The organism is Deltaproteobacteria bacterium (assembly GCA_016930875.1).
In the GTDB taxonomy this organism is placed as follows: Bacteria; Desulfobacterota; Desulfobacteria; order Desulfobacterales.
In genome coordinates, this window is record JAFGFW010000021.1 from 1 (window position 1) to 57,671 (window position 57,671).

Annotated in this window: 54 protein-coding genes, 1 tRNA gene and 1 pseudogene (1 of these 56 running past the window's edge); 26 read left to right on the forward strand and 30 right to left on the reverse strand. The window is 51.2% G+C overall.

The window, feature by feature from the left end:
- The first annotated feature begins 132 nt into the window (after positions 1–132).
- From gcvH to lipA, 4 genes are all read left to right on the forward strand, one after another.
- Entirely contained in the window at positions 133–537 is a 405-nt protein-coding gene (gene gcvH, locus JW883_01840) for a glycine cleavage system protein GcvH (protein MBN1841006.1), read from the forward strand.
- Positions 538–1,869, forward strand: coding sequence for an aminomethyl-transferring glycine dehydrogenase subunit GcvPA (gene gcvPA, locus JW883_01845; protein ID MBN1841007.1), 1,332 nt, complete (start codon positions 538–540; stop codon positions 1,867–1,869).
- A complete protein-coding gene (gene gcvPB, locus JW883_01850) occupies positions 1,866–3,323 on the forward strand; it encodes an aminomethyl-transferring glycine dehydrogenase subunit GcvPB (protein ID MBN1841008.1) in 1,458 nt (485 codons plus the stop codon). Before gcvPA ends, gcvPB begins: the two co-directional genes overlap by 4 nt.
- Before the next feature lie 69 nt (positions 3,324–3,392).
- Positions 3,393–5,078 carry a lipoyl synthase gene (gene lipA, locus JW883_01855; GenBank protein MBN1841009.1) on the forward strand — a complete coding sequence of 562 codons (1,686 nt, stop codon included), beginning with the start codon at positions 3,393–3,395 and terminating at the stop codon, positions 5,076–5,078.
- Positions 5,079–5,555: 477 nt separating this feature from the next.
- On the opposite strand, the gene JW883_01860 is transcribed toward lipA, so the two are convergent.
- From JW883_01860 to JW883_01880, 5 genes are all read right to left on the reverse strand, one after another.
- On the reverse strand, positions 5,556–6,914 hold the full coding sequence (locus JW883_01860) for a glycerate kinase (protein MBN1841010.1): 1,359 nt from the start codon (positions 6,912–6,914) through the stop codon (positions 5,556–5,558).
- Positions 6,915–6,981: 67 nt separating this feature from the next.
- Positions 6,982–8,193: an acetate kinase gene (locus JW883_01865; protein ID MBN1841011.1), complete on the reverse strand. Its 1,212-nt coding sequence runs from the start codon at positions 8,191–8,193 to the stop codon at positions 6,982–6,984.
- A gap of 57 nt (positions 8,194–8,250) precedes the next feature.
- Positions 8,251–8,460: a hypothetical protein gene (locus tag JW883_01870; protein MBN1841012.1), complete on the reverse strand. Its 210-nt coding sequence runs from the start codon at positions 8,458–8,460 to the stop codon at positions 8,251–8,253.
- A gap of 340 nt (positions 8,461–8,800) precedes the next feature.
- Positions 8,801–10,063 carry an ATP-binding protein gene (locus JW883_01875; protein ID MBN1841013.1) on the reverse strand — a complete coding sequence of 421 codons (1,263 nt, stop codon included), beginning with the start codon at positions 10,061–10,063 and terminating at the stop codon, positions 8,801–8,803.
- Positions 10,064–10,193: 130 nt separating this feature from the next.
- Positions 10,194–11,444 carry a cation diffusion facilitator family transporter gene (locus JW883_01880; GenBank protein MBN1841014.1) on the reverse strand — a complete coding sequence of 417 codons (1,251 nt, stop codon included), beginning with the start codon at positions 11,442–11,444 and terminating at the stop codon, positions 10,194–10,196.
- 385 nt (positions 11,445–11,829) lie between these two features.
- On the opposite strand from JW883_01880, the gene JW883_01885 reads away from it, so the two are divergent.
- From JW883_01885 to JW883_01900, 4 genes and pseudogenes are all read left to right on the forward strand, one after another.
- Entirely contained in the window at positions 11,830–14,826 is a 2,997-nt protein-coding gene (locus JW883_01885; GenBank protein MBN1841015.1) for a phosphoribosylformylglycinamidine synthase, read from the forward strand.
- Between the two features lie 196 nt (positions 14,827–15,022).
- Entirely contained in the window at positions 15,023–15,868 is an 846-nt protein-coding gene (locus tag JW883_01890) for a phosphoribosylformylglycinamidine synthase subunit PurQ (protein ID MBN1841016.1), read from the forward strand.
- 35 nt (positions 15,869–15,903) lie between these two features.
- The gene (locus JW883_01895) at positions 15,904–17,982 is read left to right on the forward strand and encodes a M1 family peptidase (protein ID MBN1841017.1); all 2,079 of its coding nucleotides are present in this window, start codon (positions 15,904–15,906) and stop codon (positions 17,980–17,982) included.
- Positions 17,889–18,142 (forward strand): annotated as a pseudogene (locus JW883_01900) (DUF861 domain-containing protein). Before JW883_01895 ends, JW883_01900 begins: the two are co-directional and overlap by 94 nt.
- Before the next feature lie 147 nt (positions 18,143–18,289).
- Here the strand turns inward: JW883_01900 and JW883_01905 are convergent.
- The 12 genes from JW883_01905 to JW883_01960 form a co-directional block, all read right to left on the reverse strand.
- A complete protein-coding gene (locus JW883_01905) occupies positions 18,290–19,546 on the reverse strand; it encodes a P-loop NTPase (GenBank protein ID MBN1841018.1) in 1,257 nt (418 codons plus the stop codon).
- 364 nt (positions 19,547–19,910) lie between these two features.
- Complete coding sequence (locus tag JW883_01910) at positions 19,911–20,273, reverse strand: NifB/NifX family molybdenum-iron cluster-binding protein (protein MBN1841019.1); 363 nt, start codon at positions 20,271–20,273, stop codon at positions 19,911–19,913.
- Between the two features lie 19 nt (positions 20,274–20,292).
- Entirely contained in the window at positions 20,293–20,541 is a 249-nt protein-coding gene (locus JW883_01915) for a zinc ribbon domain-containing protein (protein MBN1841020.1), read from the reverse strand.
- A gap of 21 nt (positions 20,542–20,562) precedes the next feature.
- Positions 20,563–20,853 (reverse strand): DUF59 domain-containing protein, encoded by a 291-nt coding sequence (locus JW883_01920; GenBank protein MBN1841021.1) that lies wholly within the window; start codon positions 20,851–20,853, stop codon positions 20,563–20,565.
- Positions 20,850–21,785 (reverse strand): radical SAM protein, encoded by a 936-nt coding sequence (locus JW883_01925; GenBank protein ID MBN1841022.1) that lies wholly within the window; start codon positions 21,783–21,785, stop codon positions 20,850–20,852. Before JW883_01925 ends, JW883_01920 begins: the two co-directional genes overlap by 4 nt.
- Before the next feature lie 103 nt (positions 21,786–21,888).
- Complete coding sequence (locus JW883_01930; protein ID MBN1841023.1) at positions 21,889–22,764, reverse strand: ATP-binding protein; 876 nt, start codon at positions 22,762–22,764, stop codon at positions 21,889–21,891.
- The gene (locus JW883_01935) at positions 22,761–23,597 is read right to left on the reverse strand and encodes an ATP-binding protein (protein MBN1841024.1); all 837 of its coding nucleotides are present in this window, start codon (positions 23,595–23,597) and stop codon (positions 22,761–22,763) included. Before JW883_01935 ends, JW883_01930 begins: the two co-directional genes overlap by 4 nt.
- Before the next feature lie 16 nt (positions 23,598–23,613).
- Positions 23,614–23,838 (reverse strand): hypothetical protein, encoded by a 225-nt coding sequence (locus JW883_01940; protein ID MBN1841025.1) that lies wholly within the window; start codon positions 23,836–23,838, stop codon positions 23,614–23,616.
- A 157-nt stretch (positions 23,839–23,995) separates the two neighbouring features.
- Positions 23,996–24,682: a NifB/NifX family molybdenum-iron cluster-binding protein gene (locus tag JW883_01945; protein ID MBN1841026.1), complete on the reverse strand. Its 687-nt coding sequence runs from the start codon at positions 24,680–24,682 to the stop codon at positions 23,996–23,998.
- Between the two features lie 25 nt (positions 24,683–24,707).
- Positions 24,708–25,127: a pyridoxamine 5'-phosphate oxidase family protein gene (locus JW883_01950; protein ID MBN1841027.1), complete on the reverse strand. Its 420-nt coding sequence runs from the start codon at positions 25,125–25,127 to the stop codon at positions 24,708–24,710.
- A gap of 26 nt (positions 25,128–25,153) precedes the next feature.
- Positions 25,154–25,579 carry a DUF134 domain-containing protein gene (locus tag JW883_01955; GenBank protein ID MBN1841028.1) on the reverse strand — a complete coding sequence of 142 codons (426 nt, stop codon included), beginning with the start codon at positions 25,577–25,579 and terminating at the stop codon, positions 25,154–25,156.
- A 272-nt stretch (positions 25,580–25,851) separates the two neighbouring features.
- The gene (locus JW883_01960; protein MBN1841029.1) at positions 25,852–27,543 is read right to left on the reverse strand and encodes a YcaO-like family protein; all 1,692 of its coding nucleotides are present in this window, start codon (positions 27,541–27,543) and stop codon (positions 25,852–25,854) included.
- Between the two features lie 125 nt (positions 27,544–27,668).
- Here JW883_01960 and JW883_01965 point away from each other — a divergent pair, with 125 nt between their 5' ends.
- The 3 genes from JW883_01965 (at position 27,669) to JW883_01975 (ending at position 31,137) form a co-directional block, all read left to right on the forward strand.
- Positions 27,669–28,316: a YkgJ family cysteine cluster protein gene (locus tag JW883_01965; protein MBN1841030.1), complete on the forward strand. Its 648-nt coding sequence runs from the start codon at positions 27,669–27,671 to the stop codon at positions 28,314–28,316.
- A gap of 16 nt (positions 28,317–28,332) precedes the next feature.
- On the forward strand, positions 28,333–28,680 hold the full coding sequence (locus tag JW883_01970) for a hypothetical protein (protein ID MBN1841031.1): 348 nt from the start codon (positions 28,333–28,335) through the stop codon (positions 28,678–28,680).
- A 138-nt stretch (positions 28,681–28,818) separates the two neighbouring features.
- Complete coding sequence (locus JW883_01975; protein MBN1841032.1) at positions 28,819–31,137, forward strand: radical SAM protein; 2,319 nt, start codon at positions 28,819–28,821, stop codon at positions 31,135–31,137.
- A gap of 43 nt (positions 31,138–31,180) precedes the next feature.
- On the opposite strand, the gene JW883_01980 is transcribed toward JW883_01975, so the two are convergent.
- The gene (locus tag JW883_01980; GenBank protein MBN1841033.1) at positions 31,181–31,552 is read right to left on the reverse strand and encodes a hypothetical protein; all 372 of its coding nucleotides are present in this window, start codon (positions 31,550–31,552) and stop codon (positions 31,181–31,183) included.
- 153 nt (positions 31,553–31,705) lie between these two features.
- Here JW883_01980 and JW883_01985 point away from each other — a divergent pair, with 153 nt between their 5' ends.
- Complete coding sequence (locus JW883_01985; protein MBN1841034.1) at positions 31,706–32,515, forward strand: 50S ribosomal protein L11 methyltransferase; 810 nt, start codon at positions 31,706–31,708, stop codon at positions 32,513–32,515.
- 16 nt (positions 32,516–32,531) lie between these two features.
- Here the strand turns inward: JW883_01985 and JW883_01990 are convergent, their stop codons facing one another.
- A complete protein-coding gene (locus JW883_01990) occupies positions 32,532–33,842 on the reverse strand; it encodes a YcaO-like family protein (protein MBN1841035.1) in 1,311 nt (436 codons plus the stop codon).
- A 556-nt stretch (positions 33,843–34,398) separates the two neighbouring features.
- Between JW883_01990 and JW883_01995 the strand changes: the two genes are divergently transcribed.
- The 7 genes from JW883_01995 to JW883_02025 all read left to right on the forward strand — a co-directional run bounded on the left by JW883_01995 (position 34,399) and on the right by JW883_02025 (position 41,611).
- Positions 34,399–34,731, forward strand: a complete 333-nt coding sequence (locus JW883_01995; GenBank protein ID MBN1841036.1) for a hypothetical protein — start codon at positions 34,399–34,401, stop codon at positions 34,729–34,731.
- A 263-nt stretch (positions 34,732–34,994) separates the two neighbouring features.
- Positions 34,995–35,615 carry a tetratricopeptide repeat protein gene (locus JW883_02000; GenBank protein MBN1841037.1) on the forward strand — a complete coding sequence of 207 codons (621 nt, stop codon included), beginning with the start codon at positions 34,995–34,997 and terminating at the stop codon, positions 35,613–35,615.
- 313 nt (positions 35,616–35,928) lie between these two features.
- Positions 35,929–37,059, forward strand: coding sequence for a hypothetical protein (locus tag JW883_02005; protein ID MBN1841038.1), 1,131 nt, complete (start codon positions 35,929–35,931; stop codon positions 37,057–37,059).
- Positions 37,060–37,302: 243 nt separating this feature from the next.
- Positions 37,303–38,625: a dissimilatory-type sulfite reductase subunit alpha gene (gene dsrA, locus JW883_02010; protein ID MBN1841039.1), complete on the forward strand. Its 1,323-nt coding sequence runs from the start codon at positions 37,303–37,305 to the stop codon at positions 38,623–38,625.
- A 12-nt stretch (positions 38,626–38,637) separates the two neighbouring features.
- Positions 38,638–39,789, forward strand: a complete 1,152-nt coding sequence (gene dsrB, locus JW883_02015) for a dissimilatory-type sulfite reductase subunit beta (GenBank protein MBN1841040.1) — start codon at positions 38,638–38,640, stop codon at positions 39,787–39,789.
- Positions 39,790–39,896: 107 nt separating this feature from the next.
- Entirely contained in the window at positions 39,897–40,133 is a 237-nt protein-coding gene (locus JW883_02020; GenBank protein ID MBN1841041.1) for a dissimilatory sulfite reductase D family protein, read from the forward strand.
- Between the two features lie 47 nt (positions 40,134–40,180).
- Positions 40,181–41,611 (forward strand): cobyrinate a,c-diamide synthase, encoded by a 1,431-nt coding sequence (locus JW883_02025; GenBank protein ID MBN1841042.1) that lies wholly within the window; start codon positions 40,181–40,183, stop codon positions 41,609–41,611.
- Positions 41,612–41,661: 50 nt separating this feature from the next.
- Here JW883_02025 and JW883_02030 read toward each other — a convergent pair whose 3' ends face one another.
- The 3 genes from JW883_02030 to tatA all read right to left on the reverse strand — a co-directional run bounded on the left by JW883_02030 (position 41,662) and on the right by tatA (position 43,407).
- The gene (locus JW883_02030) at positions 41,662–42,117 is read right to left on the reverse strand and encodes a cytochrome c3 family protein (GenBank protein MBN1841043.1); all 456 of its coding nucleotides are present in this window, start codon (positions 42,115–42,117) and stop codon (positions 41,662–41,664) included.
- A gap of 113 nt (positions 42,118–42,230) precedes the next feature.
- A complete protein-coding gene (tatC, locus tag JW883_02035; protein ID MBN1841044.1) occupies positions 42,231–42,992 on the reverse strand; it encodes a twin-arginine translocase subunit TatC in 762 nt (253 codons plus the stop codon).
- A complete protein-coding gene (gene tatA / locus JW883_02040; protein MBN1841045.1) occupies positions 42,985–43,407 on the reverse strand; it encodes a twin-arginine translocase TatA/TatE family subunit in 423 nt (140 codons plus the stop codon). The genes tatC and tatA overlap by 8 nt, the downstream gene beginning before the upstream one ends.
- Before the next feature lie 163 nt (positions 43,408–43,570).
- Between tatA and JW883_02045 the strand changes: the two genes are divergently transcribed.
- The 7 genes from JW883_02045 to nrfD (JW883_02075) all read left to right on the forward strand — a co-directional run bounded on the left by JW883_02045 (position 43,571) and on the right by nrfD (JW883_02075) (position 49,617).
- Positions 43,571–43,658, forward strand: a tRNA-Leu gene (locus tag JW883_02045).
- 149 nt (positions 43,659–43,807) lie between these two features.
- The gene (locus tag JW883_02050) at positions 43,808–44,377 is read left to right on the forward strand and encodes an RsbRD N-terminal domain-containing protein (GenBank protein ID MBN1841046.1); all 570 of its coding nucleotides are present in this window, start codon (positions 43,808–43,810) and stop codon (positions 44,375–44,377) included.
- Positions 44,378–44,411: 34 nt separating this feature from the next.
- On the forward strand, positions 44,412–45,443 hold the full coding sequence (gene dsrM, locus JW883_02055; protein ID MBN1841047.1) for a sulfate reduction electron transfer complex DsrMKJOP subunit DsrM: 1,032 nt from the start codon (positions 44,412–44,414) through the stop codon (positions 45,441–45,443).
- 125 nt (positions 45,444–45,568) lie between these two features.
- A complete protein-coding gene (locus tag JW883_02060) occupies positions 45,569–47,128 on the forward strand; it encodes a (Fe-S)-binding protein (protein ID MBN1841048.1) in 1,560 nt (519 codons plus the stop codon).
- The gene (gene dsrJ / locus JW883_02065) at positions 47,121–47,528 is read left to right on the forward strand and encodes a sulfate reduction electron transfer complex DsrMKJOP subunit DsrJ (protein MBN1841049.1); all 408 of its coding nucleotides are present in this window, start codon (positions 47,121–47,123) and stop codon (positions 47,526–47,528) included. Before JW883_02060 ends, dsrJ begins: the two co-directional genes overlap by 8 nt.
- 12 nt (positions 47,529–47,540) lie before the next feature.
- Positions 47,541–48,437: a 4Fe-4S dicluster domain-containing protein gene (locus tag JW883_02070; protein ID MBN1841050.1), complete on the forward strand. Its 897-nt coding sequence runs from the start codon at positions 47,541–47,543 to the stop codon at positions 48,435–48,437.
- A 10-nt stretch (positions 48,438–48,447) separates the two neighbouring features.
- A complete protein-coding gene (nrfD, locus tag JW883_02075; GenBank protein ID MBN1841051.1) occupies positions 48,448–49,617 on the forward strand; it encodes a polysulfide reductase NrfD in 1,170 nt (389 codons plus the stop codon).
- Positions 49,618–49,961: 344 nt separating this feature from the next.
- Here the strand turns inward: nrfD (JW883_02075) and JW883_02080 are convergent, their stop codons facing one another.
- The 8 genes from JW883_02080 to JW883_02115 all read right to left on the reverse strand — a co-directional run.
- Positions 49,962–50,147, reverse strand: a complete 186-nt coding sequence (locus JW883_02080) for a hypothetical protein (protein MBN1841052.1) — start codon at positions 50,145–50,147, stop codon at positions 49,962–49,964.
- A gap of 210 nt (positions 50,148–50,357) precedes the next feature.
- Positions 50,358–51,608 (reverse strand): polysulfide reductase NrfD, encoded by a 1,251-nt coding sequence (nrfD, locus tag JW883_02085; GenBank protein MBN1841053.1) that lies wholly within the window; start codon positions 51,606–51,608, stop codon positions 50,358–50,360.
- Positions 51,609–51,804: 196 nt separating this feature from the next.
- On the reverse strand, positions 51,805–52,623 hold the full coding sequence (locus JW883_02090; GenBank protein ID MBN1841054.1) for a 4Fe-4S dicluster domain-containing protein: 819 nt from the start codon (positions 52,621–52,623) through the stop codon (positions 51,805–51,807).
- Between the two features lie 156 nt (positions 52,624–52,779).
- The gene (locus JW883_02095) at positions 52,780–55,116 is read right to left on the reverse strand and encodes a molybdopterin-dependent oxidoreductase (GenBank protein ID MBN1841055.1); all 2,337 of its coding nucleotides are present in this window, start codon (positions 55,114–55,116) and stop codon (positions 52,780–52,782) included.
- A 44-nt stretch (positions 55,117–55,160) separates the two neighbouring features.
- Positions 55,161–55,781, reverse strand: coding sequence for a cytochrome c3 family protein (locus JW883_02100; GenBank protein MBN1841056.1), 621 nt, complete (start codon positions 55,779–55,781; stop codon positions 55,161–55,163).
- A 271-nt stretch (positions 55,782–56,052) separates the two neighbouring features.
- Positions 56,053–56,475 (reverse strand): hypothetical protein, encoded by a 423-nt coding sequence (locus tag JW883_02105; protein ID MBN1841057.1) that lies wholly within the window; start codon positions 56,473–56,475, stop codon positions 56,053–56,055.
- Positions 56,472–57,215, reverse strand: coding sequence for a hypothetical protein (locus JW883_02110; protein MBN1841058.1), 744 nt, complete (start codon positions 57,213–57,215; stop codon positions 56,472–56,474). The genes JW883_02105 and JW883_02110 overlap by 4 nt, the downstream gene beginning before the upstream one ends.
- Positions 57,193–57,671, reverse strand: partial view of a D-alanine--D-alanine ligase gene (locus JW883_02115; GenBank protein ID MBN1841059.1) — the 3' portion only. 475 nt of this gene lie beyond the right edge of the window; 479 of the gene's 954 nt are visible here — the last part of the coding sequence; the start codon falls outside the window, past its right edge; the stop codon is at positions 57,193–57,195. The genes JW883_02110 and JW883_02115 overlap by 23 nt, the downstream gene beginning before the upstream one ends.

Consider the following 57,671-nt stretch of genomic DNA (forward strand, 5'->3'; position numbering starts at 1 on the left):
AATAGCAAGCTATTTAACCGACGAGCAACGCAGCCAGGCGGGATGGATCGGCGCATCAAAATGTGAAGTTATTTTTGAGCGAGCCCTAAGACCCTATTTGTCAAAAAATGACGCGAAAAAGGAGGAGTGGTCATGAAGGAAATCAATGAACTGAATATGCCCGATGATGCGCGCTATGCAGATGATCATGAATGGGCCAGGCTTGAAGGCGATAAGGTTCGGGTCGGTCTTGACGACTATGCCCAGGATCAGCTCGGAGATATTGTTTTCGTTGAACTTCCACAGGAGGGCGATAGCTTCAAAAAAGGGGAAGTGTTTGCAACCGTGGAATCCGTGAAAGCAGTTTGCGAATGTTATCTGCCGGTGGGAGGAAAAATCATTGCTGTAAACACAGCCCTTGAAGAAGCGCCTGAACTGCTGAACAAAAGCCCTTACGGCGACGGATGGATGGCCGACCTCGATCCGGCCGATCTGTCTGAGTTGGATACACTCATGACTAATGTTGAGTGCCTGGAAAAGCTGAAAGGAGCCGAGTAGATGCGTTATCTTCCACATACCAGTGAAGAGATTGCTTCAATGCTTGAAGCTGTGGGGGTTGACGACCTTGACTCTCTCTTTTCGACAGTCCCCGAGGAGTGCCGTTTTTCCGCTGATCTCGATTTGCCGGAGCCGTTGACCGAATGGGACCTAAACGCCCACATGCAGGCTTTGGCCAACAACATGGCCGTCTCCCCGGAATACAAGGTGTTTATGGGAGCAGGCAGTTATGAACATTTCGTGCCTGCCTCTGTATTCTATCTCTTGGGCCGGTCCGAGTTTGTCACCTCTTACACTCCCTACCAGCCGGAGATGAGCCAGGGAACACTTCAGGCCATTTATGAGTATCAGACGCTGACTGCCCGCCTTTTAGGCATGGAGATAGCCACGGCATCTCATTACGACGGCGCCACGGCCTTGGCCGAATCGCTCCTCATGGCCATTCGTGTGACCAAGCGAAAACGAGTTGCCGTCTCACGTCTGATTCACCCCCTTTATCGTCGTGTGGTCCATACCTATTTTGAGCCTACGGGCTACGAAGTCGTCGAACTTGGCTATCTCGAAAACGGTGTGACCGACCTCACTGACCTTGATAACATGGAAGATTTTGCGGCGGTCGCAGTGCAGTCGCCCAATTTCTTCGGATGTATTGAGAACTTTCAAGCCGTTGGAGAAAAAGCTCATGACAGGCAGGCCCTTTTTATCGCTTCATTTACGGAAGCCCTTTCGTACGGACTTCTAAAGAGCCCCGGGAGTCAAGGAGCCGACATTGCATGCGGGGAAGGCCAAAGCATGGGTATTCCACAAACCTTTGGAGGCCCGGCGCTCGGCATGCTGGCAAGCAGAAAAAAATACATGCGAAGCCTGCCTGGCCGCCTCGTGGGCCAGACTAAAGACCTGGACGGAAAAAGAGGCTTTGTGCTCACGCTTGCCACGAGAGAGCAGCATATTCGCCGGGAAAAAGCGACCTCCAATATCTGCACGAACAACAGTCTCTGTGCCCTGGCTGCGGCAATGTATATGGCCTCTGTGGGGGGCACAGGGATCCGGGAGCTTGCCCGCCTCAACCATGACAAGGCTGAATATCTCAAGAGAGAACTGAAAAACGCCGGTCTCGCGATAACCTTTGACGACCCCACATTCAACGAGTTTGTTGTGGAATTCCCCGCGGGCTTTCAGGCTGCCTATGAACGCCTTCTGGAAAAGAAAATCGTAGCAGGCCTCCATCTGGCTCCATATTATCCTGAACTTGCCAACCATTACCTGTTGTGTGTCACGGAAACCAGATCCAAGGAGGACATGGATAGCCTTGTCAGGGAGGTTACATCATGAAGGAATCTCTGGGAGCTAACGGTCTGATACTGAACGAACCACTGCTCTGGGAAAAGGGAAAGAAGGGCCGAAGCGGATTCTCCCTTCCGCGACGTGATGTGGAGTCATCCCCTCTCGGCCAGGGACTTACATGCGAAGGCCCTGAACTCCCGGATTTGAGCGAAATCGACGTGGTGCGCCACTACACAAGGCTGTCACAATGGAATTTTGGAGTAGATACCGGCATGTACCCCCTGGGTTCGTGCACGATGAAATACAGCCCGAAGACTAATGAGAAACAGGCGAGCCTTCCAGGATTTGCGGGCGCACATCCCTTGCTTCCCGCGGCCCTGTCTCAAGGCGTGCTCCAGATGATGTTTGAACTCCAGCAATATCTTGCTGAGATCACCGGAATGGATGCCGCCACGCTTCAACCTGCAGCAGGCGCTCATGGAGAGCTCACTGGAATGCTTCTTATGTATGCGTTTTACAAAAGCCGGGGTGAACGACGCTCTAAGATTATTGTCCCTGATACCGCTCACGGCACAAACCCTGCCTCTGCGGCGCTGTGCGGTTATAGTCCAGTGCCCGTCAAATCCAACGATCAGGGAATCCTTTCTGTAGAGGCCATTGCCGAGGTCATGGATGAGAACACGGCCGGCATCATGGTGACTAACCCAAATACCCTTGGCCTATACGAAGAAAACATCCATAAAATAGCCGAAATAGTCCACGCTAAAGGCGGGATTGTCTATTGTGACGGAGCCAACATGAATGCTGTCATGGGTGTAACAAGAATGGGCGAGATCGGCGTGGACGTCATGCACCTTAATCTGCACAAGACTTTTTCAACGCCCCATGGTGGAGGAGGCCCAGGTTCGGGACCGGTCTGTGTCAAAAAAGGGCTTGAGCCATTTCTGCCCGTTCCCCGGGTGATGGAGGAAAACGGAATATACGGGCTCTCGGAAGACTTTCCTGAATCAGTCGGCAAGATGCAGGCCTTTCACGGAAATGTTGGCGTCATGATCAAGGCATACAGCTATATTCGGAGCATGGGGCCGAAAAACCTGAAAAAGGCCAGCCAGCTTGCCGTTCTCAACGCCAACTATATCAAAGAACGACTGAAAGGAACGTTGCATCTTGCCTATGACAGGCCGTGCATGCATGAGTGCGTCTTTTCAGACAAGAATCAAACGGCGCATAAAATTGCGACTATCGATATGGCCAAGCGCCTGATGGATTACGGCTTTCATCCGCCGACAGTCTATTTTCCGCTGGTCGTGCATGGTTCCATCATGATTGAACCCACGGAGACAGAGTCCAAAGAGGATATCGATCAGTTTATCGAGGCCTTTAAAACGATCGCAAATGAGGCCGGCAGAAATCCGGAGTTGCTCCATGATGCGCCGAAGCGCTGCAAGGTAAGAAGACTGGACGAAACAACAGCAGCGCGCAAGCCATGCCTTGCGGGCTGAGTGGGCCATGCCGTACTTTGAAACAGTAGATGGCTCTCGGCTCTTCTACGAAACGAACGGGTTTGAACGTTGAACAAAAAATGGCTTTATGTTGAGCTTTCTACGGTGGGTTATAAAGACGCCTGGAATCTGCAAACGCATCTTGTGTCTGCAAGACATGAGAACCGTGTTGCCACAGATGTTGTTTTAATGATGGAACACCCCGCTGTGTTTACTGTGGGGCGCAGGGGCGGGTTGAACGACCTTACCGTGTCACAAAATATCTTGAAGGCGTCCGGAATTCCCGTGATTCAAGTGGAACGCGGGGGCCGCATGACTTTTCACGGCCCCGGACAGCTCATCATGTACCCGGTTGTTGATCTTCGTGCGCTCAACATAGCGGTGACTGATTATGTCGAGAATCTCGAAGAAGTGATGATTCGCACTGCTGACAATTGGGGGATCAAGGCCGAAAGAAACCCCCTAAACGCAGGGGTCTGGGTTGACGGCAACAAGCTGGGAAGCATTGGCATAGCTATTCGCCACGGAATATCCTTTCATGGTCTTGCTTTAAACGTCAATCTTTCGCTGAAGCCTTTCAGATGGATCAACCCCTGCGGTCTTCAGGGAATAGGGGTGACATCTATGGAGCGCGAGCTTTCGTCCAGAGTACCCATGAGTCAAGTACGGACAACTGTAAAAGGTCACTTCGAAGCCGTTTTTGGAGTCGAACTTGTTACTACTCGGCTGGCGGAACTACCGGCCGACTGTTCGCCGATCTCTTTCTGTATCTTACAGAACCCGCAGGGACGCAGCCTTCTTGATTCCCAATTCCTTCATTCTGAGGCCCGTTGCGCTTGTGCGACCAAAGACAAAGAAATGATGCAGGAACAAGCTGCGAAAATGCGTGTCCGAAAACCACGCTGGTTGAAGCGGAGCCTTCCCACAGGGCCAAGGTACGAAGCGGTCAGGACCCTGTTGCGAAAAAGTCGACTTCACACCGTGTGCCAGGAAGCAAAATGCCCTAATCTCTGGGAGTGTTTTTCCCGACGCATTGCAACCTTTCTCATTATGGGTCCTCGGTGCACACGCAACTGCCGTTTCTGTGCTGTGGAACGCAGGCCGACAAGCCCTCCCGACCCCGAAGAACCAGCCCGTGTAGCCGAAACCGCACAACATATGGGATTGCGCTATGTGGTCATCACCTCTGTCACAAGGGATGATCTGCCCGATGGCGGAGCCGGTTTCTTTGCAGAGACAATTGATGAGATCCGAAAAAGAACGCCTGAAGCCTTTGTGGAGGTCCTGATCCCCGATTTTCAGGGCAATTGCGAGGCTCTTCAGACGGTCCTTCAAGCTCGGCCCGACGTTTTGAACCATAATCTGGAAACCGTGCCTCGCCTTTATCCCACTGTTCGGCCGGAGGCCTTGTATCCTCGATCACTTGAACTGCTCAGGCGGGCGAAGGCATATTACCCTGCCATACCCACCAAGTCGGGCCTCATGCTGGGCCTGGGGGAATTTCCTGAAGAAGTGGAGAAGACATTGGAGGATCTTGTTGCTGCCGGCTGCACTGTCCTCACGCTGGGCCAGTATCTTCAGCCGTCGAAAGAACATCTTCCGGTTGAACGCTTCGTTGCTCCTGAAGAATTCGACGCCTGGAAGGAGGTTGCTCTCGGAATGGGCTTTTCCGCAGTGGCCAGCGGTCCTTTTGTGCGCAGTTCTTATCACGCAGAAGAGCTTCATGAAGCCCTCGGCCGAGGGGCGCAGCCTTAGGGCTCGCTCAAAAATAACTTCACATTTTGATGCGCCGACCTGCCTGCCGGCAGGCAGGTCCATCCCGCCTGTCTGCGTTGCTCGTCGGTTAAATAGCTTGCTATTCGCCCTCCTCGCGCCTTGCCATGCGTGCGTCTGGACTCCTGAAAATGTAAACTCCTTTCTTCGCGAACCCTTAGGGCTGGGCAAATTCTTGTTCCTTGTACGGGGTAATTTCAGCATCCTTAGAGTGATTCGAGAAGGGAGAGCGAACTATATCTACCTTCGAAATGAAACAAGATTAAGCGACGAGCATAAGCGTCAGCTTCACAATTCAAGCTAGTCAATAACGTCCGCGAGCGCCGCCCGTTGAAGTTATATCCATTCCTTTGCCCGTTTAGCGTTTTCCTTCGGTTTTTAGTGTTTGGATTGCGCACACCTGCACCTTCAAAACCATCATTCCGATACTCCACCACTCCAATCCGGGCAAAGCCCTTCTCAGCACACTAACACAAGCCTGACATCCATTACGTTCGTATTCGTAGGACCGGTCATAAGGAGATCACTGGTCTTTTCAAAGAAGTGATACGCGTCGTTTCTGTTCAGAAACTCGGCTGCCTCCATCCCTGCATCTTTTCCTCGCGTTACTGTCAAAGGATCTACCAAGGCGCCTGCCGCGTCTGTGGGGCCGTCATTTCCGTCTGTGCCCCCGCTCAGGATGACAACACGAGGCGGAAGCTCCACAAGGTCGAGGCATGCAGCCAGGCAGAACTCCTGGTTTCTTCCTCCAAGACCATCACCCCGGATAGTCACCGTGGTTTCACCTCCTGAGATAACACATGCCGGTGGCGGAATCGGCCTGCCGGTTTTGACAATTTCCTTGGCCATGGCGGTGTGAACCCGTGCCACTTCCCTTGTTTCTCCTTCCACCATAGAGGAAAGGATAAGTGTTTCATATCCGAGTTCTTTCGCCTTTGCACTTGCCGCTTCCAGGGCTAATATATTGCTTCCCACGACAAAATTGAAGACACGGTCGAATATCGTATCATTCTTTTTTGGTGTTTCGGGGATCTGCCCGTCCAAGCCCGCCTTGATGTGTTTTTGGATGAAAGCGGGGATATCCTTCAAGTTATACTTCTTGAAGATCCCCCAAACATCTTTGAACGTGGAGGTGTCAGGCACAAAAGGTCCTGAGGCAATCACGTCCATTTTGTCTCCCACCACGTCCGAGAGCATCAAGTTGACAACGGTGGCCGGAAAGGCCGCCCTTGCCATCTGCCCGCCTTTAGAAGACGCTATGTGCTTTCTGACAGCATTTATCTCATCAATACTGGCTCCACACGCGAGCAATCTTCGGGTAATTTCCTGCTTGTCCGAAAGTGTGATATCTCCCCCAGGGTGGGGGAGCAGGGCGGATCCCCCACCGGATATGAGAGAAAAAATCAGGTCCTTCTCGCCTGCGCTTTGCAAGAAATCAAATATCTTTCTGCTCCCTTTTACGCCGTTTTCATCCGGCACGGGATGGCCGGCCTCGGTGATCTCAGTAAACGCGAGCTCTTGTGTAAAGCCGTATTTGACGTTGATCAGCCCTTTCTGGATCCTTTTTCCGAACAGATCTTCAATGGCCCTGGCCATTGGGGCAGTGGCCTTTCCTGCACCAACGAGCGAGATGCGATCGAATTCGGCCAAGTCAAGTTCGGTTTTAGGCCGTCCTTCCATTCCGACCACCAGCCTGTCTCCCTCAAGGTGTACAAAACGTTTTACCGCCCTGTACGGGTCCACAGCCCCAAGACAGCCGGCAAATATCTCTTTAGCGTCGGAACGTATCATTTCCAATTCTTTGTGTTGTTTGTTCATGTTGTTTTCCTTTTTCTCTGGGTCCTCTGCGGTGAGCTATTACGACCATGCCCGGCAAACGCACTCGCTATACATTTTCAATCGCCTTTTTTGTCTCCCGCGCGATTTTCAGCTCCTCATTTGTGAGGATCACCAGGACTTTGACTTTACTGCCCGGAGAGCTGATTTCTCTGATCCCGTTTCCGGTCTTATTGTTCCTTTCCAGATCAATCTCGATGCCCAGCTTGTTTAATCCGCGGCAGGAGAGTTCGCGGATATATGGTGCGTTTTCCCCAATTCCTGCCGTAAAGATCACACAGTCAAGGCTCCCTAAGACCGCAAAATATGCACCGATAAATTTTTTTATCCGGTAGGTGTAGATGTCAAGAGCAATTCTTGCCCGCTCTTCACCCGCGTTCTTTTTCTCAATGACTTCCCGCATGTCATTGGTTCCGCACATTCCTTTCAGACCGCTCTCTTTATTCAGGATCATATCAATTTCCTTAAGAGACATTCCCAGATGGTTTGCCAGGAAAAAGGGAAGCGCAGGGTCCACATCGCCTGACCGGGTTCCCATCACTAATCCGGCAAGAGGCGTCATCCCCATGGTGGTATCAACGGATTTGCCATTTTTGATGGCCGCCATGCTGGCCCCGTTGCCGATATGAATGGTAATGAGATTAAGCTCTGCCAGGGGCCTGCCCAGATACTCTGCCGCCTGCTCAGAGACATAGGCGTGCGAAGTGCCGTGAAAACCATAACGCCGCACCTTGTGCCGCTCATACATCTCGTGGGGAATGGCATAGAGAAAGGCATGGCTGGGGATGGTCTGGTGAAAGGCCGTATCAAATACCGCGACCTGCGGCGCATCAGGAAAAATCGATCCGGCAACCTCAATCCCCATCAGATTGGCAGGATTATGCAAAGGGGCCAGGGGGACGTATTCCTTAATGGCAGCGATGACCTTTTCATCAATAATCACGGTTGAGTTGAACGCCTCCCCGCCATGGACCACGCGGTGGCCCACAGCCGAGATATCGGTCTTGTCCGCGATGACCCCATGTTCCGGATGAACCAGCAGGCCCACGACACGGTTCAGCCCCTGACGATGGTCAGCGATCAGCCTCTCTTCAACTCTTTTCACGGTTTCGCCGTTGGGCATGGTTTTTCTATGGGTATGAATGCCCCTTTCTTCGCCGATTTTTTCGACCAGGCCCCCTGCCATGATCCTATGGTGGTCTACATCGAACAATTCGTACTTGATGGATGAACTTCCTGTATTGATCACGAGTATTTTCATAGAATCTCCTAGTACACCCAATTTGGATGTCCCGTGCGGAAGCGCGGGGGATTTGACTCACCCTTGGTTCGCATCATCTTTTCCCAATTCTAGAATACGTTTCCCGCACTCACTCTTAAGGGCGTTAAGGTAATCCTCATCCACCGGTCCTTTCCAGGTACTCACTTCGGTGAAACGCTTGGGAATGTGCACCCCTTGCGGATCAAAGCCTGTGGCCACACGGGTTTGCCAGCGCACTTTCTGGATATGGCGTGATACAGCCTCCATGTTGTCAGCCAGCGCGCTTTAGCCCACCGATTGAAGGCAATCAGCCAGACCTTCTTCGTTGTAGACTTGTCGTGCGAAGAGACAGGAGACCATGGAGGTCAGAAAAACCCGGCTTTCTTCGTCGTGCATCAGGAAATCGACCACTTCATCCACGTTTCGAGGGGTAGTGAAAATTTTTATGTAACGTTCCTTCCAACCGCAACCGTTTCACGGATTCGTTATTGATTATTTCAAAACCGTATCGGCCGCACAAAAGCCTCCTTGCCTTGTATCGCATTTTCAATAAGTGTATTTTGAGGGGATTTCGCTTTTTGGAATTTCAATGGCTTGTGGAGACAGTTCAAATTGTCCCACCTATTTTCTTATAGAGCAATTCATAATATGGAAGAAAGAAAAGTGTCGTCTTATTGATTTTAAGAGTATTACTGTAATCAAGATTCACGACATAGGCTTCATCAGGCGAATACTTCTCAATAAAACTGCGCAAAGATCGCGAGAAAACTGTTTTCTTTAAAGACTTATACTGAACTTCGATTGGAACGATATTTCCGCCCCTTTCCAGAACAAAATCGACTTCAGCTTTATCCTTTGTGCGCCAGAAATTCAGTTTTATCGCACTGAATCTTATTTGCTTTTTGAGCAGTAGAAAGACAAGATTTTCGAAAATGAATCCACACTCTGATGGGCTGCCCAAGTGGCCAAAAATGCCTAAAACATAATTCCGCAGGCCCAGGTCCCAAAAGTAAGGAACGGGTGACTTTGTGATTTCCTTTCTCACGTTTCGAGCATAAGGCGAGATGATATCTAAAAGGAATATGTTTTGGGAATACCACAAATATCTCTTCACCGTTTGATATGAAATGTTCAGTGTGGATGACAGTTCGGAGTAGTTGATAAGGTTTCCGATTTGGCTGGAGAGGACCTTTATCATGGCGCTGAATGCCTCCGTTTTATCAACTTTGAGAAGATATGCGATGTCTTTTTCGAGGATGCTGCTGAAAATCTCGTCTATAATCCGTATTTTTTCTGTTAGCTCGGACGCCAGCACAACACGTGGGTATCCCCCAAAATTCATATATTCCATTAACAACTGTTGGGTCTTGTCCTTTTCTATTTCAAGAAATCCGGCGAGATTTTCCTTATACTTGTAGTCTGTTTTGTGGTTGATAAACTCATCAAACGTAATTGTGTTTAGTTCAAATAACCGTTTTCTTCCGACAAGAGATTCATGGATTTTTTCTTTCAATTCGAGACTTCCGGATCCGGACACAATGAACTTATATGGCAACTTTAGATCAAAAAGGCCCTTAAGAAAAAGACCGGCATTTTCTTTCCGCTGTATTTCATCAATGAAAACATAACCCCGCTCTTTGCTTAGCTCTAATTCTATCTTCCTGAGCAACGCCGATTGGGATTCAAAGTGAGGCCTGTCCCATTCAATATCAAGATTCAGGTACAGCGTTCGCTCGCCTTTTCTATCAAGGTGTTCCCTCAGCAGGTCCATGAGGGTCGTTTTGCCGGACTGGCGAGGTCCTATGATAATACTTATCTCTTTTTGGTGGAGATGGCCTACCAGGTCTGGAAAAAGCTTTCTTTCGATCATGATTATATTATAGTCCGATAATTTGAAAGGTCAATAATACTTTATTCCGGATTAAACGAAGAACCCTTTTTCTACTGCGTTCACTCCTTTTTTGAACCCATCCCTGTTCGGACGAACGATTACAAAACACTCATTTGCCAAGGGAGGCAATGACTTCGCTTAGTTGACCGACTGATAAAATCTGTAATTCAACGCCCGCGTCGGCAAAAACATAAGCCGGGCCTTTTTTCCGCAAGTCCTCTTTCACAGCCACCACATCTATTTTGTGTTTGACCAGCCACTCGGCCACACGAATTCCTTTAGCCTTTGGCACCTTGGTGTGTGGATTGGCAACCACTTCTTGCCGTTCGATGTGCCTATCGGCAAAACGCAACCTTAACAGGGCAAAGTACGGGGCTTCACCAAAATGGCTGCTCACTTTTCCTGTGGTGTCTGCAAGGGGTACGGCGACATGCAGGTACTCGCGCACCTGAGGTTCACAGTGGATCACCACGTGCTCCACGTGAGGCAACTGTTTGCGGATTTCGGCTTCGATTTGATCGCTGATTGTGTGAGCCTTAATCAAGTCATCGGTTCGCAGCGCCAAGGTAGTCTCCAAGAAGCGGAAACGCCCGGCGTTTCGGCCCGTGAGCGATCGTATCTCTGTCACCATGGGCTCAGCCTCAATAATCTGTCTGACCTGGTCAAGGGCTTCAGGGGACATGGAGGCATCCAGCAATACACGCATGCCGTCTGAAAGGAGCTCCCATCCAGCGCGGGCAATGAAGACAACGACTAATCCCGCGGCAACATGATCTATGGTGATGCCGAAAAAACTCGCGTTCAACCCAAAATAATGGAGAACCACTGCCACCAACACCACGATGGAAGAGAGCACGTCAACCTGTCGATGGCGGCCCTCAGCGATCAAGGTGGGGGATTCGGTTCGCTTTCCCGCGGCAATGGCGTATTGGCCGAAAAGAAAGGTCATCAACGTGCCGGCAAGCAACAAAGCGATGATCCAGGGGCTGATAGCAGGGAGTTTTTCTGCCGGCGACAGGGCTTTGCGGGCGATTTCAAAGCCTGCGAAAAAGATGAATATTGCCACAATTACTGAAATCACATTTTCGATTTTGTATAATCCGTAAGGAAATGCGCGGCTTTTGCGGGTTGACAGCTTGAGCCCACCAAGAACGGCCAGCGAGGCAACAGAGTCCGTGGCGGAATCCACAGCGCTGGCGACAACGGCCAGGCTGCCGGAAAGGTATGCCAGCGCCGCTTTAAGTCCTGCAAGCCCGAAGTTGAGAAGAAAGGCATATATGGCCACCCGCTGGATCTGTTTGGTTTCTTCGGTGCGGCCAACGAGGTGACTGCGCTGATCAGTAGAGATTCCAGAGTTCATAAAGACAATTAACGCCTGTTAGGGGGCTGAACCATCACCTTGGTTTGGATTTGAGTCCCTCAATTCTCCAATTCTGACGGCCTCGTAAAAAGTCGAAATCCGCCTCCGGCGGACTGTCATTCCGAGCTTTCCGCCATAGGCCCTGGCCCGCAGGCGGGCGAAAGCCGGAATCCATTTTATTCAGCTAGTTACAAAGGCTCTGGACTCCGGTTTTCACCGGAGTGACGACTTTTTACGAGATTATCAATTCTCAATTCCCTAATTTCTGAATTAACCACATTTCACCGGTGATATCAAATTGAATTGATTACCACTTGGCTTTCAACTCATGACAGGGCTGCGATCTTGTTTTGACACCCCATTGCGTTTCTGATAGGGATTCTTCATGCCTGCTTGCCTGGAAATCACATTAAGACCGGATCTCTTTGATGCCGAAGGGGCTGCTGTTTGCCGGAAAGCGAATGACTATTTCGGGCTCAATGTCGAACTGGTTCGCGCCGTGAACATACTGACCATCGACGTGGACCTCACCGAAGATCAGCTTATGGCCATTCAAAAAGAGATCTTTACCAATCCTGTAACCCAGATTTCTTCTTACAAGCCCTTAAATGTTGATTCTGACTGGATCCTCTGGGTCGGCTACAGACCAGGCGTGCGGGACAACCCCGGAAGCACGGCCACAGAAGCTGTTCAGGACTTCCTTGGGCTTCGCGTGAAGCCCAACGAGGGCATCTATACTTCAAAGAGGTACTGCCTGAAGGGTGGCAACCTCTTTTTCGAAGACGCGGACCAGATTGCCCGCGAGCTTCTTGCCAATGACACGATCCAGCAGTGTAAGGTCTTTTCTCGAAAAGACTGGAATCCCGACAGGGGCGTAGGGATTATCATACCACGGGTAGAGCTGGATCACACACCCACAGTTACGGCCATTTCCATTGATACCGACGAAACGCTCATGCGTATTAGCAATGAACGGAACCTGGCGTTGAATCCGAATGACATCCCGACCATCCGCGCCTACTACCTCAGAGAGGATGTCCTTGCCCAGCGCCGGCAAGTCCAGCTTTCGGCGCCCACTGATGTTGAACTGGAATACATCTCCCAGGCCAGGAGCGATCACTGCAACCACAACACCTTCAGGGGCCTTTTCCATTATCGAGACCTGGCGACAGGCAAGAGCCAGGAGGTGGATAACCTCTTTGCCACGTGTATTGAGGCGCCCACGCTGGCCATTAAGAAGAAAAAGCCGTGGGTTGTTTCAGTCCTTTGGGATAATGCAGGGGTGGGGCGCTTTAACGATGATTACTATTACGTCATTACGGGTGAGACCCACAATTCCCCTTCCAATATGGAGGCCTATGGCGGGGCCATTACCGGGATCGTCGGGGTTTACCGGGACCCAATGGGTACGGGTAAAGGCTCTAAGCTGATTATGGGCATGTACGGATACTGCGTGGGACCTCGAGACTATGGTGGAGAGTTAACGCCCCGGCTTCATCCAAGACGCTTACTTGACGGCGTCATCGAGGGGGTCAGGGATGGCGGCAACAAGAGCGGTATTCCCACTCCTTTCGGACAGGTGTGGTTTCACGAAGGTTACCTCGGAAAGTGCCTGGTCTTTGTGACTGCCATGGCCCTCATGCCTGCTCTTGTCAAGGGAAGGCCCTGCGAGGAAAAAACCACGTCTGCCGGCGATCTGATAGTTATGTGCGGCGGCCGAGTGGGAAAAGACGGCATCCATGGCGTCACTGCGGCCTCTGAGGGTTTCTCGGCTCACACTCCTGCCGGTCACGTTCAGATCGGAGACCCGTACACCCAGAAAAAGATGCACGATTTTCTCTTGGAAGCCCGTGATGAGGGCCTCATTGTTTTTCTGACGGATAACGGTGGTGGCGGACTCTCATCATCCATCGGGGAGTCGGCCCGGTTCAGCAACGGTTGTGTGGTTGAACTGGAAAAGGTCCCATTGAAATACGAGGGGCTGGACCAATGGGAAATCTGGGTCTCTGAATCCCAGGAACGGATGACAGTGGCCGTTCAGCCGGAAGATCTGGAACAATTTATGGCCCTTTCGGAAAAACACGCAGTGGAAAGCACGGTCATCGGCCGCTATACGGACTCTGGAAAACTCCACATTACTTACGATGGCCAGACGTGTGCGTATGTGGATCTGAGTCTGCTTACCTCGCAGTTTCCCCAGTGGACCTTTGATGCAGAATGGACTCCCCCTGAGCTAAGAGGGCTTGTTGAGCCGGTCCTTGGTGAGCCAAGTGACGCATCGAGTTTGCTTCTCGCTCTCCTTTCCCGGCCCAACATTTGCTCAAAGGAATGGATCATCCGGCAATATGACCATGAAGTGCAGGGAACAAGCGTGATAAAACCGCTTGTTGGAAAAGATCGCGACGTAAACAGCGACGCGGCCGTTATCCGCCCCGTCCTGGATTCGCTTCGGGGACTTGCCGCAGCCCAGGCCCTGCTGCCCAATTATTCCCAGATCGATACTTACCACATGGTGGCCTGCACGATTGATGAGGCGGTGCGCCGAGTGGTTGCCGTGGGCGCTGATCCGGACCGTATCGGAGGCGTGGACAACTTCTGCTGGCCTTCGGTGCAGTATGCCCGAATAGATAACCCTGACGGCAAGTACAAGGCTGCCCAGCTCGTAAGAGCGAACTGGGCCTTGAGGGATGTCTGCCGGGCTTATGAGATTCCGCTTCTTTCAGGAAAAGACAGCATGTACGTGGACGGACATCTTAAAGGGCTATACGGCGAGACCCATAAGGTCTCCGCTTTTCCTACATTGCAGTTTTCCTGTACCGGCGTGGTTGAAGATGTCACGCGTTGTGTGACCATGGACGCCAAGTTTGCCGGAGACTTGGTCTATGTGGTGGGGGAAACCAGGAATGAGCTGGGCGCTTCCGAGTACTACGAACACTTTGGTTATGTTGGGCTCCACGTGCCCAGGCTGGAACCCGACTCTTGTATGAAGTGTTACAGGGCGCTGAGCCAGGCTATCAAGGAGGAATTACTTGCATCGTGTCATGGCATCTATCGCGGGGGGCTTGGAGTTCACCTGGCCCTGGTCTCCATGGGAGGAGGCCTGGGCATGGCGGTTGACCTGTCCGGGGTTCCGAGGGTGGGTGCAGAGCATGATCATGTAATCCTTTATTCAGAGACGCCAGGCCGATTCATTGTGACGATTGACCCCAAGGATCATTCGTCTTTTGAGTCCGTCATGGATGCCGTACCGTACGGCTGTGTCGGGACTATTTCCGAAGCGCCTGAACTTGTCATCAATGGGTTGAAAGGGGAGTCGCTCATCAACATGTCGGTCTCTGAGCTTAAGGCCGCCTGGCAGGGGCCGTTTGGGGAACTTGTGTAATAGATGCCGGATGCTAATGCAGTGTGTCAACAGTCCAGTGCACGATTTTGGCAATTTAACATATCCTGAAATCACACCAGATGGGTGAAGCGTATGAGCACATTAAGTATTTCGTCTTGCCATTTTGAGGCCCATAGTTTCTGTGACGAGCCACTGGGGCATGATCTTTCTGGTGCGGGCAAGTGAAGGGTGCCACATGACACAAGGTCATACCGACAAAAGAATGGTCCATGTGCTTGTCCTTGCGGGCTATGGCCTGAACTGCGACCATGAGACTGCCTATGCCTTTGAACTGGCCGGGGCCGTTTCCGCCCGTGTTCACATCAATGCCCTTATCTCAGGGGAAGTGGCCCTTGCAAACTACGATATCCTTGTATTTGACGGTGGCTTTAGCTGGGGCGACGACCATGGCGCCGGTGTGCTGGAAGCCGTGCGTCTAAAGTATAACATCGGCGAAGCGTTTCAGGTCTTCATCAGGGAAGGAAAACTCGTCTTGGGGATCTGCAACGGCTTTCAGACCCTGGTAAACTTGGGCTTTCTTCCGGGCTTTGATGGAGATTATGAGACCAGACGGGTAGCCCTCACTTTTAACGATTGCGGGAATTTCCGGGATGACTGGGTCACCCTTTCCGGAAATCCGGAATCTGCTTGTGTTTTCACCAAGGGGATCAACCGGCTGGAACTTCCCGTACGGCACGGCGAAGGGAAGTTTTACGGGTCAGATGAGATCATCCAGCGCCTCGTGGATCAACAGCAGATAGTTTTCAAATACGCCACACCGGCCGGCGAGGCTGCCCAGGGGCAATTCCCGTATAATCCCAACGGTTCTATCCATGACATCGCAGGGATATGCGATCCCACAGGCCGTATCTTCGGTCTCATGCCACATCCCGAGGCGTTTAACCACTGGACCAATCATCCTGATTGGACACGCACTAAGGCGTTGGTGAAGCGCAAGGGTCAGTCGATCAAGTCTGAGCTGACAGTGGGCTCCAAGATCTTCAAGAATGCGGTTGACTACATACAAGAAACGCACCTCTGAATCCGTTCTTCCAGGGGATGCGACCAGAAGCCTTAATGACCACATACGCCGTGCACACATCGCTTTTTGCCATTGCAGCCTGTGTTTTCCTCTTTGGGGCCACGGCCCTTGCCTCCCCGCCCATTGTTCATCACGATCTGGCGCTTATCCTTTATCCTGCTTCACAGCGCCTGACAGGAACCGACACTCTGAAGGTGACTCCCGGAAAAGCCTCACATTTTTTGCTTACCCTTGCGGCTGATGCCCATGTGACCGAGGTCTCAATAGCCGGCAAGACCACACCATTTACCTTTGAAAACGGACGTCTTCGCATTCCCCTGGCACAGCATGCGGGAAGCGGTGAAGTCGCGGTCAGCGTTTCATACGAGGCGTTTTTCCGGGATAGTGTGCCAAAAGATCCCATCCACACCGAAGACCCGAGCTATGGAGTCACTGGGGTGATTTTACCTGAGGGGACTTTCCTGCTGCCAGGGGCCGGATGGTATCCGGACTTTCCCGGCAGCAGTTGTAGCTTTTTTCTGCGTGTCCAGGCTCCAGCAGGATATGAGGCAGTCACTCAAGGCAAGCGGCTGAACAGGGATACAGATGCAGGTGTAACCATTTCGATTTGGGATATTACACATGCCACAAAAGGGCTCGCCCTATCGGCAGGTCCGTATGTGATGCAAGAAAGAGAGGTCCATGGGATTCCCATATACACTTATTTATTTCCTGAAGATAGGCACCTTGCCGGACAGTACCTTGAAGCAACGGCCAGGTACCTGCGCCTCTACAGTAATCTTTTCGGACCTTATCCTTTTGAGAAATTCGCTGTGGTGGAAAACTTTTTTCCCACAGGATACGGATTTCCTTCTTACACTCTTCTGGGAAAAACGGTGATCCGACTTCCGTTTATCCTTGATACGAGTCTTGGGCACGAGGTGGCTCACTCCTGGTGGGGTAACGGTGTTCTGGTGGACTATGACCGCGGAAACTGGTGTGAAGGCCTCACCGTCTATGTAGCTGACTATTCATACAAGGAAAGGTCTTCTGCTGAAGAAGGGCGGGCCTACCGGCTGAAAGTGTTGAGGGATTATGCCACGCTGGTCCCTTCCGGAGAGGATTTCCCATTACAAGCGTTCACCGGTCGCATTAGTCCTTTGACGCGGGCTGTGGGCTATGGCAAGGGCGCCATGGTGTTTCACATGGCCCGACGTCTCGTAGATGATATGGCTTTCTGGGCAGGCCTGCGGGATGTCTTTCGAGAAAAATGTTTTCGCGTGGCCTCATGGGATGACTTTGCTGAGGCTCTGGGACATGCTGGTGGCCGCAACCTCAAGCCCTTTTTTTGCCAGTGGGTGACTCGGCCCGGAGCGCCAAAGCTGGCCCTGGAAGATGTGGAATTAAAGAAAGACAACCAGGGCTGGGAGGTCAGCGGCCGCCTGACCCAGAAGTCGCCTTACTACGATCTGGAAGTCCCCTTGAGGCTTGAGACTGATGGGGCGAGCATTGAGGCCAAAATCTCGTCAACGGGACGGGAAGCCTTCTTTGCCCTCAGTTCCAACGCTACCCCTCGAAGGCTTGTGGCGGATCCTGATGTGGACCTGTTTCGATACCTTGATCCGTCTGAGATTCCGCCTTCGGTCAACGGCATTAAGGGTTCGAAATCCCTGGTTGTCGTGGTTGCCCGAAGCCTTGCACCGGTAACCCGGGATGCTTCCAGGCTACTTCTGAAGGCCCTTGGCCAAGAGAAATCCCCCATGTTTCTTGAGGATGAAATATATCCTTCGCGCCTTGAAGGACACGATGTCCTTTATCTGGGAGTCCCGGAAGAGAAGGCCTATCTGTCGACTTTGCGCAAGGGACTGGCCCTGTGGCCGGATCGTTTCACCGTAGAAGGGGTGCGCTACCATGGGGAGGGGGATGTCCTTTTTGTTGTCCTTCCGAATCCACAGGATCGCCAACGGGTGATGGGCCTCTTTTTGCCCCTTTCTGCCAATGCCGTTCCCAAGGTGGCCCGAAAGATCCCCCATTACGGGAAATACAGCTATCTGGTTTTTCGCAAGGGCGTCAACCAGGCCAAAGGAACCTGGCCTGTGTCGGCGTCACCACTGATTCATGTGTTTTCACCTTGAAGCGCCCCGCCAATAGGGCGGATAATCGAAGGCTGATTTCGGTGCCTTACGGTGGAGAACCAGTGGAAATGGCAAAGGAGATCTTGTCACTTTCCCCAAAGGCATGTCATGTACCTGGAAAGTGCGGGGAGAGGTAAGAAAACACTATCAGTTTGAGTGAGAAACGGTAACCGTACTGCCTGGGTTTTTTGAGAAGTCGTGGGCAGTGGAATCCCCACGAATCCCCTATGTTGCAAGGGGATTTCGGGGGATTTTTTACAAGGAGCTCTCAATCGAAGAGCATTGCATCCTGGAGCCGGGATTGGACTTAATGGTCACACACATTTTCGCCCGTAACCAGGGTATTGCTAAAGTATTGCTGAACCAGCTCCTCAGGGGTCAGGTTGGGGGCGCCTGGCAGTACTTTTATTCCATTTTCTCCAAAAAGACTTAAGGCCCTTTGGCCCATACCTCCTGCAATAATAACGCTTACGCCCAGTTCGTGAAGCCAGATGGGGAGCACGCCCGGCTCGTGAGCTGGGGGCGTAAGGAGTTCTTTGTTTTTTATTTCCTTGTTTTCAACGTGGACAATGGCAAACTCTGCGGCATGGCCGAAATGGGCTGTCAGTTTACCTTCAGCTATCGGAACCGCAATCTTCATGTCAGTTGTCTCCCTTATATCCTTTATGTCCTTTTTCTCTTCTGATTTTCTCGGAGTCAGTTTAGTGACAGAGGCTTTTTTCTGGCTGCTTTCAGCGATCTTTGCGACAATTTCGTTGTAGGCCTTTGTCATCTCTGAATCAGGATATTTTTCCAGGTAGGACTCCCCTGCGTCAGCACACTGTACCATTTTCGTGTCAAAGGGTATCCGACCCAGGAAGGGGACATTCATGGCCATGGCAGTTCTAAAACCACCACCAGTGCCGAAGATATCGATGGCTTTGCCGCAGTGGGGACACACAGAACCGCTCATATTTTCTATTAGTCCAAAGACCGGCATCTTAACTGTTTTGCAAAAATTGATCGATTTTCTCACGTCGGCCAAGGATATCTCCTGAGGCGTTGTCACAATGATGGCCTTGCAACCAGGGATAGTCTGGGCAATGGACAGCGGTTCATCCCCTGTACCGGGGGGTGAATCGATAATGAGATAATCAAGTCTTTCCCAATGGACATCAGAAAGGAACTGCCGGATGACATGCATCTTTAAGGGGCCCCGCCAAATAACGGCTTCGTCTTGATCCTGAGTCAAGGATTCAATGGAAATCACTTTCAGGTTTTCCGAATAAGGCTTGGGCACCATTCGATTATCTCCGCTGATCTCAAGAAGTCCCTTGAGACCGAGCATCCTGGGGATATCAGGACCGTGGAGGTCTACATCCATCAAGCCGACCTTGGCCCCCTGTTTTGAAAGGGCCACAGCCAAATTGGCCGAAACGCTTGTCTTACCCACACCCCCCTTGCCGCTCATAACCAGGAACTTATTTTTGATAATACTCAGGGTTCCGTGGATTAGCTGATCTTGTTGAGCCGTGTCTGCAGCCTGTTTGGAACCAGAAGAACTACTCTTTTTGGACTCACTCATAAACTTTCCTCCTGTAGTGTGTTTTCGGTTAGCCTGTTAGCCCGTTAATGTTATGAAAACGTTGGGAGTCCGGTAAACCGGAAAACGGGCTAACGGGCTAACCGAATATTTCCCTCCTGTATCAGCGATGTATAAAAAAACTCCGTCGTTCGCTGCAATATAAGTATTCCTGGGCTTGATTGCAACCCCGGAAATTCTTGATGCTGTCACTTCATGTCATTGCGAGTCCGCCGCGGGCGGACGAAGCAATCTTGGGGGGCCTGGAATGGATGGCTTTGTCGTCCCGCCCCAGGCAGGACTCCTCGCAATAACCTCTACTTGAAGTTTCATTGCGTCGTCGAATTTGTGAAAATGCATACCTGGCCTAAACCCAGTGACCTTCCACATTGGGTCCCTCTACGGTTTCCAATTGACCGCTTTTGTACTGGGTAATGGCATCCATCACGCGTCCCTTGGCGCCTGTCACCACCTTGATGCCTGCGGCATTCAAAACATCAAAGGCCTTGGGGCCGCAGTTGCCGGAAATCAGCACATCGGCGTTCTGATCTACGACGGTTTTTGCCGCCTGGATACCTGCGCCCTGGGGAAGATTCAGGTTTTGTTTGTTCTCCACAGCCTCATACGCGAGTGTTTCCGGATCGACGATCAGGAAGTACTGGGCCCTTCCAAAGCGGGGATCCAGGTCTGAAATCAATTCATTTCCAGTAGACGTAACAGCTATCCTCATTGGTGATGATACCTCCTTGTTATTTTTCGCAGCATCGCTTGGGATTCTCACAGGGCGAAGACTGCCCGCAGCACAAACTTCCATCTCCGGCCCCGCGGCCGGCGCCCGAATACTCGGCCCCCTTCATGACATAGGCAACAGAAGAACTCATTACCTTTTCGGCCGGTTTTCCGCACTCCGGACAGGTATTGGATGACCCTTCTTGAAGGGACTGCAATCTTTCAAAGCTATGGCCACAGCCCGTGCATCGATATTCATAGATTGGCAAGTGACATTCCTCCCTTCTCTATTAATGCTCAGCTTGTTTCAATACCTCCATCAACTCATCGGCCCGATTGTATCCGGCAACCTTCACATCAACCGCCTTAACGCCCTCTGTCTGTTCAACAGCAGTCTTTATGTCATATGCCAGCTTAAAGGCCAAGGGACAAACCGGAGAAGACGGCCGAAATGTCAAGTAGACCTTGCCGGCAGGGTCTACCGAAATGTCTCTGACCAGTTTCATACGCATGATGTCGAGATTGGTGCCAGGGTCAATCACGCCCCTTAAGGCCTCTTCTATCTTCTCTATGATCGTCATTGAGGATTTCCAGGTTGATAGTAGATTGCAGAGCCCTTTTTTGCGACCCTGAGTTTTTCATTTTTTACCAAGGGCTCGATGTACTTCAGGATTTCATTCTTGTGCACATTTAGTCCGGAAGAGATGTCGTCGAGCGTGCAGGGCCGCCTTGCTAGCAAGCTCAACAGGTCTTTCTCAATGTTGGTTTTCCCCGTGTGCTTTTCAGAATCCCTGAACGGGGCGATGACTTCAGCCTGATCCCCTAATATCTCGCAAAACCTGCCCAGCTTTTCTGCAGAGACCTGCCGTGCGTAGGTTTCTGCAGACGGGCGGACCGCCGTGTTGACTTGGATTTTTTGGGGATGAATTTTGTCAATCCAATGTTTGAATTGTAGGGCATCGGTCTCGGTTGCATTGATGCCGTCCAGGATAAAGACCTCAAGCCAGATAGCCCCCGCATATTCATTGCGAAAGGTCATCAGCCCGTTGACCATGGCGTCGAACTGTATGTCAGGGTGGGGCCGGTTAATGGCTTCAAACCCTTCTTGATTATGGGCGTCCAGGGAAGGCAGCACCACATCAGCCTCTATGATCGATTCACGGACCCGGCTGTCTGCCAGAAGGGAGCCGTTGGTCAATACAGCCACGGGAATCTGTGTGTGTTTCTTGATATCGCGAATCAACAACCCGATGTCACTATTCAGCGTCGGTTCCCCTGAACCTGCCACGGTGATGTAGTCTGCACGCACACCCGCTTTCAGCTTTTGACATGCCTGGTCCAGGATTTTGTCAACCGGCAGGTACGGCTTTCTTGCTATGATCTTTTTTGGGGTTCGTCCGAGTTGGCAATAGATGCAATCGTACGAACAGACCTTATAAGGGACCAGATCAACGCCCAAGGACAAGCCTAATCTGCGTGAAGGGACTGGGCCGTAAACAAATTTTTCTGTCATTTATAATAAGCGTTCATAGGTTCAGGGTTACCATTTGTGATAACTCACCCGTTGTTTTGACGGGATAAAAACCAAAAAGACCAGAAAGCCTTCCTCATGCCCTCTATCCTGATGTCCCGTCAAACAAAAAGTCCTCAACCCGGCGCCACAGTTCCTTGACGGCATCAGATACCTTGCCGTCTGAAAATTCGACAACGCTTTTGCCGGCAACCATGGCATGGGTGACGGCCGTATCATAGGGGATACGACCAACCAACTCGATCTGATTGTCGTTACAATAAGTTGCAATCCGGTCCGACATCTCCTCGTTCAGGTCGAATTTGTTGACACAGGCGAGGGTCGGAATCTTGAAATGGGCAGCCAGGCCTGCAACCCGTTCAAGGTCGTGCAGACCCGACAAGGTCGGCTCGGTTACAATCAGGACCACGTTCGTGCCGGTGATGGAGGCGATCACCGGGCAGCCTATGCCCGGAGGACCGTCCAAAATAATGGTGTCAAGACCTTGCTCTTCAGCCAGTACCTTGGCCTGGTTTCTAACCAGGCTCACCAGCAGGCCGGAGTTCTCCTCTGCGATACCCAGTTTGGCATGGACCATGGGACCGAGCCGCGTTTCCGAAATATACCACTTGCCGCATATCACCTGTGGAAAGTCGATGGCCTCAACCGGACAGAAATAAACGCACACGCCACAGCCTTCACAGTCTATCTTGTTGACAACGAAGTCCTGGCTGATGGCATTGAACTGACACCGATCCAGACATTCCCCGCATTCGATGCAGGTCTCCGGATCTATTTTAGCGACTCGTCCTCCCCTGAAGTCTTCCTCATGCTTTATGTCCGGGGCGAGAATGAGGTGGAGGTCCGCCGCATCCACATCACCGTCGGCCAGAACCTTATTCTCGGCAAGGGCCGCAAAAGAGGCCACCACGCTTGTCTTTCCGGTGCCTCCCTTGCCGCTTATGATCGTAAGTTCTTTCATCCAATCAATCCCGCTATTTTTTCGTAGACGGCTCGAAACCGATCCTTCATCTCAGGCATTATCTCTACCATCATGATTCCACGGGAATAGGCCTCGGCAACCTTTCTGTCATCTGGAATTTCCATCAAGATCGGTATGTTTTCTTTTCCGGCATACTTGTTAACACCATCATCTCCCACATCGCAGCGGTTTATGATGATGCCAACGGGAATTTCCAAAATACGCACTGCCTCAACAGCAAGCTTTAGGTCGTTTAAGCCAAAAGGCGTAGGCTCGGTCACCATAATCGCAAAGTCCGAATGCTTCAGGGTAACAATGACCGGACACGACGTGCCGGGCGGGGCATCGATGATGGAGATCTTTTCAGGAGCGATGTGTTTTTTTACTCGCTCAATGAGGGGCGGGGACATGGCCTCACCAACCCGCAAACGGCCATGAACGAATTCAACATGGCCGGACCTCCCGCTTTCCAGTACCCCGAGTTCGCGGCCCTTTTCGCTTATGGCTTCCGTTGGGCAGACCATCATGCACCCTCTGCAACTGTGGCAGAGTTCGGGGAAGGTCAGGACCTTTTTCCCAATGACAGTGATGGCGCTGAACTGACAGATCTCGCCGCACTTGCCGCAAAAATCGCACTTGTCAAGATCTACTTCCGGGACAGGTGTTGTCACCGTCTCAGTGTGGTTTATCTCAGGTTTCATGAAAAGGTGGGCATTCGGTTCTTCCACATCGCAATCCAAGAGCTGCACATCTCCGTTCAGTGACACAGCCAGGTTGGTAGCGATAGTGGTCTTGCCCGTGCCGCCTTTTCCGCTGGCAATGCAAATAATCATATAACCTATTCCCGCGTCATTGCCGTGCCGCACTTGGGGCACTTTTGTTCAAAGCAAGGACTTCCAAGCTGATGGGGAGATTTTTCGCCACAGCTGGGGCAAACGCAGTTTCCCCCGGGGCCTGCTGCAAAGCCGCCGCCTTTTCCGCGACCCCCAGCGCCTTGACCCATTCCTCTGCCTGTTCCGGGGCCCTGACCTCTTGGGCCTGTTCTGTCTCCTCTTGGCATGTCTTCTCCTTCAACTAAATTGCTCAGCGATCTTATTCGCCTTCGCCGGAATACCCTGCAGCGCACCGTTGCCCAAGCTATGGCGCGTCGGCGACTTGCTGCAGGGATGAAAGGCAAGGCGAACTACGGCGAAGTTACGCTTTGATACCCCGCAGCTTGCTGCGGGGAGCTTCATTTCCGAGTTTCCAGTTCTTTGATCCGCCGCTGGATTTCTTCCATCTGTCCACGTAGAACCTCGGCATCTTCCTTGAGATATGAAAGCTCTTCTTTCCTCGTGGACTTTGATCCAGATGCCATGGGGGATGAGGCCTGTAGACCACGTCCCATGCCCATGCCACGACCGCCTCCCATGCCACGACCGCCTCCCATGCCGCGACCGCCTCCCATGCCGCGACCGCCTCCCATGCCGCGACCCATGCCCATGCCGCCACCTGCACCAAAGCCGATTCCAGGGACTTGCTGAGGCGAGGGGCTCGGTGGTTGGTTGACATAGGCCTGCATGCCGGCATGGTTCTCGGCGTTGGGCTTATCTGTTGGTTGCAATTGCCTGCTCTTGTATTGCCCGGCGGCCTCGCGGACTGTTCCGGAAACGCCGGTTATCACATCAAGGCCCGCTTCTGAAAGGACCTCGTAGGCATTAGGCCCGACATTACCAGTAAGGATTGCCTTTGCTCCCTTATCAGCTACGACCTTGGCCGATTGTATTCCCACGCCACCCCCTTGCGTCAGGTTTGCATTTGGCACTGCCTCGAAACTCATGTCATCGGGATCCAGAATCATAAAATACTGACATCTGCCGAATCTGGGGTCGACCACTGAGTCAAGGTCGGGCCCTGTTGATGAAATGGCTATTTTCATAGTTGGTCTTCTCCCTCAAACGCTTCTATTCGATCTCTTCGACATTTTTGCCGGCATTTGGCCCAGGGCTGGTGACAAAGATGTCTGTAATCTTTAGCACAAGGGCCGATTTTGCTGTCAAATCAGGCTTTTCAGCTTTAACCATCTCAACAGCCATGTCGTGAATCTTGCCTGATGTTTCAATCCTTGGCGTTCCTTTGAATTGGTAGCCTTTGCGGGGTTTGACATCCCAATCCCATACGGAGATGGCCATAATGGGGTTTTGCTGAATATTTTCGAAGGTTTTCTTCATAAAAATGTCAGCCAACATGATCTCATCATCAGAAAGGATCTTAACAAAGTGTATCGGAACCACGTTTGGGATCCCATCCTTGGTGCAAGTTGCTACGGCATAACCCCTGGTTTTTTCCATGACATCTTTCATTTCCTGCGTTAGTTTTGCCATTTTGCGCCTCCTTTTTTGGTTTCTTTCTATCCCTTTTCCCCTACTCGGTGGAACTCGTCATGTCCGCATGACGGACATTGTTGCGGTGACCCTGTAGCAGGCGGCTCTTCCCACCAGCATTGGCAGCCATCACACAAGAAGACTCGGTTGACCAAGGTGTCCACTCTTTCATAGTTGCCACCGTCCACACTGATCGCCTTGCCGTGTATTAAGGCGTCTGCCACAATCTTTCGGGCCTGTTCAATAATACGTCCAAATGTTGCCCTCGACACCCCCATCTGTTTGCCCGCTTCTTCGTGAGACATGTTGAGGAAATCAGCCAGTCTCAAGGCCTCAAGTTCATCCACGGTCAACTGGACCTGCTCCAGTTCCATCATGGGGACACCCCGTGGTTTGAAATAGTTTATTTCAGGGTCGATCTCTACAAGACGACTTTTAAGTGGTCTTACCATGATGGCACCGTTATGAAATCGTTCCGCGATCCTAATTAACCGGACACAACTGGAACAGTAATCGTTATGAGTATATGCCAAAAACTACTTTAAGCACCCGAGTGGGGGTTGTCAAGACAAAATCGCTCCGTGACAAAATCGCTGCGCGATTTTGTACAGCGCGGCGTTGGCGCTTCAAACAAGGAGTGCCTACCGAAATCATTGCGTATCAGATTGAGTTCGGTCCCCAAAATGTCTCTTTAGTACCAGGATATGCCGTGGCCGGATTGCCGTCATTGTGAAGCCTTCAGGTAATGGACAAATTGCCGGAGGCTCAGGGTGGAAAACCGGTCGAATTCGGCAAACATCTCGAGACCGGGTACCAGGGCCTTCACTACAGGTATGTCCAGATCCTTTCTCGTCAGGTTGACATAAATGGGCCGGTAGCCGTTTATGACCAAAAGCCTTTCCAAAAGCCTCAGGTCCTGGCTGATGTCCCCTGACGAATAATCCGGAAGGTGGTCAAGCTTTATGGTCTTTAGACCCTCAGGCTTTGCCATTGAGGAGAACCACGAGGAGTGGAACGGCACTTCGATCAGGGCTGACACAGCGGCCCTTCTCGCGTCGAGATGGGCTGCGCATCCTTTGAGGATTTTTCCTTCAGGGCCAACAATGAAAGCTTTGTAACAGGGAACGCCCAACTCAGACGTGATGTCCAGGAATTGGATCCGGACACCCCCCTTTGTGCAACGTTGGGAAATGCCCCTTACTTGAGGATCGTCATAATCCAGCGAGAAACACCTCTCGCGGGAATAGGGCATAATCCTTTCCCCATCTCTTTCTATGACCTCAAGCAAACCATTCAGCTTGGCCTCCTCAAGGGTATTTCCCGAGGCAAGACCGGTGGAGGGTACGCCGGTTGTGAGGCTTATTTCATCAAGATTGCAGAACAGAAACACTATTTGGGCCGGCACATAGGCCGGATGTGCCCCCTTTTCATCCACACTTTCACCGGAAATCCAATAGAGAGGCTGGTTTTCATAGGGCGCCTCAAGACACATGTCGTTGGGGTCTAACACCTCAGAAGATCCTTTTTTCAAGTCTTCATAACGCGCATGAATCAATAGGTGGCCGTGTTTGTAATGGAGAGCCCTTTCAGAGTCAAAACCGGCAAAGGCCGAGCGCCTTTCAACTATTTCCATCAAGCACGAAGCCTTTGCCTGGTCAATATTGAGTCCCTTACCATAGCTCGTCTGGGTGCCGTTCAATTGCCAATGGTTTCTCCCCACGGACACGCTAACATGAAGATGCCACGGTATCTGAATGGCGTAAGGACTGAGGCTGCCCGGAGTTTTCATTTCCGGGCCCATCCTAAGGTCAACGGCTTTCAGCGCCTCCACGGCCTTTCGCGAGGTTTCCGCGGGATTGAATCCAGCCGCGGCGTCTCCTCTGGATATTGCCGGCGCGCGTTGACGCAGCAGGTCTGTGATGGGGACCACTCTCTTGTGCCAGGCATCCATTGTCTCACGATCAAAGAGAATGGGATGCTGTAAATCCTTTGGGAGGCTTGCCGGTTTGTGCCGGAGGATGTTTTCGGAAAACAGCTTGAGCCAGTAGGCTTTTTGGTCGAGGTCTTTTCTCAAGGACCAGTTGATATAGATCAAGGGTGTATTTCTTGCCAGGCTTTTAATGTCAGTTTTGCGGAATTCATTTTTCAAGGCACGCAATCTGTCGTTCAGGATGCAGGCTTCATACATCAGTGCCATAAGGTGGGGGTCGTCGTTTTTACCCCTTTCTATCAATTGGCGAGTCAAGTTTGGCCCGAAGGTTCCTGCCAGGTGCAAGAGATACTTATGCAAAAACTCATCGTTGGGATGTTCCCGGATGTAGTCAAGGCCGTCTTCAAAATCAAGATCCTTAACGGGCATGGGTGCAAACCATCCGGTCCCCAACTCTGTGCCCAGATGTTCGAGTTCATATCTCATGATGTGACGGGAGGTAAACACTTACTTCGGATAAAGTAAAGCGCTGGTCTTGTCAACACTGATTGGTCGTTGACAGCCATGCCGGATCTTTGTTATCAAGACAAGATTAAATCCAGTGAGGGAGGATCATGTTGGATTTTTCAAAGACTTTCGAGAAATACGAGGCCCTGGTTTCCGAGGCTGACAAGATTTTTAAGGCCGTGCAGGAAAGCCACGGGGATTGCGTGCGCTGCGAGGTCCATTGCTGTGACTGCTGCTATGCCGTGTTTGATCTCACGCTTGTCGAATCGGTCTATATCAACTACCATTTCAACAAATCGCTCGCCAGGAAAGAGCGTCGTCCGATTATCAGACGGGCCGAAAAAGCAGATCGCAAATATTATCAGATCAAACAAAAGCTTCAGAAAATGTACATAGACAAGGGAAAACCTCCTGAAGAGGTATTTTCGCAGTTGGCCCAGGAGCGAGTACAATGTCCCCTTCTCAATGACAAGGACCTGTGTGACCTGTATGCCCGGCGGCCCATTACGTGCAGAGTCTATGGCATTCCGACCTCGATCGGGGGGGCTGCCCATATTTGCGGAAAAGCCGGTTTTAAGGAGGGGGTCGCCTATCCCACGGTCAATCTCGACAATATGAATGACCGCCTTTTTGAGCTGTCTAAAGAACTTCTTGATGAGATTGGATCAAAGAACTCAAAGATGCATATGGGGCTTGTGCCTGTTTCAGTGGCCTTGATGACTGACTATGACGAACAATATTTTGGGGTTTGATTGAGGAGGTACCCATATGCGGAAACTGTCCCCTGAAGAGGAAGAAAGAAAGAAATTCATTTTTGACAGCATGTCTCCCAGGCGGCAAAAGCACATCCTCAAAAAAGAAGGCTACGACGAATGGGATCCCTTTATTGAGCCAAAAGATCCCATTGATATGCGTACGGCGAAGTCGAACCATACAGCCATTCAGTTGGCCAGGGAATTCCTGGCTACCTGGGACACGCAAGAATATAGCAATGACTTCGGCCAGGGGGTCTGGGAAATCTGTCTGGGAATCATTAAGGACGACGACCGGTATAAGGGTATGTACGAATTTTCCTGTTGGTACCGGGAATTGCTGAAAAAACAGGGTCAGGCGTGACCGGAGGATGCCGTCATCTACAGGTGTTCACTTAAACCCGACAAACATAGGCCCAACAAATACGCTGAAAATGTCGTCTTGGTCAAATCCGCAATCTATACTGTTTTCAAGGCGTGAGCCGCAAATTCGCAATCCTATATGTCTGCCCATTTTCTCTTCATTCATATCAACCTGTTAGCTCCCATTGCGTCTCCGGATACCATCCCCATATCCGAGGCCACAATACTTGCCCATTTGAAAAACCACGGGTTCACCGGAGAGATCCTGGGGGACTTTGCCGACAGCCCCCTGAAACCCAGGGTTTTGGCAAAGGCCATCCACACGAACCAACCGCTTGTCATCGGCTTTACTGCTTACCAGGAAAACATAGAGCAGATAAGGCTCTGGGCCCGGTTTGCCAAGAAGTTATCCCCTGCTGTCAAGATCATTATCGGAGGGCCTCAGGTAACCTTCATGCCAGGCGAGGGCTTGAAACATATGCCGGAGATCGATTTTCTTTGCAGGGGCGAAGGGGAGGATGTCATGTTGGGTCTTGCGCAGGCCCTTACAGAGGGGACAGATATCAGCGCTGTCCGGGGGCTGTGTCTCCTGCAGGAAGATGAAATCATTGAGACCGGTGTGGCACATGGCGCGAAAGACCTCGATACGTATGCCTCTCCGTATCTGATGGACCTGATCGATTTGCGGCACAAGCAACGGGTGGTGATGTTAACCTCACGGGGATGCTCCTACCAGTGTGCCTTCTGTTACACTCCAAGAGCGAGCGGCGGCAGGGTCAGATTTTATTCGCCGGAGCGGATTACGGCGGAGATGAAACACCTCAAGTCCAAAGGTATCACGGCATTTTGGTTTGCTGATACGAATTTTTCCGTTTCTCGAAAGCGTCTGGTCACCCTTCTTGAGGCCATCATTAGAGAGGCGCCGGGGATTAGCTTCTGGTGCCAGACCAGATACGATCTTGTTAACCGTGAACTGCTATCCTTGCTCAGCCGCGCCGGCGCCGATAATGTGGCCTACGGACTTGAGTCGGCGAACCCTGCAGTTCTTGAAAAGATTAAGAAACCGATTGATCTGGAGCGCCTTTCGGAGGTTATTCGCCTGACCCAGGAGGCCGGCATGAATGTGGAACTCTTCAGCATGTTTGGTCTTGCCGGGGAAAGCATTGACCAGGCGCTGGGCACCCTGGCATTTGTAAAAAATAACCGGGTGGCCGTCGAAGGGAACTCCATATCCCAGCAAGCCCATCTTTTTTTCGGCACCCCCATGAGTGATGACCCCGCAGGATACGGTATCCGTCCTTTTCGCTACACACGACCTGCTTACTTGAGTGTATGCAGAGACTACGAGACCGATACCATGTCGGCTGATGAAATCCGACGTATGAGTCTGATATGGAGGTTAAACCGTAACGATCTTGCCGAAGATGTGCGGGCAGGCAGAAATCTTTTCCACAGGGCCGCATTTATTACTCAAAACCGCAGCGCCCTGACGGATCGGCCTGAGGCCACCTGTTTGCTGGCCCGCATATATCTTGCCCTTGAAGAATATGGAGCGGCTCTGGATTGCATGAGGCTTTTGGACAAAGACTTTCCCGGAAACCCGGCTGTTAAAGAGCTTCTGCAAGGCCCCTTTTTGTGTTTCAAGGTGAGCCGGGAGACGGCCCGGCCCGGATTCAGGGTGATATACGACTGCCAGGGTAAGGCTGATGGCAGGGTGGTGCCTCTAACATGCGCCAGGTTTCAGGAAGCGATACTTGGCAAGGAAACGCTCTTGCCGGAATTCGAGAAGCGCCTTGTGGGTATGGGGCCGGGGGAGTACGCACGATTTGACATGACCTTTCCGGTTGCCTATGGGCAGAGGGATCTGGCCGGCAAAGTCGTCACCTTTCGAGTTCACGTGCATCACACCATGGAACCGATGACAGTAAAAAACTACCAGGACCTGGATGAGGAGACATTGCGTAACGCATACGCGTTGGAGGATACGCAAGCATTGCGGCAACACAATATCGACCTTTTTTACAAGACGCTTCGTGGAGCCACGATAAAGGGCGTGATGCCTGAGATAAGCGATGCTTTGATGCTCATAAACCTTTATCTTAAGCTTGGATTTGTGGACCCGGCGACCGTTCTCACCAAGGGACTTCCGGGAAATCCAGTAATCCGGTCCCATGCAGCCCATATATTTCGTGTGAATGCCAAGCCGGAGAAGGCGCTGGAGATACTGAACGAGACAGGAGAAGACGGACCGAGGGCAAGGTTGGTCCGGGCACAGACCCTTTTTGATTTGAACAGACTGGAAGAATCCGAGGCGATTGCCAAGGACTTGAATCTGCCGAACAATATCCAGCTTGAGGAGCTTCGGGTAAAACTCGCTGCCAGGCTAGGCCTGTCCGTGGAAACTTATCTTGACAGGGAGGAGAGGCTCCTGGATGCAAAGACGCAGGCGATATTGTGAGGCCAAGGGGCTCCTCAACCGCCAGAAATTCTGAGACGTTCGCTCAGCGGACGGACTTTGAGTACTTAAGCTTCACAAAGACGAAGGCACCCAGGCCGCTCCTGTAGGCCGGACGGCCGCCCAGGACTCTGTGATCACCGGGGTGGTAGCCGTCAAGGTATCTTATTTCATAGTCCTTGTCGGCTTCCATGTCCAATGCCTTATCCCAATCGTCATCACAGGCACAGGCAATGGCTTCCATCAAAGCGTCTCCGAGATTGTGTCCGGTCACGTCATAGACGCCAACGGCTCCGCAGGGGCAAAGCCACTTGAAAAAGTCCCCTTCGCGTCTGGGGTCTACTTCCGGGGGTCTCCCGAAGGCCTGTCCGCAGAAAGGGCAGCGCGGTTTCTCTGATTCTCTGTAGGCTGGGGACAAGGTGGACATCTTAGTTTGAAAGATTAGGAAATTTGAAAATTCGTATTTCTTTCGGATTTGCGGGTGACGCCTTGAAAACAGCACGATATTCGGATTTGCGGCTGCCGCCTTGAGAACAGTACCGATTTATGATGCAACCTTAGGCCGTGCCTTATGATCCAAAATCTAAAACAGATAATATACAACACAGTCATCGAAGCCAACAGAAAAATGACCCCCGGTGAGGTCGAAAAGGCTGTTGCCGGTATCAGTGGTATCGACAGAAAGACTGTCAGGCTTGCTATCAAGGATTTGGTCGGTCTGGGGGAGCTCAGCTACACATATCTTTATGGCACCAGCTTCTTGGAAAAATCATTTGACAGGCCGGTGCGGATTTCCAAAAGGATTGTGATCAAGCCGCCCGGCAAGGCGTACCGACCACAACCGGAAGAGGTGGTAATCGATCTGGCAGCCGGAGCAGCTTTTGGAAATGGTGCCCATCCAACTACCTGTCTGGCCTTGCAAGCCTTGGATTTTGCCTTAGGTGATAAAATTGAGTCACAGCGCAAGCCCTCCGTGACAGGGTTAGATGTCGGGACAGGCACGGGCGTGCTGGCTATTGCATTGGCTAAACTGGGTGTTCAAGAAGTCATTGGCATTGACATTGATGCCTGTGCCATATCCGAGGCAACGCAAAACGTCTGCTTGAACAATCTTGCTGCACGAGTTGCCATCTCGAACGCGCCATTGGAGGACCTCAAGACGTGCTTTTCCGTTGTTGTGGCCAATTTGGCTTACCCAACGCTCAGGAGGCTATCATCCCTTCTATCAGAAAAGATGGAGCAAAATGGGGTTTTGGTTCTTTCAGGTTTCAAGGAGCCCGCATCGAAAGATCTTGGAAAAACCTATGCAGAACAAGGCCTCAGATTGATCCGGGAAGAAACAGACCGCGAATGGGTCTGTCTTGTGTTACGTAAGTCCTGAACCACATATTGCCACTTCATGCAAAAAAACTCTGCATTATCTTGCCAAATTCTTCTCCACGCCACGCAGTGGAAGGTCTTGTTGCTTCAGATACGAGAATGTCTTGTCTTAAGAAAGGTAGAAAATCAGAAACCCGTGGGATAATTACTCTTACCACCGGGAAATTCAACACCGGATGGGTGTGGTCTAATATTATACAATCGGTATCGAACAGTTTACATATCCTTTTGAGTTCCTCAATCTCGCCAAGAACATCTTTGATTTTCATGTTCTTATAAGTTGTAGTTTCTCCTTGTTCAAGAAATGAGATGTCTTTTAGAGAAATACTGCATTTCATCAGCAAGTAATGATCATTAACGTGAGACCTGTGGACAACTGGTCTATCCAACTGTGGACGGGGAGCTAATAGAGTTTCCCGGCCTTGCATGCTTTCCGTAAAGCACCTTGTCAGACCTTCGTCCAGATTGAAAGACACGCCCGGTATCAATATTCTATGTTCCAGGCGATCAGGGCGCAGGTTGTTGTTGATGAAGAGAACGCCTATGGCGGGCAACAGTCCGTCAAGAGAAAGATCCTTAATTATCATATCAACATTGTTTTCCTGATAGAATCTAATCATGTCCCTTATGGCTGGATTGTCCACGGAATCCAAATCAATTGAGGGAACTGTTTTTTCGGGTTTGATTACTTTTATTTGGACATGACGTTCAAATATTTCACATGTGGCCTGAATCATCGCCTCTTCGATTGTATTTCCCGCCGCCATCCCGTTAGACCCGTGAATATATGCAATAAAATTGGCCGGAACCTTCACTGTCTCTTTATGGACTATTGAAAAACCGTCAACCCAATGACTGGCCATTCTGCTGTTCTTGATGTCCTCAATGTCTCTGCCTGTCAGATGACGTTCGTTGGCCAGCAAGGTTTCTATCCTTAGGGGATTGTCCAAATCGTCCTGGTGGGCGTGTACATATCCCCCCATCCACTCAGAATTTAGAAACCTGTCAGTTGCTTCGTTGTAAAGGGCGGGAGCGTTAAACCTTACCTGTTCTTCAAAAACCGGATAGAACAGCCCGGCGCTGAGCCGTTCAGCCAGTTCTGCATAGGCGCTGGCCTCCGCAAGCTCCGGGGTGATGCCTTTTCCATTACAGACGATTCTGATTGAATCAATCCATGTCCGCCCCCAATAGATAGTGTCCGACACCCGAAAGGCGGCGTATCCAACGTCGAGCCCCAATTTTCGTAACCCGTCCTTTATTCTGTGAATTGTATTGGACGGAATGTCGCATTTGCCATACTCGTTTCTGACCCGATTCTGAAATTCCATTCAGACTCTTACTCCCGAGGATAGAATGATACAGAACTCCCTTTTTTGTGCGGTAGTATACGGAGATATGGCCTTGTGTGTCAAGGTTGATGAAGTCGTAAAAAGTCGTCACTCCGGTGAAAACCGGAGTCCAGAGCCTTTGTAACTTGCTGAATAAACTGGGTTCCGGCTTTCGCCCGCCTGCGGGCCAGAGCCTATGGCGGAGAGCCCGGAATGACAGTCCGCCGGAGGCGGATTTCGACTTTTTACGAGACCGTCAGGGTCAAAGGGGCCACAATATGTACCGCTTTTGGATTGGGTTGTGGCTTCATCCGTTTCATTGATGCTTCACTGCTCTTGACAGGAGAGCAGTGTTGTAATATACGAAACTGATCTTTTGGAATTGGCATAATTACCGTGTAAAAAAAAGTTCTGCGAACGGAAGGGGGGGTGCGCGTTTTCGGCAGGAAGCATATCGTATGAAGAGGAATTATCTTCTTTTGAGTCCGCCGGAGGCGGACGTTATATAAAATCGCAGAGCGATTTTATGAAGCGATTTTATTGAGGAGGTGTGCAGATGGCAGACTATTACATCAATGTCTTCTTGGATGATGCAAAACTCAAGCAGGTTGAAGATGCCGGGTTGACCGACAAGATTCAAGAAATAGATGGCAAGAAAGCGATTCAGGTAGAGGTCAACAAGAAGGAACAAAAGAAGCTTGTGAAAGGCTTCCCGGAATTAACCTTTGATTCTTCGAATGCCGGCGTACTTCCAGAAAACGGAGAGAATATCTTGATGGGCTTTATAACGGATAATAAGAGCCTGGACATCATGAAGTATGCAATTATACAGCTTTACAAGCCTCTTGCTGGAAGGGATATATCCGGAAGGGGCACGGGGGCGCGTTAGTGATGTGCAACGATGAAACTCTACAATCCTTTTGCAGGCAAGGCGCCTCGTTCGATTTTAACGAGGGCTCATGTCATTGAATAATTTGCAGGTGGTATGCCGGCTTCTATGAAGAACATGCCACTTAAGGAGGGAATGGGCCCTTGGACTTATTCCCTCCTTTTTTGGCCCGTTTAGTTGGCAAAAGCGTCAACGAGCCAAACGGGCTCAATGGGCAGACCGGTCCAACGGCTCAATGGGTACACAGGCCAAAGGGGAACTTTGTGAAAGAACCAAAAACAACCAGAGAATATATTGAGGAACAGGTACGGACACTTGCCAAGAGCCCAGAGTGCGGCACCACGCATTATAACCTCGCCGTGGGCCTGATCGCTGAAGGTAAGTGGAATGATGCTGTGGAAGAACTTATGGCAGCCGTAAATGAATGCCCCACCCTTGGAGAGGCTTACGTGGCGCTGGGTGGCATCTCTTTGCATAAGGGAGACTTGAACGCCTGCATCAGGTATAATAAGCAGGCGATTGAGGTCAGGCCAAAATTTGCCCAACCCTATGGAAATATTGGTTTTGCCTATGTGCAGAGGGGTGAACCGGAGACGGCGGTTGATTTCCTGGAAAAAGCGGTCTCCATTAACCCAGAGTTTATCCAGGCCCACAGTACCCTTGCAAGCGCCTATATCATGCAGGGCAGACTGGACGATGCCATTGCTGCTGCCAACAGGGCCCTGGAGCTTGATGCCACCTTTGCGGTTGCCCACAACAACCTTGCCCTGGCTTATTTTGAGAAGGGAGCCTATAAGCAGGCTATTGAGTATTGCGATAAGGCCCTGGCCAACGGATTTGACGTTGAGGCGAAGTTTTTGAAAGAGCTGGAGCAGTATCGGTGAGTCTACGTTTGGGACTTTCCATACGCCTTGTATGGCCGTCCATGGCGGCGTGGGGTGCTGGGCTTGGCATAATAGGTGCCTAAAGTGCCTAAAATTATATCGGAATCCCTGAATCGGAAATGCTCTTAACACCTACATCCTTAGCTCGCTTTCATCATCGCTTGAATCTTCCCAATTTGGGCGAATCCCGTGAGTCACCTCATTGGCGCTCCGAACCAGAGCTTTGACTGAAGTCCACCAACCCAGGATTAAGTGCCTCTTCCCAACCCCTCAAGGTCCTGTCCCCTTCAATGACCACATGTTCCAGGCTCCCATGCGCGTGACTCGTTGCGAGGCTGGTGCGCGTGACGTTTCTGCCTTAAGTTATAGCGGGTATTTTGAGGGGATTACGCAGGTCATCTCAAGAGACGGCTATGGACTGCTCGTTGATGCTACAGCAAGGCGACTGGCAAGAGATCTCCTTTTGTCTGATATTCAAGAGATCCTGATTTATGCGGAAAAGCAGGGCAGCGACTACCACCCGGCCAGGATCGAGGTGATGGTTGGCGACCTTCGCGTCCCCTTTGTCATGAACGTAGCTGTTTCGGCAAGGGGAAAGGCCCGGCTGTGCAGCGAGTTTGACGTGTTGCAGCATCTTGGGAGAAAATATGGTCTCCCCTTTTTACCCCGGGCCTATTTTTACGGTGAAGCCTCTTGCGGTTCAGGGCATAACGGTGAGGCTGACACGTTCCTTCCTATGTTTTTGGCGGATTGGTTTGAAGGATATCACGAATGCCACCTTTCAGTTGACAGAGAGGATGGTTCTCAGGGACTCGTCCTTTGGGATACGGACAAGGGTCATTGCCACCTTCGTCCTTCGCACTCGTCACAGGTATACCGTCAGGCAGCAAGGATTTTGACCCTGTATTATGATGTGGAGACCTTTGAACAGATCTTCCCATGGCACCATGCGGCAGGTGACTTCATAGTGAAGGCAGCGGAAGAATCCCTGGATGTCAGGCTGGTCACTGCAAGGCAATACGGCTCCATGATGGACCGCTCCGAAGGGATTTCGGTCCAGGAGGGCTTGCTCTTTTTTCTGTTGAATCTGTCTTTGAGGATGCGGCTGGACCGCTTAGACGGTGTGGGCGCTGTTGCATGGGCCGATGATGGATGTCTGGATGCCACCCTGCAGGGTTTTCTGGAAGGCCTAAGGGTCCATGAACGACAAGGGATGATTGATATGGGTTTTGTGGAAGATTTCGTTAGACAATGCGGTTTGGTAACCAAGCAAGACCTCTCAGAGAGATTCCATGCCCTTATTGATGCCTGTGATCAAGCCGCCCCGGACATGCCTGTGATCAGAGACCATTTGAAAAGGCATATCTCGAGATTTCATTCAGCCTTTCAAGGTTTGGAGGATTCGCGGTTTTTAACCACAACGAGACCGGAAACGACCCTATAATCCAAGGTTTTTTTTGTTGACAAACCGCGCAAATAAGTCTATAGGCAAAACTTGCACAAGCGTGTTTTCATCTTTTTTTAGAGAGTCCACTTGCACAACACACAATTTTTCTTTGCACGCACTATTATCATTATGGGTTGCGTGCGGAGATCATTGAAGAGTGAGAGGAGGTGAGGGGGTACTTTACTTTATTGGGAACCGGCTACAAACAGATTTCTAAAATAATCAAATGGAGGTGGAATAATGGTTGAATTTAAACACAAAACTCCAAAGATCGATCAACTGGAAACCGGACCGTGGACGAGTTTTGTTTCAGACATCAAGCGTGAACACGAGTCCAGGATGGAAAATCCAAAAGGGATCGATTTCCAGTTTAACCAGAATTGCTGTGAAGACCTTCTGGGTGTGCTTGAATTATCGTATGAACACGGCAGGACCCACTGGAAGCACGGCGGCATTGTCGGCGTGTTCGGATACGGCGGCGGCGTCATCGGCCGGTATTGCGACCAGCCTGAGATGTTTCCGGCTGTGGCGCACTTTCACACCCTTCGTGTCAACCAACCCATGGGGCACTATTACACCACTGAGTACCTGGAGCAACTCATGGACCTGTGGGAAAGACGCGGCAGCGGCCTCACCAACATGCACGGCGCCACGGGTGACATCATCTTTCTTGGGACGAGCACACCCCAGTTGGAAGAGGTGTTCTTTGAATTGACCCACAACATAAACCAGGATCTGGGTGGTTCAGGGTCGAACCTGCGCACCCCGTCTGATTGCATGGGTCAGTCCATGTGTGAGTTCGCGTGTTACGACACTCAGGAGTTCTGTTACCAAATGACCATGGAATATCAGGACGAGCTGCATCGACCTGCGTTCCCTTATAAATTCAAGTTCAAATTTGATGGCTGCCCCAACTGCTGCGTGGCCTCTATTGCCCGGTCTGACTTATCCTTTATCGGCACCTGGCGCGATGATATCCGCATCGATCAGGAGGCAGTTAAGGCGTATGTAGGCGGAGAATTGAAGCCTAATGGCGGTTCCCATGCAGGTCGTGACTGGGGCCCATTCGACATCCAGAAAGAGGTGATCGATCTTTGCCCCACGGAATGTATGCGATGGGACGGCAGCAAGCTCGAAATCAACACCCCCGAATGTACTCGGTGCATGCACTGCATCAATGTCATGCCCAGGGCGCTTCGAGTAGGCCTTGATAGGGGTTGTTCTGTCCTGGCCGGCGCCAAGGCCCCCATCCTGGATGGCGCCCAGATGGCTACATTAATTGTGCCCTTTATTAAGGTAGAGCCGCCCTATGATGAGGTCAAGGAAACGATCGTTGAACCGATCTGGGATTGGTGGATGGAAGAGGGCAAGAACCGCGAGCGCCTTGGCGAGCTGATCAAGCGGCAGGGTATGCAGAAGCTCCTGGATGTGACAGGTTTCAAGGCCATTCCGCAGATGATTCAGGAACCTCGATCCAATCCGTACGTTTTCTGGAAGGAAGATGAGGTTCCCGGCGGATTTAAACGCGATATCAACGAATTCAGAAAGTATCATCAAAGATAGGGGGTGACAACAATGGCATTTATTTCTTCAGGATATAATCCCGACAAACCGATGGAGAACAGAATCACGGATATTGGACCGAGATATTATGAAGAGTTCTATCCACCAATCATCAAGAAAAACAAAGGCAAATGGCTGTACCACGAGATTCTCGAGCCGGGCATTGTGGTTCATGTGGCTGAAAGCGGAGACGAACTCTATGCGATCCGGGTTGGCGGCTGCCGTCTTATGAGCGTATCTCACATCCGTGAGATCATGGAGTTGGCCGACAAATACGGTGACGGCTATGTCCGGTGGACTACGCGAAACAACGTAGAATTCATGACGGACAGCAAGGATAAGGCTATGGCCTTGAAGGACGACCTGCTGAGCCGGAAGCAACCCGGCGGCTGTTACAAGTTCCCCATAGGGGGTACGGGTGCTTCCATTACCAATATTGTACATACCCAGGGCTGGATTCACTGCCACACGCCGGCAACAGATGCCTCTGGCACGGTCAAGTGCACGATGGACGCTCTGTTCGACCAATGGGAAAACATGAAGCTTCCGGCCAAGCTCAGGGTCTCCATGGCCTGCTGCCTGAACATGTGCGGCGCGGTCCACTGCTCAGACATTGCCATCCTGGGTTATCACCGCAAACCGCCCATGATTGACGCGGAATATATTGACAAGATGTGCGAGATTCCTCTTGCCATTGCGGCGTGCCCCACGGCAGCCATCAAGCCGGCCAAATATGAAACGGCGGACGGCAAAAAGCTAAACTCCGTGGCTGTCAACGAGGAGCGGTGCATGTTCTGCGGCAACTGCTACACCATGTGCCCGTCCATGCCTCTTGCTGATACGGAAGGGGATGGTATCGTGCTCATGGCAGGCGGTAAGATATCAAACAGGATAGACGCACCCAAGTTTTCCAAGGTCGTGGTCGCGTTTATTGAGAATGAACCGCCCCGCTGGCCGACATTGACCAAAACAATCAAGAGGATAGTGGACGCATATTCGGCTGATGCGAGAAAATACGAGCGGCTGGGCCAATGGGCCGAAAGGATCGGCTGGGAGAAGTTCTTTGAGAAGTGCGAACTTGAATTTACCCATCATCTCATCGATGATTTCCGTGACCCGGCGTATTACACCTGGCGCCAAAGCACCAATTTTAAGTTTACCTAAACCGCATAATTAATATTGCAATCATTCCCTTTGCCCTCTTCCGCCTACGGCGGAGAGAGGGCGAGGGGAGCGAAAAGATACTTAGCACATACGAAAAGAGGCAAGACATGGACGAAGAAGCAGCCAAAAAGTTAATCGTAGAGAGTCTACAGAAAAAGAAGGGCAAGTCCAAATTCTATCTGAAGGACTTTTATAAGATGTTGCCCGATGAGAAGAACAGAGAGGTAAAGAACCTGGTCAACAAGATGGTCGGTGAAGGGACCCTTGAGTACTGGTCCAGCGGGAGCACTACGCTGATCGGTCTTAAGGGGGCAGGCAAGCAGGCCCACACAGAAGAAGACTAAAATAGGGCCAGCCTGTGTCCTTTTTGGGCTGAGTAGACCATTTACTTATGGCTTATCCCCGGATTTTAATTTCTGCCCTGCGCGGGGGTTCGGGGAAGACGATAGTCTCACTCGGGATGATCGCATCCTGGCAAAAGCGCGGGATGGTCATTGCCCCCTTTAAGAAGGGACCGGATTTTATTGACGCGGGCTGGCTGGCCCTGGCTGCCGGCCGGCCCTGTCATAATCTGGACGCCTTCTTGGTGCCCGCCGAGAACATTCTCCTTTCTTTTACACGCCACACGCTTGCCGCCGACGTTGCAGTCATTGAGGGTAATCGAGGTCTATACGACGGCATTGACCTTGAAGGCGCTACCAGTACGTCAGAACTCGCCAAACTCCTGAAAGCCCCTGTAGTCCTTGTCATCGATTGCACCAAGAGCACGCGCACGGTAGCTGCCGTGGTCAAAGGGTGCATCCGATTCGATCCCGATGTCCGCATTTGCGGAGTCATTCTCAACCGGATAGCCGGCGCCCGCCACGAGTCAATTCTCCGACAAACTGTCGAACATTACTGCGCCGTTCCTGTTCTTGGCGCCATACCCAGGATCAAAGCAGAGGCCTTTCCGGAAAGACATATGGGGCTTGTCCCCACGCCTGAGCATGGCCGGGCCGATACGTCCGTCCAAAAGGCGGCTGATATGGCTGAGCAATATCTGGATTTGGAGAGGCTCCTTGGCATTGCCAGGGAGGCGCCGCGTCTCGTAGCCGATGAAATCCCCCCCGGCCCCCCTTTGACCCTTACCCCCCCCCTTGATAAAGGGGGGCAGGGGGGATTTAGGGGGATTTTCAAGGACGCACCGCCTCGTATTGGGGTGATCCGGGACGCTGCATTCCAGTTTTATTATCCTGAAAACCTGGAGGCCCTTGAGGCCGCCGGGGCCGAGGTTGTCACGGTGAGCGCCCTGACAGATCAGCGGCTTCCGAGCCTGGACGGCCTTTACATCGGCGGCGGTTTTCCGGAAACCCAGGCACAAGCCCTGGCAGAAAACCAAGGGTTCCGGGAGGATGTGCGCCGGCTGGCTGAAGATGGGCTTCCCGTCTATGCCGAATGCGGCGGGCTGATGTATTTAGGCGAATCTCTGGTCCTGGACGGCGTGACTTATCCCATGGCAGGGGTCCTTCCCGTTGTCTTCGGGTTTTCCAGGCGGCCGGAGGGGCACGGCTACACGATCTTTGAGGTGGAAAAGCCCAACCCTTATTTTGAAACCGGCATGCGGGTTCGGGGCCATGAGTTTCATTATTCCAAGGTATTGAGCTGGAAAGGAAAACCAGAGGATCTGGCCTTCCGGATGGTCCGGGGGGAAGGATTTGACGGCAGAAGCGACGGTCTTTGCTACAAGAAGACCCTCGCCACCTACACGCACATTCATGCCCTGGGAACCCCTTCCTGGGCCGAGAAAATGGTTGAGGCAGCGGTTTTGTATCAAAAAAAATAGGGTAAGGTCGGAAAGACGCTTACCCTATTCTTATTTCTCGTCCGTCGCCTTTACTTTTTCTCGGGCTTAGGATGGCAGTCCTTGCATGCCGTGGGTCCGGTAGGCTTGGCCGCCTTCTTCAGATCCTTGTGACACCCCACACAGTTCTCATGAATCGCTGAGTAGTGGTACTTTTTGATCTTTTCCTTCTTGGGTATCTTTGTCTCGCCCTTCTTTTCCTTGGGCGCCTTTGCTTCTGTGTGACAGGCATCACACTTTTGGACTGCCTCGCCCTCTTTCCATACGTTCTTGCCATCCTTGTAAACATGATGGCAATCGGCGCAGGCAATCTTGTAATCCACGTTGTGTTTCTTGTGGGTAAAGGTTACCAGAACCTTTTTGTGCTTTTTATAGACCTTTGAGTTCATAGTCATGGTATCAGCCGGGTCTGTGGCGTAACCGACTGAAAAGAGAAACACAACGGCGATGGCTGTCACCGTTAGAATTAACAATGATTGTTTCTTCATAAGCCGCTTTCACCTCCTTTCTTGAATTTGATCAACAAAAAACGCTAAACACCTGTAGATAGAAATGGTTTGCGGATATCAGAGTTTTCCATAAGTGTCAAGAATAAAACCTCTTATCCAGCGGTTTCTTGAGGTTCCTCCACGTCTTGCTTGGCCTTCTTTTTTCCAAACACCCTTGCCCCTACAATACTTACCTCGTAGAGTACGATCAGTGGGCCGGACATCATGATCTGGGTGATGACGTCCGGCGGAGTCAGGATAGCTGAAAATATGAAGAAGAGGAGGATAGCGTACTTGCGCTTGGCCTTAAGGAACTGGACGTCCACTATACCGAGTTTAGCGAGAAAGGTTACAAAAAGCGGAAGTTCAAAGACGATGCCAAACGCAAAGAGAAGTTTGGAGGAAAAACCGAGATATTCTTTCATCGACGGGAGGGGCCTAATAGCATCAGATGCAAACCCCATAAAAAACTTGAACCCAAAAGGAAAGACAACAAAATAGCCAAACAAGGCTCCGCCTAAAAAGAAGAAAGAAGAGAGGAACACAATCGGAAAAACCCAGCGTTTTTCTTTGTCGTATAGTCCCGGAGCAATGAACATCCAAACCTCGTACATAATGACAGGCACGGCCAAAAGAATCCCTGCAAGAAAAGCGACTTTCAGATAGGTGAAAAAGGCCTCGGGGAGTGCGGTGTAGATGAGCTTTTCCTCCGGGGGCATGGCCGTGAGGAGGGGCTGCATGAGGATATTAAAGAGCGTCTTTGAAAAAAAATAACAGACGAGAAAGCCGATGCCGATTGCAATAAAGCATACGATCAGACGCTTGCGAAGCTCATCAAGATGGGAGGTGAAAGGGATCTTGTCGTCTTCAGGCATCTCTGGAAGGCCCTTTCTGCTCCTGCCCCTGGTCTTCCTCTTGTTGAGATGTATCCGCGACAGGCCCTGCCGGAGCTCCCTTGACGTCCTCTTCAAAGGTATGTTCCAGGTCCTCTTCCGACACAGAGTCATCGTCTGCTTCTGATGCATTGTTTTTGTGAACAGAAGCAGCGCCTGCGGCCATTGATTCGTGAACGGTCTTTTGAATATCCCCCTTGATCTCTTTTATCGTATCCTTGGCCTCCTTGAAGTCATTGTCTACTTCAATGCTTTGCTTCAGGTCCTGCGTGGCTTTCTTGAACTCCGCGATACCCCGTCCCAGGGATTTGGCGATTTCAGGAAGCTTTTTCGGGCCAAGGACGATCAGGGCAATAGCCAGAATCAATATAATCTCCGGCATTCCCATGCCAAACATAAGCAACTCCCTACTTGCTTAATATTTTGGAAATATGGATAAAAAATTATACAAATTATAACGATATCTCGGTTCTGTGTCAAGGCATATCAGAACAGCTTGCACACAATTATATTGACAACAAATCCGACCTTCCCTAAACTGCTTTTTGAAAGCGGCTCAAGCCGGAGTGGTGAAATTGGTAGACGCAGAGGACTCAAAATCCTCCGGGCCTTGCGCCCGTGTCGGTTCGATTCCGACCTCCGGCACCAACATGAACAGGGGCTCGCCATTGTCGGCCGGCCCCTTTTCTTTTTTGTCTTTTTTGTCTTGACAAGAAAGACCATTTTGTGTATGAGGCATTGAGGTTACGCCTCATTGAAATCGCTTCTCATTTAGAGAACAAGGACCATTGTTAATCATGAGTCTTAAGAATCTCCTACTGCAGAAAAGATCTCCCATAGTAAAAAAGTGGCGTGACGTCATACTGCAGACTTACCATGAGCAGAGCCAAGCCTTTTTGAAGAAAAAAGATCCCTTTGGGAATCCGGTGGGCTCTACGATCTCTAAAGGGATAGAATCCTTGTATGACGCACTCCTGGAAGATGCAGGGTCTGACAAGACTTCCGAGGCCCTTGACAGCATTATGAAAGTCAGGGCTATTCAGGATTTCTCTTCGTCCCGGGCCGTCGGCTTTGTGTTTGGCTTAAAGAAAGTTATAAGAAAGGAGCTGGGGAGTGAGATCCTAAAAGGGGGGATCCTCGAAGAGTGGGCGGCATTTGAGTCTAAAATCGACGATCTGGCCTTGCTTTGCTTTGATATTTATACCGAGTGCCGGCAAAAGATTTTTGATATGAGGGTCCATGCGGTAAAGAATCAGTCGCATAGATTACTGAAAATGGCAGGTTTGGCATATGATCTCCCCGAAAACTATGAGCACCCTGACTATGAAGGGGATCTCAAAGAGGGCCAGGTGGATAGAAGTCAATAACAAATAACCTAACACGGAAGCGAGGGGACACTAAATGCACATCATAATTAGCCTCACGGTTTCTTTCTTGGCAGTTTTTGGACTTGTTGTGATTGCCTTCTTTGGCGTGTGGGCGGCACACCTCGAGTGGCTTTTTGGGGTTGTGATTCCGTATCTTGCTGTGATCACATTCTTTGTGGGCATGGTCTACAAGGTGGTGCAATGGGCGAGATGCCCGGTGCCCTTCCGCATCACTTCCACGTGTGGCCAGCAAAAAACGCTGCCCTGGCTCAAGAGAACTTATGTTGACAAATTAGATAACCCGTCCAGCACGGCCGGCGCTGTCGGCCGTATGATCCTGGAGGTCCTTTGTTTCCGGTCCCTGTTTAAGAATACCAGGCTTGAATTTGGGAGTGGGCAGGAGATCAAATATAAATCGGCCAAGTGGCTGTGGCTCGGGGCGATCGTGTTTCATTATGCCTTCCTGATCGTGTTACTCAGACATATCCGGTTTTTCGCGCAGCCTGAACCTTTTTTTGTCCCTCTCATTGAAAATATCGATGGTTTTTTCCAAATGTTCGTCCCCGCCCTTTATCAAAGCGGCTTCTTGCTTGGGGCAGCCTTGACGTATCTTTTGCTAAGAAGGATTCTTGACGGTAAGATGCGTTACATATCCCTTCCTGCCGACTACTTTCCCCTCTTTATGATCCTGGGTTTGGTCACGACAGGCATCCTTATGCGCTACCTGCTCAAGGTGGATATAGTGGCTGTGAAGGAGTTGACTCTAGGCCTGGCCCAGTTCAGGCCTGTGGTCCCGGAGGGGATTGGCGTGCTCTTTTACATCCATCTCTTTCTGGTGAGCGTGTTCTTTGCCTATTTTCCCTTTAGCAAGCTGACCCACATGGCAGGTGTCTTTCTCAGCCCCACGAGAAACCTGTCTAATAATAGCCGGATGGTCAGACACATTAATCCCTGGAATTACCCTGTCAAGGTTCATACCTATGAGGCGTATGAAGACGAATTCAGAGAGAAAATGATAGACGCCGGATTGCCAGTGGACAAAGAATCAGCATCGCCGGCAGAGTAAGGAATAAACCTGGAAAAGGAGTCATCATGGAAGTAGAACTAAAACAAGCAGACGTAATGAAGGGAACCAGAAAAGATGAAGTATTGGACATCGATCACAGCCCTTCGTTGCTTAAAAGGGGATGGATGCAGACCCCCGTTGACATCAAGCCGGCCATGCATTGCTATGCCTGCGAGCCGGCACGCCTTAAAGTGGTTGACTTTCCCAACCCAAGGGTATGGTCGGCAATGGATGAGGACTGGAAGCTGCCTAAAAACTGGAAAGAGATCGTCATGGATGCCTTCAAGGATCGGCTTGACAGGTTCCGGACCTTTAAGCTCTTTATGGATATCTGTGTAAGATGCGGCGCCTGTGCCGACAAGTGCCACTTCTTCATCGGGTCCGCAGATCCCAAGAACATGCCCGTTTTGAGGGCAGAGCTTATACGATCCGTCTATCGAAGGAACTTCACAGCGGCCGGAAAGGTTTTCGGCAAGCTTGCAGGAGCAAGAGATCTCGACTATGGCGTGCTAAAAGAGTGGTGGTACTATCTGTATCAGTGCAGTGAGTGCCGGCGCTGTTCGGTCTTCTGCCCTTATGGGATTGATACAGCCGACATCACCATCATCGGCAGGGAATTCACCAACCTGCTGGGCCTGAACATAGACTGGATCGCAGCCCCCGTGGCGTTTTGTTACAGGACGGGAAATCACCTTGGCATTCAGCCCCATGCATACAAGAGTATGCTCGAATTTTTTCAGGACGAGATAGAGGAAGTGACCGGGGTACGGGTGGAGCCGAGTTACAACAGAAAAGGGGCCGAGATCCTCTTTATTACGCCTTCCGGTGACGTTTTTGCCGATCCCGGCACGTACACCTGCATGGGTTATATGATTCTTTTTCACGAGCTTGGACTCGACGTGACTTGGAGCACATACGCCTCCGAGGGCGGAAACTTCGGTCTCTTTACCTCCCATGAGATGATGAAGAGGCTTAATGCCAAGATGTATATGGAAGCGAAGCGGCTGGGGGTAAAATGGATCCTTGGCGGGGAATGCGGCCACATGTGGCGGGTGATTAACCAGTATATGGCTACCATGAACTACGACATTGCGGAGGGGAGTAAGTTGGAAGAACCGGTTTCCCCTCTCACGGGCACGAAATTCGAGAGCGCAAAAGGGACGAAGATGGTACATATCACGGAATTTACTGCAGACCTTATCAAGCACAACAAACTGAAATTAGATCCCAAGAGAAACGATAAGGTGAAAGTCACCTTTCATGACTCCTGCAATCCTGCCAGGGCCATGGGGCTCTTGGAGGAGCCGCGGTATGTCATCAAGAATGTGTGCAATCACTTCTATGAGATGCCTTCCACTACCATCAGGGAGCAGACCTTCTGCTGCGGCGGCGGGTCCGGCCTGAATGCGGGTGAAGACGTGGAACTCAGGATGAGAGGGGGGCTCCCGAGGGCAAATGCCGTAAAGTTCGTTCACGATAAATACGGGGTTAACATGCTTTCCTGCATTTGTGCCATTGACAGGGCCGTCCTCCCAGATCTCATGAAATACTGGGTGCCTGAGGCGGGTGTCTGCGGCGTTCACGAGCTGGTGGCCAATGCCATGGTGTTAGAGGGAGAAAAGGAGAAGACGGTCGATTTGCGCAATGAACCCCTTGCTGAAACGGAGGATGCTGAAGATGTATGACGGAGGTAAAATCATCGCAGGCATTATCATCGGTCTCTTGTTGTTGACATTTCCGATCTGGTATGGGTTGGGAAGGGCTGCCCCCAAACCAGATGTAAAGGTTCCTGTCAAGGAGAAGGAGTGTGTGGAGCCGAAGGCATACATGAAGAACTACCACATGCAGTTGCTGGACCTGTGGAGAGACTCAACCGTCCGCGTTGCCAAGAGATCTTTTATTGCTTTCAACGGGAAAAAGTATGAGATGAGCCTCCAAAAAACGTGTATGAGCGCGGATTGTCATGCGAGAAAGACCGAGTTTTGCGACCAATGTCACAATTATACGGGTGTCGTACCGTACTGTTGGGATTGCCATATTCCGCCTAAGGAGGAACCTAAGAGGAAACCCGAGGAAAAACATTAAGGAGAAGTAGTGATGGCTGTGAACAGAAGAAAATTCTTGAAGATCGGTGGCGCTTCCATATTGGCCTTTGGGGCCAAGCCTGCCGCAGATGCCCTTGGAATTAGTCCAACCGAATGGTTGGACGAAAAGCTGGGCGGCTTCACGATCCCTGAAACACTCTTACACCTGTTTCGCAAGCCGGCTGGGAGTGTGGCTGGAGAGGCCCTGACCGCAAAACGATGGGCCATGGTCGTCAACGTAAGAGCCCTGGACGAAGAGATAGCAGAGGCGTGCAAGGAAGCCTGCCATCGGGTTCATAATGTGCCAGAAATTGATAACCCAAAGCACGAGATTAAGTGGATCTGGCAGGAGGAGTATGAGCACGTCTTCCCGGGCCAGCAACATGAACACGTAGACGAGGCATTAAAGAAGCTACCCTTTCTCGTTATGTGCAACCACTGCTTCAATCCCCCTTGCTGCAGGGTGTGTCCCACAAAGGCAACATTCAAGAGAAAGAAGGATGGCATCGTCCTGATGGACATGCACCGCTGTATTGGGTGCCGGTTCTGTATGGCGGCGTGTCCTTTTGGAGCCAGAAGCTTCAATTGGATAATCCCCTGGCCCCGGGCAGGGGCGGAAGAGGAGCGGAGGTTTAAAGGTAAAGAGCCGCCAACCCCCGACTATCCTACAAGGGCGAAAGGCGTGGTGGAAAAGTGCAATTTTTGCGCAGAACGGCTTGCCAAAGGCCAGATCCCAGCCTGCGTGGAGGTTTCCCAGGAGCTCTGTAAGAAGAAAGGCAGGGAGCCAGCGCTGGTATTCGGGGATCTGGAAGACCCTGACTCAGAAGTGAGGCAACTGTTGCGCTTGCATTACACCATTCGGCGCAAACCAGAGCTTGGGTCGCATCCGAACGTCTATTATATTGTGTGAGAGGTGAGCTATGCTTGAGAAGGCATTTGTCGGAGGGCGGAAATACTGGCTATTGATTGCATGTTTGCTTGGCGTCATTGGGGTAGGCTTTATTATGTGGCTCTGGCAGTTCCGTGTTGGCCTGGGCATCACAGGTATGAGCAGGGACGTTTCGTGGGGGTTTTATATAGGCCAATTTACGTACCTTGTTGGTGTAGCAGCCGCAGGAGTTATGGTTGTGCTGCCATATTACCTCCATCACTATAAAGCCTTTGGACGGATTACCATCTTGGCAGAGTTCATGGCTATTGGCGCTGTGAGCATGTGTTTGTTGTTTATTCTGGTAGACCTTGGTAATCCGGTTCGGATGATTAATGTGCTGTTGCACCCCACCCCCAGGTCGGTCCTTTTCTGGGACATGATAGTCCTGAACGGGTATCTCTTCCTTAATATTTTTGTCGGGTGGAATGTGCTGTCGGCAGAGCGTAAAGGCTCGCCTCCCCCTGGATGGATCAAACCTTTCATATATCTTTCTATTCCCTGGGCGATCAGCATCCACACGGTTACAGCATACCTTTACGCGGGTCTTCCTGGGAGAGGTTTCTGGCTTACCGCCATTATGGCGCCTCGTTTTCTCTCCTCAGCATTTTGTGCAGGGCCTGCCATCCTGATCCTTCTTTGTCTTATCGTAAGAAAGACGACGAAATTCGATCCCGGCAAGGAGCAAATTCGAACGCTCGGCAGCATTGTCACTTATGCCCTTGTCTTGAATGTGTTTTTCTTCCTGTGCGAACTTTTTACCGTCTTCTACAGTCAAATACCAGGCCACATGCATCACTTTCACTACCTCTTCTTCGGCCATGAAGGGCATGTAGTAAAGCTCGTTCCCCTGATGTGGCTTGCTTTCGCATGCATGACGGCGGCCATTGTTCTCCTGGTTATTCCTGTCACACGCAGGAATGAAGGTATCTTGACAGTGGCCTGTGTGTTGACAGTTGTTGGAACGTGGATAGATAAGGGATTTGGTCTGGTTGTGGGTGGATTTGTACCCAATCCTTTAGAGAGAATTACTGACTATTGGCCTACAGTGCCTGAGACGTTAATCGCACTGGGAGTGTGGGCAACCGGGTTCCTCATAATCAGCCTGCTTTACAAGGTCGCCACCTCAGTGAAGGTGGAGGTGGGGGCAGGGCAGGCCTAGTTCAGGTCTTCACCATTCACATACGGCTTCAAATATAAAGGGCTCATTCCGGTTCGGAATGAGCCCTTTCTTATATTGGGTTCTGGAAAACCCCGTCCTCTGAGCGGGGTCGCCGACTTCGCCAGCCTACTCCGCCGAAGTGGCAACGGCTACGAAGGCCGGGAAGTAGCCTTGGCTACGAGCTCTCCGCCCGGCTGCGGGCCGAAGCCTATGGCGGGGAGCCCGAAGGCTACGGCCCGCAGATTGCTTTTGCCTTGATGGTATGTCACGGGGTAATGGTGTATTTCCAAGAATGTGGCCCCTGAAAGGCCAAAGATGTGGTTGGATTGCGCAGCAATCTTATGTTAGTGATGGCTCGGCGCAGACTTGCCGGCAACCTTAACGGCAGTGGTGATTCCTCCGAAGATAAGCAATGCCTCGAAAACAGCTACAACAAACCAGTTTTCAAACAGGTGATACGTTAGCCCCCCCCCAATAATGGCAGGCGCGCCAAAGACGATCATGATTCCAAAGATTCTAAAGATATCCATATTCAGCTCCCCACTTTTCCGGGTTTAGTATCAACTCAATGATGGCCGTGCTGATCCTTTTTGCACAAGCAGTCAAACAAGGCACGAATAGCGGCGTAATTTACAAGGATTCCCAGTAGTACTAAGACCGTATAAAGGGAACCCATAAAGACAAAGTGACTTGCATCGTTTACCCACTCAAAGGCAAATGGAAACATGGCGATGTCCTTCCTATAATGGATTTAATTCCTTCTCTTGAGGAAAGATCGGCAGATACCGATATGAAAGCGATATGACAACAGCACCTATCCAAACCCATAGCAGCGTGCTCGCCCACTCCGCCCAGTTGGGGTGATAGCTAAAAAACTTGTCAAATGGCATGACCGGCACGGCGAGGCTTTGCACGGTCATGATCCACCGATTCATAAAGATCCCCGCACAGTTCAAGAAGCAGGCAAGAATCAGTATATTCTGATTCTGTCGAGTTGCCTTGATCAGCAGGAGAATACATGGGATAACCCCGAAGATTCCAAGCTCTGTGATTAACACCCAGTAACCATATGGCTGATTGGCATAAAAGCTGCCGAGAGGGGCGCCTACCTGTCCAGCCCAACTCAGCCAACCGACCGTATCTAGAATCTTCAAAACCAGATAGCCAGCCAACAGCCAGCCGGAGATCTTGGCAAGAATGTCAATCACATTTCTCTTGACTAAATTCTTTCGGGCAAATCCCTCTGTGATCCGGGTGATCAGTATGGTGAAACAAGGACCACAGGCCATGGCCGAAAGGATAAAGAGGAAGAATGTCCAAGGCCACACGAGAAACCCTTCACGATAAGCAAAAGGCCTGCCATAGAGCACGCCCGGGACGCCACCCAGGGAGCCTTGATGAAAGAAAGAAAGGAACACACCCACAGCCGCTATTGCGGGCATGGCTTCATGAAGACGATGAGAAAAAAAGTGGAAGACCGGAACCCTGTCGATCTGACGATTCTCCAGAACCAAGGGGAGATACTCGATCAACAACACCGTGAAATAGCACGAGATACAAAAGGCCACCTCTGTCAGCATGGAGTGGACGTTGGCGTGCCAGAAGATATGCCAACCCCTCAGGGGTTGACCAATATCTACTGCCAGGATGCCGAGGGCTGCGGAATAGCATATGACTCCAACAACCACAGCAAAATTGACGATATTCTTAAGCTCGTCTATCTTTATGACATACCTGAGAAAACCCGTAAAAAAGGCGCCTCCGCCAAGGGCAATAATACCCAGATCTGCGGCAATCCATATACCGAATGGGTAATTGTTGTTAAGATATGTCTGGTTCAGGGCCAGGCCCCAACACACAAGATAGGCGATAGCACCTATCATTAAGGGGACCTGCAAGATGCCGATCCACACAAGAAACCACCCAAACGAACACCGTTTGACACCCTCTGGTATTAGTGCAGAATCAAATGGGGTTGATGCAGAATTCATAACAAACACTCCTTCTGAAGTTAGGGGCTTTGCCCCAATCGGAGTAATGGAGTGACGGAGTGATGGGTCCAAAGTGAAAAAATAACTCCGCTCTTACTACCCACTACTCCCATGCTCCATCATTCCATGTGAGCGGCATAAGTTGATTGCCACTAGAAGACCTTCCAGTTCAATAAGTTGTGAAAATTCCGAGACATTACGGGTGAGTTACACCCTTTCCTTCCTCGCCTATATAGACGTCGGCCGCCTTCAGGACCCAGGCCCTTGATGAAACATAGTACACCTTGGGATTGGTGCCGAGTTTTTCCAAGAGCCGGAAGGCGCCGGGCGAATCCTTTAGCTTATGAACCTCGTGCTCCGGGTTCTGTAAATCTCCGAAGGTGATGGCCCCTGCAGGACAGGCCTGCGTGCAAGCCGTTTGATATTCATCCTCATGAATTTCGCGCCGCTCTTCAGCGTAGGCCTTGTTTCTGGCCCGCTGAAGCCGATGGTTGCAAAAACTGCACTTTTCCACCACGCCGCGCATACGAACGGACACATCGGGACTCAGGTACTTTTCCATTCCTTCCGGCCATTTCGGGTCCCACCAGTTAAAAACACGCACATGGTAAGGACAGGCAGCCATGCAATACCTGCACCCGAAGCAGCGCGTATAGATTTGACTCACGATACCGGTCTCTTGGTCGTAATCAGTGGCCACTGCCGGGCATACGGATACACACGGCGTATGATGATGGTGCCCGTGGCCCTCACAGTGCATGCAGGGTCTTGGAATATAGCATATTTCGGTGTCGGGAAAGGGTAGACCATTGCTGATTTTATAGACCCGCATCCAGTAGTTACTGAGCAACTTGTCGGAGTTGTCTTTCCTGAAGGATATGTTGTTTTCGGCCATGCACGCTACCATACAAGCGCCACAGCCAGTGCATTTGTCGAGATCAATCACCATGCCGTACTTGTACTTAGTCCCGTGCCCTTCATGATGCTTGTGCGCTTCGTGATGTTGCTCGCTCATGGTTACCCCTCACGTTTCAATTTCCACACCTTATTCAAATCATCACTTATTTTTCATACCCGAGATCTAACGGGACGGCTTGCCTAAGCGGGCGCCATTGCGGCCGGCCGCGCCAGCGGGCCGACGATACTTAGATGCTGTCAAATTCCGATGCGTTTAACCCAGATGCCCATGGCCGCCCACGGGGCTCAGTTTGGCCCGGATGCCCCAGGTGGCACAGAGGCCGGATATTGGGTCTTCCACCACACCCATGAGGCTATTCGCATTGACACCTTTTCCTGCCAGGTAGTCGTCATAAGCAGCATGGCCCAGGCCTTTGGGAATGGCAATAACGCCTGGCATGATCCCCTCAAAGAGATGCACAAGTACCTTGGCCTTCCCTTTTGGTGTTTCGAGCGTTGCGGGCTGAGCCTCGGTAAGACCATGATCGGCAGCCGTTTTAGGATTGATCTCTACGAACAGATCATTTCCTTTTAGCTCTGTTTCCTCCAGGCTCTTCGTGCAAAACGGCGGGCTCCCAATAGCTCCACTTGCGAGCCGCATCAGTTCCGCAGGGATCAAGGTCAGCGGATAGGTGGCAGGGTCTCCCTCTGCCCGCACCGGTTCATAGTGTGGGAGATAGTCGAGATCCTTGCCTATTTTCATGCCGGCCTGGTCAAGGGCCGTTATGTAAAACTCAAATTTGCGAGATGGTGTATCAAAGGCGTTTTCCCATGCCGGCGGGGTATAGTCCGTCTTTTCTATGTAGCCAGCTTCTTCCAGGGTATCCCAGTTGTCTCCCACGGTTTCCTTCAACAACGTTTCATAGTCTTCCCACGAGAAGGCATCGGCCACGGTTCCGCCCAGCTCTTTTGCGATGGTCATGATGACGTCTCCCGTGTGCCTTGTGTCGAATTGGGGAGACACCACGGGTTTCAGCAAGCCAAGTATGGGTTTTTGCAGACCGATAGGCGTGGGAACATCCTCCAGCCGTTCCAGGTAATGGTGATTGGGAAGGATCAGATCCGCATGGTGGGCGGTTTCGTCCATATAGGTGGAAAAACTCACCACAAAGGGGATACTGGCAAAGGCCTTTGCCACAGCCGCACTGTCCAGCGTGGTATAGTATGGATCAGCATCATGAACAAGAAGGGCCTGGATCGTGCCGTTTTTCTTGTCGTTGACCATTTGAGGCCATCGGTCGGGCAAACACCTGGTGAAGGGATAGCGGTCTGTGCCGGCGCCATCCATGCGAGGCATGGAACAACCGGAGCAGGCAGCAGCGTCCTGGTAGACTTCCGGCCATCCCTCGGTTAGCTGAGGAGGGAGAGTCGACACGCCGCCAGGCTTGTTCACGTTGCCCGTGAGGGCATTGAGGGCGTGAACCGCCATGCACTCATAAAGGCTCCCTGACGTAGTTCCCTTGCCGCGGCCCCACACCGCTAAGGGACGTTTGGCCTTTGCAAAGGCCCGGGCGAGGCCCACGATCTTTGACCTGGAAAGACCCGTGATTTCTGACACAACGTCAGGGCTATATTCGGTCAACACCAAACGCTTAAATCCCGTATAGGTCTTGCCGGTGAAGTCCCCCCAATCATCAAATCCAAAGGTGTGATTTCTTATAAAGTTAGAGTCGTACAATGATTCCTTTATTATGACATGGGCCAGGCCCAGGGCCAGGGCTGCTTCAGTTCCGGGATTGACGGAATACCAGTTGTCGGCCTTGGCCGCAGTATTTGAGAGGCGGGGCTCAATCTGAACCACCGTGGCGCGTTCTTTCATATTGCCGGATCGCCACATACTGTGAGCCCTGATGACGCGCACAGGAGAGCCCCAGCCTTCTATAAGGCCACTGCCAAAACTCAGGATGAAACTTGCCTGTTCCAGATCATACGCCACTGAGGCCGTGGCTCCTTGCATAAGGCCCAGAGCTAATTCATACGTGTCTCCAGAGGAGGCTGAGCGAATAAAATTCGGCGATCCATAGGCCTTGAGAAAACGAGCAAACAAGTGGGGCACGGTTCCCCGGTCCGAGCCAAGAATACAAGCTACGGTATGGGCCTTGCCATTGCCACGCAACTCAGCAAGTTTCTTGACCACCTCACCTATTGCATCTTCCCACGAGATCTGTTCCCACTGCCCGGAGCCTCGTTTTCCTGCCCGTCTTAAGGGACTCGGAACCCGCCACGGGCCGTACAGGAGTTGAAGGCCTGCAGCTCCGAGGATGCAGATGCCGCCGTCGTTGACCGGGTATCCTTCTCTGCCCTCGATCTTTGTGACGCGATCTTCGACCTTGCGCACTGTGATGCCGCAGCCGCCTGGGCACAGGTTGCAGACTGAGTCGGCATGGCTGACTTCTCCTTCTGCAGGAACGGGCGTCCAGGGCCAGTTCTGAGTCCAGATGGACAGGTCGTCTGTTATCTTCCAGGGCAGGGGAGAGAATGTAATGCCTGCGCCGGCCCCCAGTGAACCGCCTATCGAGATCTCCAAGAAAGTTCTTCTATCCATTTTCATAGCTGTTCCCCTTAGTCGTGATCAAACACGGTGGCTTGCTGACCCTATTTGTGGCACACAAAACAGCCGTCATTCGTACCTTTTTCTTCGTGACATATGGCGCAGTCATCCATCTTCATCCGAGCCGGGCTATCTATGTGTACCTCGCCGGATTCATCCGTTTGCGAGTAATCCCAGGCATTTTTTGACATGCCTGCAATGTTCCAGCCCCAAATATCCCGGCTGTAGCCGGTGATGAGATTGTATTGGTACGGCCTTGTGTGATCAGAATCCCCTATGGGTCCGTGACAAATGACGCAGTCCAGTTCGGCCATCTTCACATGGGCTGCATGAGAGAAATAGACGCAATCAGGTTGACGGGCATATACGAGCCACGGAATCTCTTTGCCTGGTTTTACATACTCGGCAACCAGTTTGGCTTCTTCAGGATGCTCTCCTACCGCTTCTTCGTGACACTCGACGCAGCTTGCCAGCCTGGGGATCCCGGAGAAGCTGCCGTCTTCCCGGAAATAGTGACAGCCATCACACTCGCCCACCTCATCGACGTGGAGCTTGTGGCTAAAGTCTATGGGTTGTGTCTTTTCGGAGTATAGGATTTGTGGAAAAACCAGCCATCCGACAAACAGACACACCACAAGGCCTGCAGAAAAGCCGGCCAGGGGAATGAGAAACCGCCAATTTCCCGGTTTCGCTGGTTCATGGGCCACTTCCGCCTCTTGCTCACCTCCGGCCACGATTTGCTCTTTTTCTTCTGTTGTGCTCATGGGAACTCCATATCATCAGGTTCTAGGTTTTAAGAACTCGAAACTCTCGTATCAGCGACTCCACATTATGCTCATGAAAATATTGATCCCATACCCTGAAGCCCTGATTTTGTCAAGGAAAAATAACACTTTTTGAACGCTCGGTTAGGGGATGGGAAACCGTGCGGAAAGGCTATGGCAGTTTGTGGTTCAAGAAGAGAAATATGAATACTTGAATAGATTCGACCATAAATCCTAAGGCATAAAGGACGGCATGCTTGTAGAAGAGAAACTGCCACGCAAACAGGGCTGTTGCCGGGAGCAGAGAAACCAGCAGTATCCTCAGGTGGATTCGGGTTTCAGCCGGCCTGCGGGCTGCGGCAAAGGCCAGGAAAGCCCGGGTGACCGGCACGCTTGCTGCCAGAGAGAACCAAAACTTCTCTGTAGGGAAAAACGCCATAGGCCAATCGTAGCGAGCAAAGGTCTTGTTTACGACGAGGATAGGGCATTCGGGATTTACGAGAAAAAGGACTGCTGCGGCAACGTAGATAATGCCCATTATCTCAAGGAGCCACTTGATTCCCCTGGGGTGAGACGCTGTCTTCAATTCCCTCATGATTTGGCCATTTTTTCCAGGATATCCTTTTTCAAAGCATCAAGCTCTTCCCGCTTGATGCTCGCCCCTTTCATGCCTCCATTTAGAGCAATTTCCGAGAGATAACTGTGGCCGTCGGCAGTGACGAGCAGGTCGATATGGGCATAGGGAAATTTTCCCCGCTCCATGACATTATGGCAAAAGCAAAGCTGGTCTTTGTCCAGCCTGTAGTGCTCGCTGGTTCCACCTACCGAGAGATTCATTCTGAAGTTATGCTCGTTTCTGCGCGTGTAGGCTTCGACATACTCACCTGCCAGAATCACCCGGACGTCCGTGTAGTTCTCAACAAGGGGCTGCACCACAAAGGGATACAAGACGCTGTTGAGGCAAGCCTGGTTATACACGGCTTCCATGTCGTTCCATCGATGGACTCCGAAGCCGCAATGGAGATGGTCTTTTTTGGTAACCACAGGGCCGATGCCATGCTGACCATAGGTGTTTATGGCAAGCATGAGGTCAAAGCGTCTGGTGATGACTAGAGTGTGCGGAATCATCCACTGCCGGAGGCTTACGGCCTGGGCCACCTTGGAACGGGTAAGGGTTTGGGACAGAGCGGAAGGGAAGAAATTAACGCCTCTTTCAAGAAGGTCTATGCAGACGCGGTGCTTCACGTTTTTGAAGCTGAGCAAACCGATGAAACAGTCGCCGGCTTTCAGCTCATCATATCGCTCTTTTAGCTCACGGTTTGTTCGAATGATCATGGCTATCTTCCAGGGCAAGGTCGATGAGACGATCCAACAGCCGGCTAAAGGGAATCCCCGCGGTCTTTGCCGCCAACGGAAAAAGGCTCACAGGTGTCATCCCCGGGATCGTATTGGTTTCAAAAACGTAAATGGTGTCGTCATTAATAATCATATCAGTCCGGCTATACCCGTGACAACAAAGGGCGTTATGGGCAGTGGCGGCATAGGATTGAGCGCGATCAGAAAGGGCTTTGCTGATTCGGGCCGGACAGATTTCGCGGGTAGCCCCCTCCTTGTATTTTGCCTCGTAGTCAAAGAATTCATAGCCGGATTCAGGTATAATCTCCACAATAGGGAGCAGTTGCAGGTCACTATTTCCCAGGACCCCCCCCGTGATTTCAAGGCCTTCCAGGTAGGCCTCAACAATTGCGTGTGATCCATATTCAAAGGCGGTGTCAAGGGCCCCTGGCAATT

Bases quoted from the DNA above. Each gene is read 5' to 3' on its own strand.
- nrfD (MBN1841053.1), bottom strand. From the start codon at position 51,608: ATGAATTCTGCATCAACCCCATTTGATTCTGCACTAATACCAGAGGGT.
- JW883_01985 (MBN1841034.1), top strand. From the start codon at position 31,706: ATGATCCAAAATCTAAAACAGATAATATACAACACAGTCATCGAAGCC.
- JW883_01865 (MBN1841011.1), bottom strand. From the start codon at position 8,193: ATGAAAATACTCGTGATCAATACAGGAAGTTCATCCATCAAGTACGAA.
- JW883_01930 (MBN1841023.1), bottom strand. From the start codon at position 22,764: ATGAAAGAACTTACGATCATAAGCGGCAAGGGAGGCACCGGAAAGACA.
- JW883_02080 (MBN1841052.1), bottom strand. From the start codon at position 50,147: ATGGATATCTTTAGAATCTTTGGAATCATGATCGTCTTTGGCGCGCCT.
- JW883_01955 (MBN1841028.1), bottom strand. From the start codon at position 25,579: ATGGTAAGACCACTTAAAAGTCGTCTTGTAGAGATCGACCCTGAAATA.
- JW883_01920 (MBN1841021.1), bottom strand. From the start codon at position 20,853: ATGACGATCATAGAGAAGATAGAAGAGGCCTTAAGGGGCGTGATTGAC.
- tatA (MBN1841045.1), bottom strand. From the start codon at position 43,407: ATGTTTGGCATGGGAATGCCGGAGATTATATTGATTCTGGCTATTGCC.
- JW883_01945 (MBN1841026.1), bottom strand. From the start codon at position 24,682: ATGAAAATAGCCATTTCATCAACAGGGCCCGACCTTGACTCAGTGGTC.
- JW883_02105 (MBN1841057.1), bottom strand. From the start codon at position 56,475: ATGAGGGAATTGAAGACAGCGTCTCACCCCAGGGGAATCAAGTGGCTC.
- JW883_01950 (MBN1841027.1), bottom strand. From the start codon at position 25,127: ATGGCAAAACTAACGCAGGAAATGAAAGATGTCATGGAAAAAACCAGG.
- dsrA (MBN1841039.1), top strand. From the start codon at position 37,303: ATGGTTGAATTTAAACACAAAACTCCAAAGATCGATCAACTGGAAACC.
- JW883_01990 (MBN1841035.1), bottom strand. From the start codon at position 33,842: ATGGAATTTCAGAATCGGGTCAGAAACGAGTATGGCAAATGCGACATT.
- JW883_02095 (MBN1841055.1), bottom strand. From the start codon at position 55,116: ATGAAAATGGATAGAAGAACTTTCTTGGAGATCTCGATAGGCGGTTCA.
- dsrM (MBN1841047.1), top strand. From the start codon at position 44,412: ATGCACATCATAATTAGCCTCACGGTTTCTTTCTTGGCAGTTTTTGGA.
- JW883_01875 (MBN1841013.1), bottom strand. From the start codon at position 10,063: ATGATCGAAAGAAAGCTTTTTCCAGACCTGGTAGGCCATCTCCACCAA.
- JW883_01880 (MBN1841014.1), bottom strand. From the start codon at position 11,444: ATGAACTCTGGAATCTCTACTGATCAGCGCAGTCACCTCGTTGGCCGC.
- gcvPB (MBN1841008.1), top strand. From the start codon at position 1,866: ATGAAGGAATCTCTGGGAGCTAACGGTCTGATACTGAACGAACCACTG.
- nrfD (MBN1841051.1), top strand. From the start codon at position 48,448: ATGCTTGAGAAGGCATTTGTCGGAGGGCGGAAATACTGGCTATTGATT.
- JW883_01870 (MBN1841012.1), bottom strand. From the start codon at position 8,460: ATGGAGGCTGTATCACGCCATATCCAGAAAGTGCGCTGGCAAACCCGT.
- JW883_02025 (MBN1841042.1), top strand. From the start codon at position 40,181: ATGGCTTATCCCCGGATTTTAATTTCTGCCCTGCGCGGGGGTTCGGGG.
- JW883_01970 (MBN1841031.1), top strand. From the start codon at position 28,333: ATGCGGAAACTGTCCCCTGAAGAGGAAGAAAGAAAGAAATTCATTTTT.
- JW883_02020 (MBN1841041.1), top strand. From the start codon at position 39,897: ATGGACGAAGAAGCAGCCAAAAAGTTAATCGTAGAGAGTCTACAGAAA.
- JW883_01860 (MBN1841010.1), bottom strand. From the start codon at position 6,914: ATGAACAAACAACACAAAGAATTGGAAATGATACGTTCCGACGCTAAA.
- JW883_02090 (MBN1841054.1), bottom strand. From the start codon at position 52,623: ATGAGCGAGCAACATCACGAAGCGCACAAGCATCATGAAGGGCACGGG.
- JW883_01935 (MBN1841024.1), bottom strand. From the start codon at position 23,597: ATGATTATTTGCATTGCCAGCGGAAAAGGCGGCACGGGCAAGACCACT.
- JW883_01905 (MBN1841018.1), bottom strand. From the start codon at position 19,546: ATGAGTGAGTCCAAAAAGAGTAGTTCTTCTGGTTCCAAACAGGCTGCA.
- gcvH (MBN1841006.1), top strand. From the start codon at position 133: ATGAAGGAAATCAATGAACTGAATATGCCCGATGATGCGCGCTATGCA.
- dsrB (MBN1841040.1), top strand. From the start codon at position 38,638: ATGGCATTTATTTCTTCAGGATATAATCCCGACAAACCGATGGAGAAC.
- JW883_02030 (MBN1841043.1), bottom strand. From the start codon at position 42,117: ATGAAGAAACAATCATTGTTAATTCTAACGGTGACAGCCATCGCCGTT.
- JW883_01890 (MBN1841016.1), top strand. From the start codon at position 15,023: ATGACACAAGGTCATACCGACAAAAGAATGGTCCATGTGCTTGTCCTT.
- JW883_01975 (MBN1841032.1), top strand. From the start codon at position 28,819: ATGTCTGCCCATTTTCTCTTCATTCATATCAACCTGTTAGCTCCCATT.
- gcvPA (MBN1841007.1), top strand. From the start codon at position 538: ATGCGTTATCTTCCACATACCAGTGAAGAGATTGCTTCAATGCTTGAA.
- JW883_02110 (MBN1841058.1), bottom strand. From the start codon at position 57,215: ATGATCATTCGAACAAACCGTGAGCTAAAAGAGCGATATGATGAGCTG.
- JW883_02060 (MBN1841048.1), top strand. From the start codon at position 45,569: ATGCAGACCCCCGTTGACATCAAGCCGGCCATGCATTGCTATGCCTGC.
- JW883_01995 (MBN1841036.1), top strand. From the start codon at position 34,399: ATGGCAGACTATTACATCAATGTCTTCTTGGATGATGCAAAACTCAAG.
- JW883_01910 (MBN1841019.1), bottom strand. From the start codon at position 20,273: ATGAGGATAGCTGTTACGTCTACTGGAAATGAATTGATTTCAGACCTG.
- JW883_01895 (MBN1841017.1), top strand. From the start codon at position 15,904: ATGACCACATACGCCGTGCACACATCGCTTTTTGCCATTGCAGCCTGT.
- JW883_01960 (MBN1841029.1), bottom strand. From the start codon at position 27,543: ATGAGATATGAACTCGAACATCTGGGCACAGAGTTGGGGACCGGATGG.
- tatC (MBN1841044.1), bottom strand. From the start codon at position 42,992: ATGCCTGAAGACGACAAGATCCCTTTCACCTCCCATCTTGATGAGCTT.
- JW883_02070 (MBN1841050.1), top strand. From the start codon at position 47,541: ATGGCTGTGAACAGAAGAAAATTCTTGAAGATCGGTGGCGCTTCCATA.
- JW883_01885 (MBN1841015.1), top strand. From the start codon at position 11,830: ATGCCTGCTTGCCTGGAAATCACATTAAGACCGGATCTCTTTGATGCC.
- JW883_01925 (MBN1841022.1), bottom strand. From the start codon at position 21,785: ATGACAGAAAAATTTGTTTACGGCCCAGTCCCTTCACGCAGATTAGGC.
- JW883_02050 (MBN1841046.1), top strand. From the start codon at position 43,808: ATGAGTCTTAAGAATCTCCTACTGCAGAAAAGATCTCCCATAGTAAAA.
- dsrJ (MBN1841049.1), top strand. From the start codon at position 47,121: ATGTATGACGGAGGTAAAATCATCGCAGGCATTATCATCGGTCTCTTG.
- JW883_02005 (MBN1841038.1), top strand. From the start codon at position 35,929: ATGCGCGTGACTCGTTGCGAGGCTGGTGCGCGTGACGTTTCTGCCTTA.